The sequence below is a fragment of the Empedobacter stercoris genome (assembly GCF_020281205.1).
Classification (GTDB): domain Bacteria; phylum Bacteroidota; class Bacteroidia; order Flavobacteriales; family Weeksellaceae; genus Empedobacter; species Empedobacter stercoris.
In genome coordinates this window covers 173,014-217,294 of sequence record NZ_JACXZC010000001.1, presented here as the reverse complement: position 1 = coordinate 217,294, position 44,281 = coordinate 173,014, and the positions used below count along the sequence as shown (strand labels likewise).

The window sequence follows — 44,281 nt, the reverse complement described above, 5'->3', positions numbered from 1 at the left end:
AAATGAACCTTAGGTCTCTTAGCTCAGCTGGTTCAGAGCACCTGCCTTACAAGCAGGGGGTCACTGGTTCGAATCCAGTAGGGACCACTTTTTAGACAATAAGAAGTCTGTTCGAAAAAAATCTTAAATGAACCTTAGGTCTCTTAGCTCAGCTGGTTCAGAGCACCTGCCTTACAAGCAGGGGGTCACTGGTTCGAATCCAGTAGGGACCACAGTAAAAACTCCTTTCAAGCATTTGAAAGGAGTTTTTTTTATGTTATTTTTTATTGAATAATGATTTATAAGGAATTAGAAATAAGATTAAAATTAGAACAGAAAAAACAACTCCTTTTTTACTATGTTCGAAAGAATGATAATCTATAAATTCATCGTTTTTATCTGAATAATATAATTCATATTTATCTCCAATATTCATATTTATACATGGTTCACTTAATATTTTAGTATTATAATTTTTATCATTATATAAAAATGTAATTGAATAAGCTCCATTACCTACACCACAGTTCATTTCTGATACAGTTATTTCTTTCTTGTTTTTATCATTTATCACTAAATCATTTACCCTTAAGGTATAAATTTCATAAAACGAGAAAATAAACAATACAAAAGCTATTAAAAGTTGATTTTTAAAATAAAATTTATTCATCTATTTAATTATAAATGCCATCGAATACAAACATAAAAAATCCTCGATAATTAATTATCGAGGATTTATCTTTTTAAAATCTTAATCTTACACCATTATCGGTTGTAAAGGCTTTTTTACGGAAAAGGAATAAACTAAGTCCTCCTATAAAAATAGCCGAATCTGCGATATTAAATACAGGCTGAAAGAACTTATAATGTTGTCCACCTATAATTGGTATCCAAGTAGGCCAATCGAACTCTACAATTGGAAAATAAAGCATGTCTACGACACAACCAGTAAACCATCCAGAATAACCAGCAAAGTTTGCTTGAGCAATTCCTTGATAACCTACCCAGTCTTGAAACATATCATTGTATGTCGTTCCTTTATCGAAAATAACACCATAAAAAATTCCGTCAATTACATTCCCAATTGCACCTGCCAAAACAAGCGCAATCGGAATGATAAAGAAATTATTATTTAGTTTTTTCGCCCATGCATTAATATAGTAGATAATCATACCGATTAGCACAATACGTAGAAGTGATAAAAGGATTTTGCCTGTTTCTCCTCCGAAATGCATCCCATAGGCCATTCCTGGATTTTCTACAAATGCTATTTTAAACCAACCCAAAACATCTACATCTTCACCTAAAAAAAAGTGTGTTTTAACGTAAAATTTCGAGATTTGGTCAATGATTAAAACCAAAATGGTAATGAGTACTACTTTTTTCAAAACTCTGTATTAACGTTGCATATTCTTAGCTTCGATGCTTAATGTAGCATGCGGAACTAATTTCAAACGATCTTTATTAATTAATTTTCCTGTTACACGGCAAATACCGTATGTTTTGTTCGAAATACGTAACAATGCATTTTTTAGGTCACGAATAAATTTATCTTGACGTGCTGCTAATTGTGCATTTTGTTCTTTCGACATTGTTTCAGAACCTTCCTCAAACGCTTTGAAAGTTGGAGACGTATCGTCTGTACCGTTGTTACTATCGTTTGTGTAAGCTTCTTTCAATAATTCATAATCTTTTATCGCTTGATCTAATTTCTCTTGAATTATTGCTCTAAACTCTTCCAATTCTGCGTCAGAGTATCTTACTTTTTCGTCTGTTGTTGCCATACGCTTACAATTTAGTAATCGCAATTTGCGTTATCAAGCCATTAATTTCAACCTCTGCCCCATTCGCAACTTCATCTTGTAACACAAGATCGTTTGCTAATGTCTCAGAACAAATGTAATCTTTGTTTTGCTCGACAGCATTTACGATTGATTCATCATTTTTTAAATTAAGTATAATTTTGTCGGTTACTTCTAATCCGGTTTCTTTACGTAGATTCTGAATTCTATTTACCAATTCACGGGCAACACCTTCATTAATTAACTCTTCAGTTAATTGTAAATCAAGCGCCACCGTTAGAATAGCATTAGAAGCAACAGTCCATCCTGGGATGTCTTTTGTTGCGATTTCAAAATCTTCTACATCTAAAGTTAATGTTTTGTTATCAATTAACAAATCAATTTGTCCAGATTGCTCTAATTTAACAATTTGTTCATTCGTGATTTGCGCTGTAGCAGCGGAAATAGCTTTCATTTCTTTTCCATATTTCGGCCCTAAAGTCTTGAAATTAGGTTTGATAGATTTCACTAAAAGATTTGAAGCTTCTTCGTTTGTTAATAATTGAATTTCTTTAACATTAACTTCTTGTTTTAATAATTCAGATACAGCTTCTAAATTTGCTTTCATTGTATCATTCAACACAGGAATCATTACTTTTTGTAATGGCTGACGTACTTTCTTATCACTCAATTTACGAAGCGATAAAATCATACTTGTCGCTGTTTGTGCTAAATGTGTTTGTTCTTCTAATTGAGATTTAATCAATGACTCATCTACAACTGGGAAATCTGCTAAGTGAACAGATTCTGCTGCATTCTTAGCTGTTGCTGCATTAAGATCTTTGTATAAACGATCCATAAAGAACGGAGCAATTGGCGAACCTAATATAGAAATTGTTTCTAAAACAGTATACAATGTTTGATATGCTGCTACTTTATCTTTTGAGTAATCACCTCTCCAGAAACGTCTTCTTGATAAACGAACGTGCCAATTTGATAAATTATCAATAACAAATTCTTGGATTGCACGAGCTGCTTTCGTTGGTTCATAATCCGATAAAAAGCCATCAACTTTCTTCGTTAAGGTATTCAATTCAGAAATAATCCATTGGTCTAATTCAGCTCTTTCATTTACTGGTATTTCTTCTTCAGCGAAAGTAAATCCATCAACATTCGCATATAAAGCGAAAAATGAATACGTATTGTATAATGTTCCGAAGAATTTACGACGAACTTCATCAACACCAGCTAAATCAAATTTCAAATTTTCCCATGGCTGTGCATTTGCAATCATGTACCAACGCGTTGCATCAGGACCGTATGTTGCCAATGTATCAAATGGATCTACTGCGTTACCCAAGCGTTTTGACATTTTTTGACCATTCTTGTCTAATACCAATCCATTTGACATCACATTTTTGTATGCCTTCGAATCGAAAACCAATGTTCCAATTGCGTGTAATGTATAAAACCAACCACGAGTTTGGTCTACACCTTCTGCAATAAAATCGGCAGGATACATTGTTCCATTATCAATCAATTCTTTATTTTCGAATGGATAGTGCACTTGCGCATAAGGCATTGCTCCAGAATCAAACCATACATCAATTAAATCAGCTTCACGTTTCATTGGTTTTCCTGAAGCTGAAACTAATGTGATTTCATCTACTACATTTTTGTGTAAGTCGATTAAATCATAGTTTTCTTCTGCCATGTTTCCAATTTCGAAATTTTTGAAAGGATTCGATTGTTGAACACCTGCTGCAATTGATTTTTCAATCTCAGTAATCAATTCTTCAACAGAACCGATAACAGTTACTTCGTCCCCATCTTCTGTTCTCCAAATTGGTAATGGAATTCCCCAATAACGAGAACGAGACAAGTTCCAATCATTGGCATTTTCTAACCAATTTCCGAAACGACCTTCTCCTGTTGCTTTTGGTTTCCAATTGATTTCTTTATTCAATTCAACCATACGGTCTTTAACGTCCGTTACTTTGATGAACCAAGAGTCTAATGGATAATATAAAATTGGTTTGTCTGTTCTCCAACAATGTGGGTAACTGTGTTTATATTTTTCTACTTTGAACGCTTTGTTTTGCTCTTTCAATAAAATCGCGATTTCTACATCAACCGATTTTTCTGGCGCAGCTCCATCGTCATAGTATTCATTTTTCACATATTTACCTCCGTAACCTTCTGGTAATTCAGCCACAAAACGACCTTGTAAATCAACTAAAGGAACAGCATTACCATGGTTATCCAATACTAACATTGGTGGAACACCTGCATCTTTTGCTACTTTAGCATCATCTGCTCCAAAAGTAGGCGCAGTATGAACGATACCTGTACCATCTTCAGTAGTTACGAAATCTCCTGGAATAACTTGAAATGCATTTTCTGCATCTTCATAAGGTAACGCCCAAGGCAATAATTGCTCATAGCGTGTTCCTACTAAATCAGCTCCTTTGTATTCACCAACAATTCTATAAGGAATTGTTTTATTCCCAGCAGCATAAACTTTGAAATCTTCTTCTGTTTCTGCTAAGAAATATGGTTTTCCAAATTGTTTTGACACCAATGGTTTTCCTAAAATTACACGAATTGGCTCGAATGTATATTGATTGAATGTTTCAACCACTACATAATCTATTTTTGGACCAACAGTCAATGCTGTATTCGAAGGTAAGGTCCAAGGAGTTGTTGTCCAAGCTAAGAAATATACATCTCCATCAAAATCATTGAATAAATCTGTTGAGTCTTTCTTTACTTTAAATTGAGCAACAATTGTTGTATCTGTTACGTCTTGATATGTTCCTGGTTGATTTAACTCGTGCGAAGACAAACCTGTACCAGCTTTAGGAGAATATGGTTGAATGGTATAACCTTTGTACAACAAATCTTTGTTGTAAATTTGTTTTAACAACCACCAAACAGACTCCATATATTTTGGTTTGTATGTGATGTATGGATCTTCCATATCCACCCAATAACCCATTTTTTCAGTCAAATCATTCCACAAATCAGTGTAACGCATTACTGTACGTTTACATGCTTCGTTATATTCTTCAACTGTAATTTTAGTTCCGATATCTTCTTTCGTGATTCCTAATTCTTTTTCAGTTCCCAATTCTACTGGTAAACCGTGTGTATCCCAACCTGCTTTACGGAAAACTTGTTTTCCTTTTAACGTTTGGTAACGACAAAATATATCTTTGATAGAACGTGCTAAAACGTGGTGAATTCCTGGCTTTCCGTTTGCAGAAGGAGGACCTTCATAAAACACAAAAGATGGATTTCCATCACGTGTAGAAATACTTTTTTCAAAAACATTATTTTGTTTCCAATCTTCTAACGTTTCTTTTGAGACTTGTACCAAGTCTAAGTGCTTATATTCTCTAAACTTTTTTGCCATCGAATTCTTTGTTATTTCTTCTAAATCAAGGAGTGCGAATATAAGAAATTTTTACATATTTTATTGTTATAGAAACGAAAATCATATTAAATATTGCTTAAATTTATCCCATTATTAGAGTTTTAACCTATTTTAATTCAAAATACATTTTTTATAAACTTACACCTTTCAAATCAATTATTTAACAATAAAGCAACATACAATTTTCTTATGAAAAAAAGGTTCAACTATTATTCAATTCTCTTTCTACTTTTGCTTTTTGCAAGTTGTTCTAAAAACGAAGATTACACCGTTTTAATTCCGACCGATGCAGATTTTGTTGCGTTAATCAATCCAAAATCTATTGCCGAAAAAGGCAATTTCAATGAAATAAATCAATACAAATTTTATCAATTAGCTGAAAATGAAATCAAAAATCAAGATCCAACTTTTGATAAATTATTCAAACAGATAAAAGACAATCCTACTTCAGCAGGCATTGATATCATTAGTCCAATCTATCTTTTTGGACAAAAAATAAATGGAAAAAATATGGTCGCATTAATTACGAATATGCGCGATAAAGATCAATTCGAAGAACATCTTACAACTATTTATAAAGGAATAAATAAAAAAGAAATTTCGTTTGAAAAGAAAGATGGATTTACAACGATTTCTGGGTTTGATAAACCTTTTATGGCATGGAACAAGTCTCAATTTTTACTAATTGTTTCTGAATTTGGAGTTGGAGAGAAAGCTATTCAAGATTATTTTACGAAAATTATCAACGACAAACATTCGCTTGCGAAGGAAAATAATAGTTTTGGAGATTTTGTCAAAAACTCGCAGGACATCAACATTTGGTACACTGGAAATTTTTTGAAAAACTTTTCGAAAACTGAAAACAAAAGCAAGAAAAACCTTGATTTCACAAAAAGTTCGTGGGTCAATTTTATTTCTTTTACTTCGGACGGAATTAGTTTTACACAGAAATTTCATCCCGATGCGATTACAAAAGTCGAATTAGCAAAACGTCCGATGTGGAAATCAAAAATTAATACCGATTTTTTTAAATTTTTCCCTGCGCAAAGTTATATGAACATTGGTTTAGGAATTTATCCTGCAAATACACGTTATGTTTTCGAAGATCAAAATTTTTTAACAACATTTTTAGAGCAATATGAGCTTGATTTAAACAAATTAGAACAAAGTTTTGAAGGCGAAGCTTTGTTTAGTGTTTATGATTTTGAAATCGGAAAAGCATTCAATCCAAATGATTTTTTTGGTAAGAAAGATGACTTTATTCAACAAGTTGTTTATCCACAATTTGTTTTAGGTGGAAAAATGAAAAATGATATTTTCTTCAAGGATTTTTTAAAATCTCATCAGCAAAATATTCAGAAAATTGGTCCCTATTACATGTTGCCAATTTCGACAAATATGAAGATTTATATGACGTACAAAAACAATTTGATGTACATCACAAATAATCAATCGATCATGAATCAATATTTGAACAACATGATAAGCTCTTCAAATTTTGTCACTTCAAAATTTGCTACAAATGCTTCAAATCCGATGTTTGGTTATGTCAATCTTAATTTTGATCAATATCCAAAGGAGGTTCAAAACTACATTTACCAACAAATTCCTTTTGGAAATACAAAAGAAATTCAAAAAGTTTTATCCAACTTTAATTATATTGATTACCGTGTTTCAAATGAATATACTAAAACTGGAAAAATACATATGAAGAAAACGGATAAAAATAGTTTAGAAGTTATTTTCTTGCTTTTGGATGAAGCCTATTCTTTATTTTTCAATCAAGCACAACAACAAAATGGAAATTAAAATTAATCAACTTGTTCCTCATCCACTCAAGGAATTTGGGTTTGAACAATCTGAGATTTGGAAAAACGAGTATACTTTTTCCAATGGAAATATTTATCAAATTGTTGCGCATTCTGGCGTTGGTAAATCAACGTTGATTAATATTTTGTACGGCGATCGGAAAGATTATGACGGAGAAGTTTTGTTTGACGGACAAACTATTAAGAATTATTCTTTGAATGACTGGACAAAAATTAGACGCGAAAAAATAGCCTATGTTTTTCAAGGTTTGCATTTATTTGAAGAATTAACTTTAATGGAAAACATTCAATTAAAAAATGTCTTGACGCAACATCGAACAGAAAATCAAATCATCGAATGGATAGAAAAAGTTGGATTAAAAAGTCATTTACATCAAAAAGCTGTTCATCTTTCTTATGGTCAACGTCAGCGAATTGCGGTAATTCGTGCACTTTGTCAACCATTTGATTTTTTACTTTTAGATGAACCTTTTAGTCATTTGGACGAAGTTAATCAACAACTTTTGATTGATTTGGTAACTGAAGAAGCTGCAAAAAATAAGGCTGGAATCATTTTTACCAGCTTACACGAAATTCACGATAAACGCCTTTCAAATGTCATTCAACTCTAAAAATTTAATCGAAAAATTGGTTCGTAAAAACCTAAGTTTCTTACGAATTACAACCTTTTGTTTTTTCTCTATTATCGGTTTTTTTATCTTGATTTTGGCTGGAACAATTTATTTAGATTATGCTAAAAATTTTGGAGAAGATAGCTCAGTTTGGAAAGCGAATTATATCGTTTTGAATAAGAAGATTTCGTCTTTACAAACATTAACCGGAGAAAATCCAAGCTTTAATGAAGACGAAATCGAGGAACTAAAATCGCAGAATTTTACTGCAAAAGTTGGAACTTTCAAAAGCAGTCAATTTCCTGTAAAATTACAAGTTGGTGGAATTGCTGGAATTCGAGGTTTTTCAACTGATTTATTTTTTGAGTCTGTACCAAAAGATTTTATAGAAGTTGATCAATCGGATTGGAAATGGCAAGAAGGTCAAGATTTTATACCGATTATTATCCCAAAAAGTTACCTCAACTTATATAATTTTGGGTTTGCAACAAGTCAAGGATTGCCGCAAGTTTCTGAAAGTTTGTTTACCAAAATTCCTTTTCAGTTGATTATAGGTAAAGATGAAAATCAAAAAATCTATCAAGCACGAATTGTTGATTTTACCACAAAAATTAACACTATTTTAGTTCCTGAAAACTTTTTAGAATGGGCGAATCAAACTTATGCATCGCAAAAAACAGCACAACCATCTCGTCTTGTAGTCGAAACTAAATCACAAGGAGATGAAAATGCTTCCATTTATTTTGAGCAACATAATTATGATATCAACAAGGATGAATTGAAAAATAATGAATTGACTTATTATTTAAAATTAGCGTTTTCGTTGGTTCTATTTATTGGTCTAATCATTGTTTTTGCAGCAATATGGTTAATGATTATTAATTTCCAATTGATGATTGAAAAGAATAAGCATAAGACAAAAGATTTATTTTTGATTGGATACAACATCAATCAATTGGCTCGTCCTTATCTTAAATTTTCGATTATTTTTATGTTGATTAGTTATATAATTTCAATTCCATTGGTTTATTTCGTTTTGGATAGGATTAAGGTGAAAATTGGGAAATTCATGACCATTGAATCTTCACATATTTGGGAAGTGATAGGTTTTGGATTGATTATCGTCTTCTTTTTATTCATCTTAAATAAAATTATCTTAAGCCAATCCATCAAAAAAATTGCGTTAAAAGAATAAAAAAAGAAAAGGATTCTACCAGAAGTAGAATCCTTTTTATTTAAACAAATATTCTCGATTAGAACGAATATCCTACACCTAAAGAGAAAGAATGATTTTTCACATCTGCTCCAGTAGCTGTACCATTGTTAACATTTTCTGTTATTTTAGTTAACCCCATGTAGTATCTTGCTCCAACATTGATATTATCTGTCACATTGTATCCTAAACCAAAATTAACACCAAAATCAAAATTCTTTATATCATCTTTGATATCTTGTTTTCCTTCTGTTGTGTAAACGGTATTGTTTGCATAAATACTTGTTTGCTGTTTGTTGCTTGCGTACATGTTAAATCCAAATTGAGGTCCAGCTTCTACATTGAAACGCGATGCTCCTGGATAATATTTGAACATTACTGGAACTTGAATATAATCTAAGGTTGTTTTATTTTTAGTTTTTACCGTTGTATTCCCAACTTCTGTTACTTCATCTTTCAACTTTCCTCCTATTCGAGCAAAATTAACCTCTGGTTGAACTGCAAAACGTTCTGTTAATGGAAAATGACCGTAAAGACCTGCGCTAAAACCTACTTTATAATCATTATCTTTCACATCTTTTCCATTAAATGAAGACATATTAACACTTGATTTAATACCAAACTGAGATGCCGTCGTTTTTTCTTGAGCACTCAAATTTGCAACACCAATCATTGTAATAGCAATAAAAAATAATTTTTTCATTTTTAAAAAATTTTATAGTTCTAATTATGATGGTTTCATAATTTCAAGTGCTGTGCCAAATAATGTTAAAAACAATATTTAAACACACAAGTTATTGATATGCTTATTTTTACATCATTTATTTTAACATAATTCTAATCTTCAAAAACAAAAAAGCTACATCTTTCGATGTAGCTTTTATCAATTATAAGTGGTCTATATTAGAATTTATAAGCAAATCCTAAAGAAACTGCGTCTGCATTAAACTTTTTATCAAATCCATAGTTATTACTTGTAGCAATTCCTTTATATCCAGCATATACATCAAAGTTAGCTCCTGAATAACCAAATTTTGGTTGCCAAAATAAACCTCCGTCCATATAACTTTTTGTAGCAAAAGCATAACCTAAATCTCCACCAATAAATAAATTGTTACTGAATTCGTATTTTGCAGTTGCTGCTAATGGAACAAATCCAAAATCTTCTCCTCCTAAATCTTTAAAATCACTTTTAACAATAAAATGGTCATACCCGACTTTCGCTCCTAATTTGAAATTATTTGCAATAGGATGTAAGTAAGCTAAATCTACACCTAAGTTAAAAGAAGAAACATCTGATGCATTACCTACTGGAATACCCACGTGTACTGTACCTTCTACTCCTGACGTTTGTGCTGAAACACCTACCATACCTGCTACTGCGAAAGCAGCTGTTAATAATACTTTTTTCATTTTTATTATGTTTTAAAACATTTACAATTTTGTTAAACTTATTTGTGTAATTTCAATTTATGTGCCAAACTGATAATTTTAAAACTGATAAATAGCACAAAAATTAACAAAACATTCATAATCAAATTATTATTAAACAAAAAAAGCTCCAAAATACATTTGGAGCTTTTATAAAATATATTAGTCTGACTTATTGTCCTACCATTTTATACAAAACGTCTTGTTGTTGTTTCGCATAATTGGTATCAATTTCCGCAGCTACACCAATCATTTCATCTAAATAATTAAATTGATTCATGATTTTCGCTTGATCTGCAGCGTCAACTTTACCATCAGCAATAACTGCTTGATATAAATTTTCGAACTTTTTCAAGATTGGATTATATGCAGTTTCAAAAACTTTTAGAGCTTTCTCTTTATCACCTCTTTCTCCTAAAGCAGAAGCTTCGTTGTAAATAGACATCATCAAATCATTTTTTGCTGAAGCTAAATCAGATCCAACAGAATAACCTTTTCCAGAAGGCAGTGACTCGAAGAAGGCGATTTTCGCATTGGCTTGTTTACGAACATGAGCAAACAAATCTTGTGCTTTTTTATCCTCTCCAGCTTTCAAATAAATACCTGCTATTCTACTTACTCCATAACCAATGTCATATTTTGCTAAAGCAGGAATTTCTAACATCACTTTATCCAATACCTGAATCGCTTCTTTTTTACGTCCAGCATTCAAAAAATCATCTGCTAAACGAACTGCAGTATTTCTATACGACGATGTATAATTACGTTCTGTTAAGCTGAAAGATGCATCGGGATTATTGTACCCCGACCATTTATATGAATTGAAGGTTCTTAACAACATATTGTTATCAGAAGCTCCAATAATTCCACCTTTACCAAATGGTGTATAAATCGGAACTAATTTATAGCTCATCCCTGCATTCAGTAAATAATCATTCATATAGAACGTATTTTCTGGATCAGAAATTCCACCTCCACTGAAATAAATAGGACGATCCCAATTGTATTTTGCCATCATTGACAACAATAATAAATTGTTTTTGAATAAACTTGAAGACTTGATATTAATTGTGATCGAGTCGACCATTTTATCAGCATCTTTTGGATTTACAATTCCATATTTCAATGCGTTTTCTTTATTCACCGGAACCACAATTTTTGAAACAGGTAAATAGTTTGCACCACCAATCGGATAACCAAAATAATCTGCTAAAGCTTGTTTCTCTGGTGATTTATTATTCAAAATAAAATCCATCGCTTCTTTCGCTGTCATACTATCTGTTTCCAAATATTTTTGTAGCGGTTTCAGACTATTGTAAACTGTCATTACTTGGTTGGGATCGATTTCTGGGTCAACTAAGTATTTTGAAACTTGATCAATAGGCATTTCACTCAAAGATTCTAATGTTTGATTAGATTCAGGATTGATAAAGCTATTTAATTGATCAAAAATATTTTTGATAGCACCTCCTACCACAAAAATTTGATCATTTGTTCCCGATTGATAATCTTTCGGTTGCAAATCACTTGGAAGAGCTTCTGCATTGTAAGTTTTACGTAGCAATTGTTCTAAATTCCAAGGAGACGCTGCTAACGTTAAGTTTGCAATTTTTACATCATCACGGAAGTTCTCCGTCTCTTGTAATCCCCAAAGTGGATAAGTATCGTTATCACCATACACAAATAAAATGGCGTTTTTATCTAATGGATTAAGATAATTGTACGCTAATGAATAAGCCACAGAACGCTCTGAACGATCATGATCATCCCAGTTTTGCGCACCCATTAAAATTGGAATTCCAGCTAAAACTACCGTTGTACCAATAGCTAAAGAAGGTTTTAATTCTTGTTTCATCAATTTCTGAATCAATAAATAAACACCTTGTACACCTAAACCGACCCAAATTGAAAACGCATAAAAACAACTTACTAAAGCGTAATCACGTTCACGAGGTTCGAAAGGTTTAACAGAAGTATAGAAAATAATTCCGACACTTGTTAGAATAAACAAGGACAACAAAGCCCACCAATTGACAAAGTTTCGATTTAATTGGGTAAATAAACCGATTAAACCTAAGATTAATGGTAACATAAAATAGACATTTGTCCCATCATTCTTATATTCGTCTGGTAATTTTGATTGATCACCTAAACGCGGTGTATCAATAAATGGAATACCTGAAATCCAATTCCCTTTTGTAATTTCGAAATTACCTTCTAAATCGTTTTGACGACCAGAGAAATTCCACATAAAGTAACGGATAAACATATAATTAATCTGATAATCAACAAAATAATTAAATTGTTCACCAAATGTTGGCGGTTCGATATCTAAAATCTCTCCATATTTCTTAAGCTCTGCAACTTTTAATTGTCTATTTTGACGTTTCTCCACCAATTGTGCATACATCTGCTGTGCTTCTTCATCACCTGCATATTGTGCATTTAAAGAGAATTTTGGAAAAGCATAAACAGCTGCATAATTCTCCATAACGCTTTTGTCAGGACTAAACATTTTCGGGAAGAATTTCACATATTTATCTTCATATTTATAGTCTAATCGATCCGAAACTTTTAAATACTTTCCGGTGCGTTTATCTTTGATATATTCAGAGCTACGAACAGAACTTTCTGGAGCACCATTGGTATCACGCTTAATTCCATCACTTGCGATATGAGCCGTAAAAACTGGACCATACATTGTTGGCCATGTACCATATTGTTCACGATTAAAGTAATCTAAAACACCTAAAGCTGTATCAGGATCATTTAAATTCATGTGTGGATTTGCATTGGCACGAATTGGAATAACCAACCAACAAGAGAAACCAATCAACATAAAAATGATACACCATGAAATGGTATTTAATAAAACTGAACCATATTTCTGCGTTAATTTGATTGCGAAGTAGAAAACTGCAATTAAAATAATTGTTGCGATAATTGTACCTGAATTAAAAGGCATTCCTAAATTATTCACGACATAAATCTCTGTTCTTCCAAAGAATGTCATGACAACTGGGAAAATAATCTTGAAAACAAAGATTAAAATTACCAACGTAATTACATTCGCTAACAAAAAGCTTTTAACTGTAAATTTATATTTTCGTGCATAATAAACGAAACAAACTGCCGGAATTGCTAACATTGCCATTAAGTGAACACCAATTGATAATCCAATAACCAATGAAATAATCACCAACCATTTATTACCTCGAGGCGTGTCTGCCACTTGATCCCATCGTGTAATCAACCAAAACAGTAAAGCGGTAAAGAAGGATGCCATCGCATATACTTCACCTTCTACAGCCGAAAACCAAAAGGTATCACTAAACATAAAAACTGCTGCACCAACTAAACCACTTCCTAATGCAATGATTTTTTGAGAAGTACTCATCTCTATCTCATCTACATTAATTGGATCTTGTGTTTTTGCAAACATTTTTCGAACAAAATATGTAATTGTCCAAAACAATAACATAATCGTTCCTGCACTATATAAGGCAGATGTACTATTGATTAAAATTGCATATTTACTGCCATCCCCAAATGCTAAGCCTGACCAAACCGCTCCGACAATTTGAAACAAAGCTGCACCTGGTGCATGCGTAATTCCTAATTTTGCTGATGATACAATGTACTCACCACAATCCCATAAACTTAGGTAGCGTTCCATCGTCGAAAGGTATAAAACCGAGGCAATCAAGAACATAACTAAACCTAAGATGTTATTCCATTTTTTGAAATTTATCTCCATCTTATTCAATAAACTATCTTGCGAAAATAAGATAAAAATTTGATATAGCTTAGGATTGAAAAGATTAAATTCTGATTAGAATCACTTTAACACAATAATGATTTTACGATTATTTTAAATTTATATTTACTATTTGTAAACGTTTAATTATCATATTAACAAAACATCAATTCAATTAAAAACATCACACATTTTATCAAATAGTTTTGATTCTAAACTTTTTTCATCTAAATTTGCAATGCAAAAAGCAATGCCTTTAACAGACAAAATTCTACAAACGGGCTTCACTTTTGACGATGTGTTATTAGTGCCAGCCTACTCAGAGATATTACCGAACCAAGTATCTCTACAAACAAGATTCACAGACAATATCACACTTAACATTCCGATAGTTTCTGCTGCGATGGATACTGTATCCGAAGCAAGATTAGCAATAGCATTAGCACGTGAAGGAGGTTTATCTTTCGTGCATAAAAATATGTCTATCGAAGAACAAGCGAATGAAATTGATATGGTAAAACGTTCAGAAAACGGTATGATTTCTGACCCAATCACATTATCGCGTCACCACACATTACAAGATGCTGTTCATTTAATGGAGAAATATAAAATCTCTGGATTACCAGTTGTGGAAGATGACAGAACATTGGTTGGTATTATAACAAACCGTGATATTCGTTACCAAGAAAACTTTGATCAATTGGTCGAAGATGTCATGACAAAAGAAAATATCGTTACATCTGATATTGATACTGATCTTAAAAAAGCGAAAGAAATTCTTTCTCGTTACCGCATCGAAAAATTACCAATCGTTGACGAAAACAATAAATTAATCGGGTTAATTACGATTAAAGACATTGACAATTTAACAGAATTTCCAAATGCATGTAAAGACTCTAAAGGTCGTTTACGTGTTGGAGCTGGTGTTGGTGTTGGAAATGATACGTTAGAGCGTGTTCAAGCCTTGGTTAATAAAGGTGTTGACATCGTTGCTTTAGATTCTGCACATGGACATTCTGCAGGTGTAATTAGTAAAGTCGCTGAAGTAAGAAATGCTTTTCCTGGATTAGATATCGTAGGTGGAAACATTGTAACTGCCGAAGCTGCAAAAGCATTAATAGATGCTGGTGCAAATGCTTTAAAAGTTGGTGTTGGACCTGGTTCTATTTGTACAACTCGTGTTGTAGCTGGTGTTGGAGTACCTCAACTTTCTGCTATTCATGATGTACATTCTTATGCAAAAACAAGAAATGTATCAATTATTGGAGATGGTGGAATCAAATTATCAGGTGATATTGTAAAAGCAGTTGCTGCTGGTGCAAACGTGGTGATGTTAGGAAGTTTATTCGCAGGAACGGATGAAGCACCAGGAGAAGAAATTATTTTCCAAGGACGTAAATTCAAAGCCTACCAAGGAATGGGTTCTTTAGCTGCAATGAAACGTGGTTCTAAAGATCGTTATTTCCAAGCCGATGCGAAAAAATTAGTTCCAGAAGGTATTGAAGGTCGTGTTCCTCACAAAGGTTCTATTGCAGAAGTTGTTTACCAATTATGTGGTGGTTTACGAGCTGGAATGGGATACTGCGGAACTCCAACTATTCAAGATTTAATTGAAAACGGAAAATTTGTTCGTATCACAGGTGCAGGTTTAAATGAATCTCATCCGCATGATGTTGTGATTACAAAAGAAGCTCCTAATTATTCGAATTAAGAGATTTATCCATATATCAAAAACAAAATAGCAAGCCATGTGGCTTGCTATTTTGTTTTTGATATAAATCTTAAAGCTTGTTCAAGTAATCTACAAGTTTTATCTTATCTTTTTCAAAACTTAAATTTAAATTATTTTTAATTACAAATTCTACTAAATTTGGATTATTAAAAATCTTATTTAGTTGTTTTTCATTTGTAGGAAAAACATAAAACTTATCTTCTTTATGTCTAATTAAATATAAGTCACTGTCATTCACCAATGAGAATTTTGTATTTGCTTTATTTGCATTATTTTTAAATTCTCCGTGAGTAATAATTTTTTTATTCCTTTTATATAAAGAATATTTTTCTTTATCATAAACTAAAACCTCTAAATACCCTTCAATTTTTCCATTTTTAGTTGGATATTTAAGAAATTGATATTGAGTTAAAGGAAAATAAATCATCAATTCAGGAACTTTTGTTAAATTAAAAATCTGTCCATCTTTTTCAAATTCCATTTCATCTGAATAAGCATTGTATCTAAGTTTAGAAAAGTCTAAATTAAAACCTTTTATTTCTATATCCTCAAAATTTGGATTAAAATACTGGCTACCTTCATATTGAGTTATCACTTCACCTTTATTTCTTAAAGCAATTTCATTTTGAATATTACTTATTTGATGGGATATTCTTTCATTTAAAGCTCTATCAACTCCATCTGTTAATAAATTTTGTTGTGCATTGACACCTAAACAAAAAGAAGCAAAAAAACAAAATATTTTAATTTTTAACATACTCATAATATTTACTATCCAATATACAATTTATTTCATTAAAAATCAATAAAATAAAAAAAGCAGCAAAAATAATTTTGCTGCTTTTATAAAGAAAATGGATATTATATTATTTAGTCATCCACCATAATTTTCCATTAATTGGATCCTTTCCACCATAAGCTGAAACTGCTTCATTCCAATTTGTAGTATTAAGAGTTTGTTCACCTAATGGATATGAAATTCTATACGGAATATCAGTCATACCTGCTACTAATGGAGTGAATACGTATGGAGTACCATCTATTTCATATCCAGTTTGACCAGGTAATAATAAAATATTACCATTAGGATATCCTGTACGTCTATATTCTACCCAAGCAGTTTGAGGCTGCATATACAAAGCAATATACTTTTGAGTAATTACATTTTCTTTATTTGCAGCTGGTAATGCAGCTACATAAGCATCAATTTTAGCTTGATCTACTCCCCATTTTTGCATAGATGCTATCACACCATTCACATAATTAGTTTGGTTCCAACCATTAGCTTCTGATAACAAGAATTCTACTTCAGAGTATTCCATTAAAACCTCAGCATAATCTGCAGAGAAAATAGTTTTTGAAAATGGAGACACTTTAGAGACTTGATTATTTGACGATAAACGATCAGAAGGTAATCCATAAGGAATTCCTTGATATTTTGTAATATCATCTGTTTCTTCATAGTTACCTGAACCAGCGTTGGCTTTTGATGTACCTAAAGGTGCAGCATATTTTTGTAAACGTGGATCAACTCCATAATTACCAGATTGTCCTTTTAATAATCTTATTAATTGATTATTTACATAAAAGTCATTTCTATTTCCCACGAAAAATTCGCTCCAAAATGGAGAACCTTCCACAGCCGATGTTCCATAATGTTGCAAAGCATTGTCTTCATTTGAGGTAAAAACTCCTTTTGCAATAGCATCTTGCATTTCAGCTTTCGCTTCAGGATATACATCTTTAATTTGGTTAGCAATTCTTAAACGTAACGAGTTTGCAAATTTTTTCCATTTAGATGCATCTCCAAAATAAATTTGGTCACCAATTTTATTCTCAGGACTTGTAAATACATTCTTTTCAGTAATATCCAATTGCGCTTCAGCTTCTTTTAGCTCTTGTAACAAATTTTTAAAGATAACTTCTTGCTTAACATATTTAGGTTGAGCATACGTATCAATTTGTAAAGCTTGAAAATCTGGATTCTTTGCACCACTTAATGACCAATATGGAACATCTCCGAAATAATTTGTTAAATCTAAGAATTCGTAAGCCATCATAATACGTGCTACAGCAATCTGTGTATCAACATCTCCGTAAGCAGCTTGTTGTGGTCCTAAAACAGGATCTGTACAAATACTTATTACCTTTTTTAAGTTAGATAAAGATCGATAACTTGCGTTCCATGCTTGATCTCCTGTTGTCGTACGATAAGCGTATTTATCCTCTTCTGTATAGTTTCTCTGTGCTGAATATTGTACCCAAGGCAATAACATACGTCCAGACACCCATCCATCTCTCATTTCATCAACAAATATTTTAGTTGCAATTGGAAAGATTGTATATGTAGGCGCATTTTCGGGTGCATTAGGACTAATATTCATTTCTTCAAATCCATTATCGCAAGAAGATAATAAAGCACTTCCTAGTAATGCTGATAATATAATTGTTTTATTGATTCTCATAATAATTTAATTTTTAGAATTGTAACTTAAGATTCATACCATAAGTTCTTGTAGATGGTAAAGACCCTCCTTCAATACCTTGTATATTTCCAGAACCATAAGAAGCCATTTCAGGATCAAATCCTTTTTTATCTAATCCCCATGTAGCTAAGTTTCTACCAAATGCAGATACAGTAACGTTAGCAAAAGGCCCTGCCCATTTTTTAGGGAAAGTATACGATAAAGTTACTTCACGTAATTTGATGTAGTCTGCATCAAAAACATTTCGGCTATCTACACCATTATAATATGCTTTATAATAATCGTAAGCAGAAACTTCAGTTGTGTTTTTAACATATGATTTTGTTCCTTCATCCCACATTACACCATCTGCAACAACTCCATTCTCACGAACTCCATTAGCCGCGGTTTCTTCTAACATTCCAGAGTACATTCCCCACATATGTGAAGTAGAGAAGAATTTACCTCCTTTTTGAATATCAATTAATGCAGATAAAGAAACCCCTTTGTATGTAAATGTATTTCGGATACCCATGTTATAATCTGGAATAATTGATCCTAAGTTTGTTACTGCTGATTTTTCATAAAATCCATTTGCATCAACAACTTTATTTCCATTATCATCATAAACATAATCCGTTCCTCTTAACTGTCCGTATTGTTGACCTGATAATGCCCATAATTGTACACTAAAAGGAGCTGTCGTTAAGTTATATGAATCCATTTCATCAGAAACTTTACCTACTTTATTATTGTTTTTCGCAAAGTTCCACGTTACTCTCCATTCAAAATCTTGATTTCTTAATGGAACAATATTTACTAATGCTTCTATACCTTCATTAGTCATTTCTCCTGCATTCAACCATTTAAATCCATACCCTGTAGACCATGAGTGCTGAATAGGCACTAATAAATCTGTACGTTTTTCATTATAATAAGTTAAATCAAAACCAAAACGATTATTAAACATCGAAGCTTCTAAACCAACTTCCCAAGTATCTTTAATCTCAGGTTTTAATAATGGATTTAACTTAGTATTTGATTGAATAAACGTCGGTGTACCATTAAAGTTTATATTTGAAACTAAAACATCTCTTGTTTGGAATTCTGTTAAATCCGATGATACTTGCGAAACCCCAGCTCTTACTTTACCAAAATTTAACCAACTTGGTTTAAATACTTCAGAAAACACAAAACTCCCTGTTACAGATGGATAAAAGTAACTGTTATTTATTACAGGTAAAGTTGAAAACCAATCATTACGACCAGTTGCTTCTAAGAATAGCATATTTTTATATCCCAAAGAAACCATTCCATAAATAGAATTCACTTCTACAGGTCCTCTATTATTTGATGTTGTTGGGTTATCTAAACTATTTGTAATAAAATAATAATTAGGGACAACTAATCCTCCATTTGTTGAGGATGATAATCTACTTGATGTTCTGTGTCTTCTATTTACTCCTACAAATGAATTTAAAGAAAAATCTCCCCATTTTTTATCAAAATGTAAACGCCCTTCATAATTCATTTCAGTAAACTTATAATAGTCTTCTCCATATCCAGACATTGCTTGGGAACCTACCGCTACACGCTCAGATATTTGCATATCGTATGTATCTCCCATTACATTTGCAATGGCATAAAGTCCTGGTGCGATGTCATATTTAAACTCTACATTTCCATAAAAACGATCTCTTTTATCTTTTGATGTATTTTCATACACTACCCAATATGGATTATCAGAATATGCAGGAGTTCCATCATCCCAAGATGTTCTATTCCAAGAACGCTGATTCCCATTAGCTAATTTATAATCTCTTAACTTGTTATAATCTAACTGTCTTTGTCCCCATTGGAACATTTTTTGAGCAACTGAGTTATCCCCGTATCCTACTTCTGGTCTATTAAAACCATCCGTTCTTGTATAAGTTAAATTTGTTGTTACAGTAAATACATCACTAAATTTATTAGATAAGTTAATACCTGCTGTTGTTTTCTTTAATGTAGAATTAGGTACAATACCTGTTTGATTGACATTAGATAATGAAACTCTTAAATTAGTTGATTCATATGATTTTGCAAAGGATACACTATTAGTATAAGCAACTCCTGTATTAAAGAATGATTTAGCGTCATTTTTTGAAGCTCTCCAAGGTGTTGTTTTCATGTAATCGCTAGCAAACTCAGGATCAAAAGCATACCATTGTAAAACTTCTTGATTGTTAAATCTTGGTCCCCAAGATTCATCTGTAGCATAATCTACAATTTGATAATCTTTACCTCCAATATTTACAGTTTCAAAGGTATCAGAAGCTCCACCCCCATATAAATTTTGAAGACTTGGAATTTGATTAATTGATTCAAAAGCAACACCAGTATTAACAACGATATCTTCTCTACCTTTTTTACCAGTTTTTGTCTTGATCATGATTACTCCATTCACAGCACGAGAACCGTATAAAGCTGATGCTGGTCCTCCTTTTAACACGTTTATAGACTCTACATCATCTGGGTTAATATCAAACGCTCCATCGCCATAATCACGACCTCCGCCACCACGCTGAGTATTTGTATCATTAACATTATTATTAGCTAATGGAATACCATCAATAACTATTAAAGGTCTATTTTCTCCTGTAATAGATCCAATACCTCGTAACGTAATACGTGTAGAACCTCCTAAAGATGACGGTGCAGTAATTTGTGCTCCAGCAACATTCCCAGATAATGATTGTAAAGCATTACTACCTCTACCTGCTTGAATAACATCACCTTTCACTTCTTGAGAAGCATACCCTAAAGATCTTTTATCACGTGTAATACCTAATGCGGTTACAACCGCTCCTTCTAATTCTACTGTTTCAGAAGGTTTTAAAGAAACTTTGTAATCTGTTCCTGCTCCAACCGCAAATGTTTGAGTTGGTAATCCTACTGCTTCTACTGTAACCAAATCTCCTTGTTTAGCTTCGATACTAAACGCTCCATTCTCATCAGTATAAGCCTCCTTCCCTGATGTTGTTTTTACAACTGCATCAGCAACTGGAAAACCATCTGGATCAGTTACAGTACCTGTAACTGTCTTTTCTTGTGCATATAAAGAAGTTCCTAAAAGAAGACCTCCCAATACAAACAAGTTTTTTAAATTTCTCCTCATTTGTTAAAACATTTTTAAAACTTTCATAAACTTAAGATTTCTATAACATTTACAAAACTTTTTTTCAATAAATTCTGTTAAATTTGCTAAAAAAATAAAAAATTGGATAAAGTTTTATCAAATCACGAACACGAGATTGGTTGTGACGAAGCAGGAAGAGGTTGTTTGAGTGGTCCAGTTGTAGCAGCTGCTGTAATATTAGGAGAAGATTTTGATAATGAAACCATTAATGATTCAAAAAAATTGTCAGAAAAAAAAAGAAACTCACTAAGAACGTTTATAGAAGAAAATGCTAAATTTTGGGCAATTGGAATTGTTTGGCCGAATGAAATTGATGAAATAAATATTTTGAATGCAAGTTTTTTAGCTATGCATCGTGCTATAGACCAATTAGATTGCCGAAAAGATTTTATTATCGTTGATGGGAATCGTTTCAATAAATACAAGGATGTTCCGCATGAATGTATTGTAAAAGGAGATGCTAAGTATATGAATATTGCAGCAGCTTCTATATTAGCAAAAACGTATCGTGATGAATACATGGAAAAAATTCACAATGAATTTCCGATGTATGATTGGAAAAAAAACAAAGGATATCCAACTAAAGCGCATCGTTTAGCGATAAAAGAGTTTGGTCCTACACCTTATCATCGGATGTCTTTTAAATTATTACCCGATCAATTGAGTTTAGATTTATAAAAAATTAAAAAAGGATACAATAAATTGTATCCTTTTTTAATGTGCTTCAAATAGTATCTATTTTCTTGTTACTTTTTGTGTGTAACTTCTTTTATCTGTCTGTATATTCAATAAATAAATTCCTTTTGGATAAGATTCTAAATTAATTTTAATTTCTTTTTTATCTAATTTATTTTTACCAACTAATAATTTTCCATTCATATCATAAACTTGATAGCTTACAATATTTTCTTTCGTTGTAATATTTACAAAATCTGTTGTTGGATTAGGGAATATCTTAAATTCGAGATTGTTAATATCTGCAAGTCCTAAAGTATTACAATTAATAGAGGCAGCCCATCCTTTTAGTTCTAATCCAGGATCTGAAACGAAACGAACTGTAATAGCTCCAGAATTATCTGTTGAAACAAATGGTCCAGGAATCTGATTACCATTTAGTTTATTCCCATTTTCAAATAATTTACCTGAGCTGGTTCCAATTCCATTGTATATACTCATATAATCATAAATTTCATCACCTGCTGGTTCAATATCAAATTCAGTGAATGTGATGGATACTTTTTCTCCTTCAATTGCTGGTTTGAATATTTTGACAATATTTTCATTTGGAGAATAATTACCATTTGCTCCACCCGAATCGTAATACAAATCTCCGTTGCAATAATCTCCAGGAATTTCTATAATTGATGTTACAGAAGAAGAATTAGATGTTGCTGTACATTTATTTGCTACTTCAATTCTGTAGTATGCATTTCGATCTAAATTTTCAAACTTTAATATTTTTGATGTCGTTTCTTTCCATTGAGCTTCTGTATCACCAATTTTCTGAAACTTATAAATCCAAACAGTTCCTACATCATCATTTAACGTATATGTAATATTTTGTCCTTCAAGAGAACCTGTTACAGATTTTATGGTTTGTTGACAAGTCATACTACAATCTGTACTTAAACAAACTTTACCATCAACAGTTGCACGAATCAAAGCACCTGGTTGTTCACCAAATCCATTCGATAAGTTAATCCCTACACCTCCTAACAAATGACAATAACTCATAATTGTACCTTTATCAGCATAAGGTATTGGTCCTGTAGGACAAGTACCTTCTGCTAAATCTGGATTAGCTGTAGGCGCGCAACCATCTATAGCTGTACCATCTCCATTCCATGAACATGCATGTGTATGAGGCGAACCTAATGCGTGCCCCATTTCATGTGTCATCGCCATAATTGTCCAAGAATAAACAGGCACATTATTATAAGTCATGTTAATTCCTGAATAAGCAAAATGATATTCATTATTACACATTGAATTTAGATAAGCAACAGAAGTTGTAGATGGATAATTAACCAAGTGAGCAAAATCTCCATCAAAATCAGTTCTTGTAGTTCTAAATTTATTTAACTGAGCACTATAATTACCAGTGTAAGGATCTTGTTCTGTCCAAATCATTACTTGAGACAATGATGTTCTTATGTAATCGTTTGAATAAAGTGTTGCAATATTATTATGAATAGCTGTTAACCAATCTAATGTTTTTGTTTCGTCAGATCCGTTTTGTTTATAAGGAGCATAAGCAATTTCATAATACACACGAACACATCTTTCTGTCATTTCATTTGTCGTATTTTTCAATACTTTTGCATCAAAAGATGGTTTATAATTTTTATTTTCTTCTAGTTGATCTACTGCACATTGTACATTATTTTTTGCTTCAACATTATAAGACGAATAGGATACATATTCTTCAGAATCTTTTAATTTACCAATAACCACGTCTCCTAAAGCGGTAGAAGAAGCCACACCAATTACTTGATCTTTAAAAACAGATAACGCTACCACAGAAGTTTTATCTCCACCAATTATACCTTGATAATATACTCCTGGTTGATAATTTATTCGTTTGTTATTTTGATCAACTGCTTTAAAATTATCTGTAAACAAGGTTTCATTCTTTACTAATTCTAAGCTAATTTTTCTTCCTTCAAAAGGAACCTCTAATGTAAAAGAATTTGGTTTTGATTGGTATAGATTAGATAATGCAACTTTTTCTAAATTAAAAACAGAAACTCCTTTTGCAAAGTCCGCAAACAAATTATTTCCTTTTTGTTGTATATTATCTCCAAATACATTGTAGGATTTGAAACTGCTACTTGTTAATTTAGCTTGATCTACTTTTTTAGCAATTGGCCTTTCTTGACCAAATGAAAGAGTGCTAAATACAAATGCAATTAATAATAAAATTAATTTTTTCATATTTTTTATTTTGTGTTAATTTTGGTAAATATATCAAATTTCAAAATTTTAACACAAAAAAAGAGTAGATAAAACATCTACTCTTTTCTATTTTATATAGAATAATTCTCTTAAATCCTTACCACATCAGGAACCAATATTTCATATTTTCCTCCATTTCTCATCACATCACGAACAATACTCGAACTGATGTACGCTTTACCTGAAGAAGTTAATAAGAAAATAGTTTCAATATTATGGTCTGTAATTGCACGATTGGTATGGGCAATTGCTTTCTCAAATTCGAAATCAGCTGGATTGCGAAGTCCACGTAAAATAAACTGAGCATTTACTTCATCGCAAAAATCAACTGTTAATCCATTATAAGACATCACTTCTACATTTCCAAATCTGCTAACAGAATCCTCAATAAACTTAATTCTTTGTTCCAGTGAAAACATATAATTTTTAGATGAATTTGTTCCAATTGCAACAATTATTTTGTCAAACAACGGAACTGCACGTTCGATAATATCTAAATGCCCTAATGTAATTGGATCAAAAGATCCAGGAAAAACTGCTATTCTGTCCATGGCGAAGGTCTATTTAAAGCAATTTCGATTTCGCTATCCATCAAATCTTCCAACGTAATTCCTGCATAAGCAGCTTGCTGAGGAAAAATACTTGCAGGTGAAAAACCTGGTAATGTATTCATTTCAATAAAATGCGGTTCTCCATTTACTATAATATATTCAGAACGAGAAAAACCAGACATATTGATGCATTTATAGGCTTTTGCAGCAACTTCACGCACACGTTGTTCAACTTCTGGTGTTAAACGCGCAGGCGTAATTTCGTCTGATAAACCATTGTATTTAGCGTCATAATCAAAGAATTCTGTGTGCGAAACAATTTCTGTAATTCCCAACACCATAGTTTCTCCTTTGTAATTTAATACACCTACAGAAACTTCTGTTCCATCTAAAAAAGACTCAACCAAAACTTCTTTATCTTCGTGAAAAGCTTTTTGCATTGCTGCTTCAAATTCTTCTTCTTTGAAAACTTTTGAAATTCCTAAACTTGAACCTGAACGATTTGGTTTTACAAAACAAGGTAAGCCTACTTGGTCAAGAATTTCTTTTGCAACATATTGATCTCCTTTGTTAATATAAATAGATTTTGCGTGAGGAATTCCATATTTACTCAATACTGCAATACAATCTTTTTTATTAAATGTTAAGGCAGATTGATAAAAAGGACATCCATTATATGCCAAACCGATCATTTCAAAATACGCTTGCAAATAACCATCTTCTCCTGGCGTACCATGAATTGTATTAAAGACGACATCAAACGTAATTTTTTCTCCATTTTTTTCAAATGAGAAATCTCCTTTATTGATTGGATATTTTTCATCTTCAATTTCGGCAAACCAACCTTCTTTTAAGATTCGAACCCTTGTTCTGTCGTACTTTTCTGGATTTAGGCTTGAGTAAATTAACTCGCAACTTTTCAACGAAATCACGCTTTCATCCGTATATCCACCTGCTACAACTGCTACTCTTAACATGTTTAATTTAAAATTTATTCAAATATAGAACTTTGACATCAATCATAAATATTATTTTTAAACTATATTTGTGCGACAATTTATCATTTCAATGAAAGGAGTAAAATCAATCATTCAAGTTTTGCTGAATGTAGCTATTGTAATAGCGCTATCATTTGGGCTTTACCATTTTATTTTTAACGTTTGGTTAGATTCGTATACAAATCACAATGAATTTGTTGAAGTTCCGGATTTATCAAAAATGAATATTACTGATGCTACAGCTAAGTTAGAAGAACTTGGTTTAACATACGAAGTAGATAGTTCTCGTTTTGATCCAAATACAAAACCTTTTTCAATTATGGATTTTTATCCAGCAGCAGAATCTCGTGTAAAAGAAGGGCGTCGTATTTTTATTAAATCAAATCCTAAAACATATCGTCCAGTTGAATTACCTGATTTAGTAGGTAAATCAAAACGTTTAGCATTTACGCAATTAGAAATTTCAGGTCTTAAAATTGGTAAAATTATTTACGAACCAGATTTAGCAAAAGATGCCGTTCTAAAAATATTATACAATGGAAAAATCGTGAAACCTGGAGAACAATTACCACGTTTTGCTACAGTTGATTTGGTTTTAGGACGTGGAATGTTATCTGGTGTAAGAATGCCTAATTTAGTCAATTTAACTTTGACTGAAGCGAAGAAATCAATTAAAGATAATTTTTTCGAAATTGGTCAAATTAAATTTATTGGTGCTTCGAATGATACAATTAACGCAAGAGTGGTATATCAATTCCCTTTTGCTACAGACACTTACGATCAAGGTCAACCGATTGATATTTGGTTATCAACAGAACCTCGCGAAAAAATTAGAATGCAATTAAAAGAATTGGATATTCAGTACAAAAACTTTGGCGAAGATACAATTAGCGGTTCTCAATACAGAGATATTATAACACAGAAAGCTGAGCAGCAGATCAAAGATATGCAAAATCAGCAACAACAAAATAATCCAACACCTGAGCAACAAAAGCCGATAGAAGCGCCTAAAGCTCCAGAAGAGATTATTATAGAATAGAAAGAATAAATGGCAGAAGATTTAGAAGATTTCTTACAAGAGGAAGACGACAATAAACTATACGAGCATTTTTCAATAACGGTTGACAAAGGTCAATCGTTATTGCGTATAGATAAGTTCTTGATGGTTAGAATTGAGAACGCTACACGAAATAAAATTCAACAAGCAGCTGATAACGGAAATATATTAGTTAACAATGAATCTGTAAAATCCAATTACAAAGTAAAACCTGGAGATTTTATACAGATTATGTTAGAAACTCCTCCGCGTGAGAATGAAGTTATAGCAGAAGATATTCCAATCAAAATTGTTTATGAAGACGACCAAGTCGTTGTTATTGACAAAGAACCCGGAATGGTTGTACATCCTGGACATGGAAATTATACAGGAACTTTGGTTAACGCCTTAAAGTTTCATTTTGATAATTTACCTTCAATGTCTGAGCAAATGGAGCGTCCTGGTTTAGTTCACCGTATTGATAAAGATACAAGTGGACTTTTAGTCATTGCAAAAACGGAAGTTGCAATGACAAGTTTAGCCGAGCAATTTGCAGCGCATACAACCGACCGTTTGTACAACGCATTAGTTTGGGGAGTTCTAAACGAACAAGAAGGCATAATTACTGGACACATCGGTCGACATCTTAAAGATCGTATGCAAATGGCCGTTTTTCCTGATGGAGAACAAGGAAAACATGCCGTAACGCATTATAAAGTAATGGAGAATTTTTCTTATGTTACATTAGTTGAATGTAAATTAGAAACTGGTCGTACGCATCAAATTCGTGCACATTTCAAACATTTAGGACATCCTTTATTTAATGATGCTCGTTATGGTGGAGATCGTATTTTAAAAGGAACAACCTTCAATAAATACAAACAATTTGTTGACAATTGTTTCGCCGCATGTCCACGTCAAGCATTACATGCACGTACATTAGGATTTGATCATCCGACAACAGGAGAACGTATGTCGTTCGAATCACCTTTACCTGCAGATATTTTAACTATTTTGGATCGTTGGAGAAACTATTCGGTAAATTCTGTTCATGCAACGGAACCCGATACTCCTATCGATCGTCATGCAAAAGAATTAGAAGATTAATTACCTATCTATATCAAAAAGCACTTCACTTTGGAGTGCTTTTTATTTCTCATTCAATCAGTTAAAAAAAACTGATTAATAAATTTTCAATAAATGAAATTCACTGAATTAAATATAATCGAACCAATTTTAAAAGCAATTGAAGAAGCTGGTTATACAGAACCGACCGAAATTCAAGAGCAGTCTATTCCACTTGTATTAGAAGGAAACGATATTATTGGTTGCGCACAAACAGGAACAGGAAAAACAGCTTCGTTTGCAATTCCTATTCTACAAAACTTAACGAATACACCAAGTAAGGGACGAAAAGTTAGAACATTAATTTTAACACCTACTCGTGAATTAGCGATTCAAATCAATGATAGTTTTAAGTTATATGGTAAACATTTACCCTTAAAACATATCGCTATTTTTGGAGGAGTAAATCAAAATCCACAAATCGGTGCCATAAAAAATGGTGTTGATATTTTAATTGCTACACCTGGTCGTTTATTAGATTTGATTGGGCAAGGACATCTTAAAATCAATCAAATTGAAATTTTTGTTTTAGATGAAGCTGACCGTATGTTAGACATGGGATTTGTTCATGAGATCAAAAAGATTATCGAAATTATTCCAAAACAAAGACAAACCTTATTTTTCTCGGCTACAATGCCAAAATCTATTCGTAAGTTTTCTCACACTGTTTTAAATCGTCCTAAAGAAGTAAGTGTTACACCTGTTTCTTCGACTGCTGAAACGGTTGAACAGTTTGTTTACCATGTGGACAAGGACATGAAAGTAAAACTTTTGGTCAATATCTTAAATGAACATCCTGAAGAGCGTACATTAATCTTTACGCGTACAAAACATGGAGCAAATCGTTTGGTTAGACATTTGGAAAAAGCTGGAATTCCTTCGGCTGCTATTCACGGAGATAAATCTCAAAATGCACGTCAAAAAGCTTTGAATAATTTCAAAGAAGAAAAGTTAAAAGTACTTATTGCTACTGATATTGCCGCTCGTGGAATCGATATTGATCAATTACCGTATGTAATCAATTATGAATTGCCTAATGTCCCAGAAACTTATGTTCATCGAATTGGTCGTACAGGTCGTGCGGGTCGCGAAGGAAAAGCAATCTCATTATGTGCTGCTGATGAAAGAGGTGATTTGGCAAATATTGAAAAATTAATTGGCAACTATGTTACTATCATTAAAACGCCAAAAGAATTTTATAAATTACCTGATGCCAATAGCAACAATAATTTCAAAAAAACAAACACAGGTTTCAAACCAAAGAAAGACACAAAACCGAAAAATCCTCATCGAGGGAGAAGAAAATAACATCAAAAAAATCACTTCGTAATGAAGTGATTTTTTTCTTTAATAACTATATTAAGAAATTAATATTATAATTGAGTAATCTTAAAATTACCTAAGTAGACTTGAGCTGGATTTTTATCATTATCCAATGCTAAATAAAAATATTTTTTAGTTTGAGGATTAACCATTTCAGTATCCAAAATCTTATAATTATTTACATAAGTTTTCATACGATCTTGCTCTACACTTATTTTTACATTCATTTTATTGTTGATAAAATAAGACATATTAGCATCTACACTACTTCTTTTGGTTCCATCAAGTTCTTTACTTGTAAATTCGAAATTATCAAAACGATACGATGCTCTGATATTAATCGGATTACGACTTCCTATATAATAATGTTGTGTAACACCTTTCACGTAATCAAATCCGAAATCCAAATTAATTTCTTTGGAAGTATCTGATAAGACAACCACATCAAATTCGAGCGTAAAATTTTCAGGTATATGAACAAGTTCTTTTATTTTATAAGTGTTATCGTCATATAAACGTAACCATTTTCCAGGATAACCAGAAACATTCTCTACTCTACCCATTCCATTACTTGTCCATTTTGTTGCCATATTACCAACCGAATTTGCTGAAAAATCATCTTCAAAAATGATTTGATTTCCACTCACAAAATCATAGGACATCACTGAATTTTCTTGAAATGGTCCACTTTGGATAGTTGTAGAATTCTCTTTACCTTTTTTAGTCTGAACAGATTCGGTAGTCGACTTATTTCTTTTAGTATTAATTAATTTATCTGCTTTATCCTCTAATTTTCTTGAAATAGAATTCAATATCTGTGCTTGTCCAATAAATGATAATCCAAAAAAAGATAAAACAAATAGCATTTTGTACATATTTTTCGTCATAGTTTTGATTTTAAATTACTTCATTTACAAATAAACAAAAAATAAAATTATCAAAACATCACTATAAACTATTAGTTTTTAAAATGTTTATCAATTAAAAATGATAACATCAAACAATCGATTACTGATAATTTTGATTAACAAACTGAATCACCAAATTCAAAGCATTAGTAGAAACAATTTTGATGAAATCTTCACGATCCAAATAGGGATAAAAATACTTTTTGTTAATGGTTTGTTGACCATTTGTCACCGAAACCCAAACCGTTCCTACTTCATTGTCATCTTCTCCTTTGTTTGGTCCAGCCACTCCTGTCGTTGAAACAGCTAAATTGGTCTTTAAAACCTTACAAGCTCCTAAAGCCATTTGCTTTGCGACTTGTTCTGAAACAACCGAATGCTGATCAATATCTTTTTGATTAACACCTAAAACAGAAGTTTTAACCGAAGTAGCATACGAAACAACACTACCAATAAAATAAGAAGAACTTCCCGAAACAGAAGTAATTAAAGTTGAAATATTTCCACCAGTACAACTTTCGGCTGTCGAAATTGTTAAGTCTTTTTGTTTCAAAAGATCTCCTAAAACTTGTTGCGCTTTCCCAGAATTTTCAGAAACTAAATATTTCCCTGCAATCAATTTAAATTTCTCAATTTCTTGTTGAATCAAATTTCTCAAAACAACCTCATCATCTCCAGTTGCTGAGAATCGTAAATCGATTGACGTACGATTTGGTAAGTAAGCTAAATGAATAAATTCTGGTAATTGACTTTCCCAATCTTCAACTAAAATTGCTAAATCGCTCTCTGGAATTCCACTGACTAAAATATCTCGGTGCACAATAATATCTGTTTGAAAATTATCTTTTAAACGAGGAATAATTTCATCTCTCATCAACCCTTTCATTTCAAATGGAACACCAGGAAGATTAATCAAAACTTTGTTTTCAATTGTTGTCCATAAACATGGTGCAGTTCCGTATTTATTTTGAATAAATGTTGATTTTTCAGGAATCAATGCTTGATCTTGATTGAGGTTATTTAATTCTTTTTTATAACCACGCGTGGCAAATAAATGGATGATATTTTCAATTACTTTTTCTTCTCTTATCAATTCGCACTCTAAAAATTGACATAAAGCCATTTTAGTTTTATCATCTTTTGTTGGTCCTAAACCTCCTGTTACAATAACAATATCCGACGTTGAAATTCCCCTTTGAAATGCTTCAATAATATGATTTAACTCGTCTTGAACTGAAATAATTTCTTCGACTTCAATTCCTATTTTATTTAATTGTTGCGCAATAAATGCTGAATTAGTATCGACAATTTGTCCGATTAAGATTTCGTCTCCAATCGTTAATAAAGTTGCTTTTGTTTGCATGATATAAAAAAACTTGCTTAAAGTTAAGCAAGTTTAGTGTTTTAATAATTATTTTTCAACTCCTTGATTATAGGCTTCTCGCTGAATTTGGGTTGAATCATCAATCATTTGAAGAAATTCTGCTTGAGAAACTTTTTTCAATTTGTTATTGATTTTGAAAACAGGAGATTTTTTTAATTCTTTTTTCTTCGTTGCATTCCACGAAATCATGACTTCAATATCATCTCTCAAATATTTATAATGCAATTCTAAAATCAAACCTTTTGTACCATAAAATTTATCTGGTGAATATGAATAAGAAATTTGAGGAGCATACCAAGCAATTAAATCATAGTTTTTATATTTAGCTGTCGCTTCTTTCGTTTCAATCCCAAGGATAGTTTTTGTTTTTCCTGTTTCTACAAAATTTACTTTTTCTAAAGAATCGTAAACAAGGAATTTATTCCCTGTAAACATATCTACTTCGTTAAAATATAAATTGTCTTCATAATTAAAAATTGGATTAGCTCCAATATCAGGACTAATTCCCATAAAGCTTTGCGGTGCTTCTTGAGAGTTATCTACTTTATCAATGTATTCTGATTGACTTTGTGATTCATTATACTTAAAACTATAAAACTGAGAAGGAATTTTTTTTGCAGACTCTAAGAATTCTTCACGTTGTTTTTGATCTGGATAATATTGTTTCAAATTTTCTAAAGCTTTATCTGTAAAATGAATTTGAGGTTGAACTTCCTATGCTATTTCATAAAACTGAGCTTGCGCAAAACTAGAAATGATGATAATTAGTGTTAATAGCTTTCTCATATTTATTTTTTATCAATTCCTTGAGTGTTATTATACATTTCGTTACGTTTCTTGTTGGCTTCGTCATAAATTTTTGCTATTTCTTGTTGAGATACAATAGGTAATTTTGAAGCTTTATCAGCTTTAAGAGGATTTTTGAATTTATATTTTTTTACATTTGGTTGAATAGCTTCTACACAAATAATATTATCCATTCGTCCAACTTTTTCACTTTCAACAAATAAATTCATCTCTAAAACAAATCCTTCAATTGGTTTTACATTTATCGGCATAAAATCAAAATCAATTTCTTTGGTATACCATGCTTCTACTTTATATTTTTTAAAATCAGAAGTTGCTTTATAAACTTTATAACCCAATATTTCTTTTGTTTCGTTTGAATATTCCCAAACTAACTCTTCTATTGGATTTTTGACAATATATTTTTTACCGTAAACATCTTCTTCTTTATAATTTTCATTCAATCTAAAATCTGAATATGTCACTCCTAAAGGCAGTCCTACAACTGATTTTTTAATTTCTCCCTGATAATTTTGATCGTTATTAATTTTTTCTTGTTCAACAGAATTTTGCTCATTTTTAGAAGAATAAATTAAAAAATCTATTGGTTTTGGATTTTCATTCTGTTCAATATTCCATTTTCTTTGTTCTTCATTTTTAATATCTGAAAAAACTTTTTCAATATATTCTGAAGTATACTTTGTATGATGTTTAAATCTTACTTTCACTTCATAAACTTGCGCTTGCGCAAAACTTGAAAAAATGATAATTAGTGTTAAGAAGTTTTTCATAATTGTAATTTATATTTTAAAAATAAAAAAAAGAGTTACAAATCATTGCAACTCTTCTAAATATTAAATTTAAATTATTTTTATAAAATATGTTTCTCAGCGTGGTAAGAAGAACGAACCAATGGTCCAGATTCCACATGACGGAATCCTAATCCGCGAGCAAAATCCTCATATTTTTTGAATTGTTCTGGTGTGATAAATTCTTTTAGAGGTAAATGTTTTTTTGTTGGTTGCAAATATTGTCCAATTGTAATTACATCTACATTTGCATCTGCTACTTCCTGAATTGTTTCAAAAACCTCATCTTCAAACTCTCCTAAACCAAGCATTATTCCTGTCTTTGTACGACGTTGACCAGCTTCTTTCGCATAACGTAAAACGTCTAACGAACGATCATATTTGGCTTGTATACGAACTTCTCTTGTTAAACGACGAACAGTCTCCATATTATGAGATAAAACTTCTGGTCCAGCTTCCACAATACGATCGATATGTTTTTCGATTCCTTGAAAATCAGGAATCAATGTTTCCATTGTAGTTCCTGGACTTATTCTACGCACTGCATGTATCGTTTCTGCCCAAATAATTGACCCCATATCCTTTAAATCATCACGATCTACAGACGTTAAAACAGCATGTTTGATCTGCATCAATTTAATAGAACGTGCTACTTTTTCTGGCTCTGCCCAATCTACTTGTTCTGGGCGCCCCGTTTTTACACCACAAAATCCACAAGAACGTGTACATACATTACCCAAAATCATAAATGTTGCAGTTCCTTCACCCCAACATTCACCCATATTTGGACAACTTCCACTTTGGCAAATGGTGTTCAATTTATATTTATCGACTAAACCTCTTAATTCACGATGTTTTTTTCCTGTTGGTAATTTCACACGTAACCATTCAGGTTTCTTTACTCTTCCATCTGGCAATAGCTCAACACTCATACATTACTTTTCTGATTGGCTAATTTACAATGTTTTTTTGAAAGATTTTACATCCTAAATAATAGATTATGCTTCAAATAAAATCTATATCTTATTCTTAACCGTTTTTGGAATATTATTTGAACTACACAAGAAAATCAAAACTATATTCAGATGAAAAAATCGATTATCCTAACTCTCTTTACTGTTTCTATTATGATGAGCTGCGAAACAAAAAAAGAAGAAAGTATTAACAATACAAAAGAAGTAATAAGTGATTCAAGTGCATCAATCATTCAAAATGATACCATAGCGGATATACACAATTCAAAAACATCTATTGATTGGGTAGGAACTTACGAAGGTGTACTACCTTGTGCCGATTGCCCTGGAATTAAAACAACTGTTACTTTAAATAAAGATGAAACAATAAAAATTGTTTCTGACTACATGAAAGGAAATACAACATTTGAAGAGCAAGGACAGTTTGAATGGACAGCAGATAACAACGCAATATTTTTGGATACAAAAGATAAAAACAGGTATTTTTACAAAGTAGGAGAAAATAAATTAATTGTTTTATCGCAAGAAGGCGAGGAAATTGATGGACCTTTAGCAAACAATTATATTTTGACTAAAAAGTAGTTAGATATATTGTTAATAAGTTTTTTAATCAAAAAAAAAACGGAAAAGAAAACTTTACCGTTTTTGTTTTTGATTATCTTCTAATACACCAATTTTAATCCTACACCAAATTTCATATCGCTGTCATAATGTGTTCGGATGTGCATATTTTTATTTAAGATGTAACTTAATTCTCCCATATATTCTTTATCAGTATTCCACATAAAACCTGCTCTTACACGTTTTGAAATCGGAATATCTTTGCGCATTAATTGTAAACGCACTTTTCCTGTGTGGTAAATTTCGGTCTGAAAATCAATCAACATTGGTAATTTATACACAAAACCTGCACTGAATAAACCTTTATTTCGAGCTGTTTTTTGTCCAAAAATATTTTTTTCTACTTTGTGACGTTTCGTTCGATGTTGATTCCAATCAAATCCAATGAACGCTTGTAAAAACTGATTCTTCCCAAAATATCTTCCCAAATGTGTTTCCACTTCGTAGCCATGTTCAGGTTTGTAACCAATTCCCCATTCCGAAGTCAGTGCCCAACGTGCATCTTGTACCATAAACGATCCATCTAAACCATTTGTTGCAAAGTCATTTTCAGCCATAAAATGTTTCATATTGCTATCCATTTGCAACATTTTATACATTTTTGCTTGATCGTGAATATATGGATTCTGATAATCTCCAACTTCAAAAACACGGTTCATTCCTGCCATCATGTGATACAAAATATGACAATGGAAAAACCAATCACCTTCTGTATTTGCTTGAAATTCGATTACATTCGTTTCCATTGGCATAATATCCAATACATTTTTCAACGGTGAATATGCGCCATTTTTATTAATCACTCGAAAATCGAAACCATGTAAATGCATTGGGTGGCGCATCATGGAATTATTGTACAACGTAATGCGTAAAATTTCGCCTTTTTTAACTGGAATTTTATCTACTTCAGACAATACTTTATTGTCCATACTCCATACATACCGGTTCATATTTCCTGTTAATTCAAAACGCATTTCTTTTACAGGTGCATCTTTTGGAAGTTCTGTGTTTTCAGGAGCTTTTAGCATTCCGTAATTTAAGGTCACAATATTTGAAGATGAATTTCCATGAGCAGAATGATCACTTTCTTTATTCTTTTTTCGAGTTTTTTTATTCGATTCGCCTGTAATTTCAGGATACATTACCGTATTCATATCCATTTGTTGCAAACTCATTTTCATACCCATATCATTCATCGAACCGTCCATGTTCATCATGTCGTTCATCATCTTCATTCCTTCAAAGTATTTTAATTTCGGGAGTGGTTCTATCAGTTGTTTTTTTCCATCACCAAGAAATAACGAAGCTGAACCTGTTCTGTCTTCCGAAGTTGCTTGAAATTCATATGAAATACCTTCTTCTGGAATCGTCACAACCACATCATAGGTTTCGGAAACACCAATAATCAAACGATCTACGTCTAAAGGCTCTACATCATTTCCGTCGTTGGCAACTACTGTAATTTTTCCTCCCGCATAACGCAACCAAAAATAAGATGATGCACCACCATTCGAAATTCGTAGGCGGACTTTATCGCCAGCTTTAAATTGCTTTAATTGACTTTCATTTGCTCCGTTTATCAAAAATTTATCATAAAACACATCACTCACATCCATAGCCAGCATACGCTTCCATTCGTTGATGATTTTCGTTCCAAAATGACCTTCTCGTATTGCTTCTGCATAACTTTGCGTAGATCCTTTTTTGATTCCTGCCCAATCGTTTGCATTGTGTAACATTCGTTGAATATTTCTTGGATTAAGATCTGTCCATTCGCTCAACATCACGTTAACAACAGGTAGATCATCAATTCCTTTTCTGAACGTTGGGTCGTTGGCATGTTTTTTCAACACCATCGATCCATACATTCCAATCTGTTCTTGATAACCCGAATGACTGTGATACCAGTGTGTTCCGTTCTGAATAATTGGAAACGAATAGGTAAACGTTTCACCAGGTTTTATTCCGTCTTGTGTTAACATAGGTACACCATCTTCCTTATTTGGCAACCACAAGCCGTGCCAATGCAACGAGGTATCTTCTTTCAATTGATTATGTACACGAATAACAGCCGTATCGCATTCAGTAAACTCTAAAGTTGGCATTGGAATTTGACCATTTACTGCAATTGCTTTACGTTCTTTTCCCGAATAATTAACAATGGTATCATGTACATACAAATCATATTCGACACGTTTTTGAGCAATAACAGATATAGAAAAAGCAATAATAGAAATAAAAATAAATTTTCTCATAACTTTTATTTTATCTGATTAAACTTTCTATAATTCTCTTCATTCTCAAAATAATCAACATTTCCCATTTGATCCTTCAAAACGATATACGCATTTGCTTTATCAACTTTTTTATTCGTAAACGGATCAATTGCAGAACGAGCACTTTCATCATTTGGAATTCTTTCTACACACATATTACAACAACCGTAATATGTTTTCCCGTCATAAGGCACTTCGAACTGATCTTTTCCCATATAAGCGTTGTTTACCATACAAACTTGACTATTTGGTACTTTATCTCCTACATTATAAGCAACAAGATTCGATACGTCTTGGTGAGCAACTATATGTTCGGTAGGAGAAATTTCTGTTTGATTTTCATCGGCTTTATTTTGACAAGAAACCAAAACTATTGTTGATAAAAAAGCGATTCCTAAAAGTGATTGTATATTTATCATTTGTTTCTATTTTAGAGTTTCTATTGTACTTCCACATGTTAACATTTGATTCCCGTAAAAAGGATTTTTGATGGATGAATCTTTACTCAACCAATTTGAACCTCCTTTAAACATGGGACAATTTTGGTAATAAATGGAATAACCTAAATTTTCTTTTTGAGCTAATTTGTACATTGGTTCAGATAATTTCGCAAACAATTCGCGTTGTTTTTCAATGTTTTTTTCATGAGAAATTTGTTTTGAAATGGATTCTAAATCCTTTAAAACATCCATCCAAACCATATGTGTTTCATGCGAAAGTTTTCTCATTTCTACTTTAGAAATTGATTGAGAAAAAGCCGTTATTTGTGTTGAAATTTCATTTGCATTCCCTGCAACAAAAGCATCTTTTAATAAAAAATATGCATCAAAAACCAAAGAAAGTTGATTTTGATTCACTTCATTTTTCACTTGATGTTGGTCAGCATGATTCATTTCTTGATAATTTATTACCATTTTTTTATCGCGTGGGTATTGACAATCTTGTCTTAATTTTAGATACGCTTCATCTGGAGCAAAATATTCAGAATTATCAAAACCTGACAAAGCGATATTCTTTAAAATTTCGTTTGAAGTTGTTTTGGTTGGATCATAAGAAATCGTGGCGATTTGAGAAGTCGTGTCGTAAGATACTTTCGAAATACGTTTTTGATTTCCTACATTTTCGATTAATTCCTTAGCTGAATTACAATTACTTCTTACCTCGAATGATTTCGTTTCAAGATTTTTGCTTTGCGCATTTACCACAAAAGCAAAAAGATTGACGATTAAAAACAAACTATATTTTATCATACTTTTATATTTTATCAATTGACTTTCTGTTGTGTTTACTTAATTGTTTAAAAACAGAAGGCGTTAAACCTGTTACTTTTTTAAATTGAGCACTGAGATGCGCCACGCTCGAATAGTTTAATTGAAAAGCTATTTCGCTCAATGATAATTCGTCATAAACCATCAACTCCTTGACTTTTTCTATCTTTTGCTGAATAAAATACTTCTCGATTGTTTGTCCTTCCATTTCCGAAAAAAGATTGGAAATATATTTATAATCTGCAGATGTTTTCTCGCTCAAAAAATCTGATAAATTCACTTTCAGTTCGCTATTTTCTTGATGAACTAATTGAATAATCAATGTTTTAATTTGCTCGATTAACTTACTTCTCTTATCATCAATCAATTCAAAACCAACTTCTTCTAACTCTTCTTTTATTTGATTCAATTTTTCAGAATCGATTGGATTTGTTAACTCAACTTCACCTAATTCGATATGATTTGCTTCGATTGCATTCATTTTCAAAATTCGTCCAACCACCACTTTACAGCGATGACAAACCATATTTTTTATAAATAATTTATTTACATTTTCCATTTGAATTATTTTTTGTGAGTCCTATTAAATCTACAATTTATCTATTACAAATTTCGTTCTTCTTTTAGCTTTATAATTTATATAATTCGGAAGATGATGTATATAATTTTCGTAAAATGATTTTCTATTAGAATAAAAACTTGTTCTCTATATAATTTATCTTCAATTGCTGAATAGATTTTGTAGTTTTGTGCTCTATAAAAAAAGCTAAAATGCAAGGACCAATCGGTGTTTTTGACTCTGGTTATGGAGGTTTAACTGTTTTTAAGGAAATTCAGAAAAAAATGCCTCAATACGATTATATCTATTTAGGTGACAATGCACGTGTTCCATATGGAATTCGTTCGTTTGAAACGGTTTATGAATACACAAAAGAATGTGTGTTTAAACTATTTGACTTAGGTTGCAACTTGGTAATTTTAGCTTGCAACACAGCTTCCGCCAAAGCGTTGAGAACAATTCAACAAAATGATTTGCCCGGAGGGAAAAAAGTTTTAGGCGTTATTCGGCCAACAACCGAATCTATAAATGAATATACGATCAACAATAAAGTTGGAATTTTAGCGACACAAGGAACTGTTTTGTCTAAATCGTATAAAATCGAAATTAATAAATTTCATCCAACAATAGATGTTTTTCAACACGCATGTCCACTTTGGGTTCCTTTGGTCGAAAACAATGAAATTAACAGTAAAGCTGCGCATGATATTGTGGAAAAAGACATTAAACGCTTATTTTCTCAATCTTCAGAAATTGATACTATTGTTTTAGCATGTACGCATTATCCTTTGTTGTTACCAGTTATCAAAACATACGTTCCTAATCATGTGACGATTCTTTCGCAAGGAGAATTGGTCGCGAATAAATTAATGGATTATTTGAAACGTCATCCAGAAATTGAGAATAATTGTTCTAAAAATAGTTCGCTAACCTTTTATACAACTGACAATGCTGAAAACTTTGAGGCGAATACGACTATTTTTTATGGTCAACCTATTAAAGCATCGCATTTAGAAGTTTGATTTTTTTTCCAATATATAAAACAAAAAACCGAGCAAAGTTGCTCGGTTTTTCTATTCAATTAAGAAACTAAGCTACAGTTTCTACATTTAAAATTTCATATTTTTTTGCTCCATCAATTGTTGGCCATTCTACTACATCACCTGTTTTGTAACCAACTGTTGCTAAACCTTCGTCCATCAAAATTGAGTGACGATTCTTTTTTGGTTTTGCTTTATCTGGACCTACGAAGTTTAATTGATATTCTTGATTTGAATTCAATTCTTTAATCGTTACTTTTTTCCCAACAGAAACAATATTATCAGCCATATCGCGACGAAGAATTTGCTCTGCATGTCTTAATTCTTGCGTTAAAATATCTTCCTGTTCTGCTGTTACTTTTTTTCTTCTTAAATGGTCTTTAATTAAATCGTATACACCTGTTGTTAAAATAATATTTGTTGTCATTGTGATAAATTCTTAGTTTTTTTTCAATATTTCGAAGTCGACTTTTAAGACCCAACTATCAAATGATATTAAAGTTTAGAACGCTACAATTTGATACAAATCTCCTTTCAGAAAATTGAAAATAATTGATAATTAAAATAAATACGGAGGTTCCCTGTCTTGGATCGTGACAGGGACTATTTTATAAACTCTTTCGAGCGTCTTAAGAAAGTATCATCATGCAAATATGCCAACGACAAAAACAACCAAGATTGGTTGTTTCTTCTGTATATGTCGATATAATTTGCCATAATTTTTATCATATGAACTTCAAAGTTACGATTTCTTTATGAGATAAAAAACACAACACTTATCCGATTAATTGAAAGTGAATTTTGTAGGAAAACTGATAATGTTCATTCTAAAATTAATAAAAACTAACTAATTTTATAAAAATTTTAAACGATTGAAATCTTACTTATTCATCATTACTGTTGTCCTGATAACGTGTAGACCATTACTACCGGTTATCGACTATTTGGTGAATTATGAAACGATTTCGAATGAATATTGTGTTAATATAGAACGTCCAGAATTAATGTGTAATGGAGTTTGCTACCTAAAAGAACAGATTTCTAAAACTATTGATGATGAACAAAATGACACAAATAAAACTCAAATTTCTTTACGTACTATTGATTATTTTGTATATCAACCCACTGTACTAATACCTATACTTCATATCATTGAACCTACTGAAAGAGTTTCTACTTTTCAATTAGCTTTCGAAACTCAATATCAATTGGATCAACAACTACAACCTCCAATTTGTTAAAAAACCCTTGATTATTATATTTTTTTATCATTAACATTTTATCAATTTGACATTTCATATAAGATTTGTTAAAAGCTTCAATTGTTTTATGATTGCATCGTTTGTGCTTTTAATTGGCTTTCGCTCATTAATTCCTTTCACTGTGTTTTTTAGTGTACAAGAAAAAATTGTTGAAGAATATTGTATAAATAAAGAACGACCAGAAATGCAATGCAATGGAAAATGTTATTTGTCTAAGCAATTAAACGAAACAGAACAGCATGCTGATTCTCTTTTGGTTAAAAATATTCGATTTACGGAAAATTATCTGCATTTCGAATACTTAGAAATTCCATTTATAAACGATTTTATCGTTACCATAAAACATCGGTACTTTTGGCAATCATTCTATTCTATCAATTGGGTTTTTGAGTATTTAAAACCTCCTATTGTTTAATTTTTATACAACTAATTATTCTCTGAAAACTATGATTGTTTTTGGAAAGCATTTTTATTAAAAAAAATTAAAACAAATATCAAAATGAAAACAATTAAATATTTTCTCCATTTATCATTTATCTCATTATTTACTTTATTAACTTCTTGTAATACAGACGATGATGATTTCTCTGAAATCAATTCAACAGAAACAGGTAAAATTCAATTAAAGTTTGAAAATGGATTTGATAATTTAGGAGGAATTGTTTTAGATCAAACAACACAAACTTCATCTAACGGGCAGAAACATAAATTCACCATGTTAAAATATATTATTTCTAACGTTACATTAATTGACGAGAAAGGAAACGAATTTGATTACCATAAAAATGACCCTGATAAAGGTGCTTTTGTTGTTAATCAAGATTCTGCAATAGCAAATGTGGTTTATTTAAATTTAGATGATATTCCACAAAACAAGTACACTAAAGTACGATTTGGACTTGGTGTATCACAAAAAGCTTATTTATTAGGTCAAACTGGACAGGCTACTTTTTGGGAAATAGCCAAGAAAAATGGAATGACTTGGGCTTGGGCTGCAGGTTATGTTTTCTTTAAAATAGAAGGTTTTTATGGTAAAAATACACCTGATACATTCTTCCTAACTCATACAGGAAATATGGGAGATATTGACAAAAATAATGTACCAGATCTGTACCGAGAAGTCACGTTAGATTTACCAACTTCTGCGCGAGTGACTTCTAAAATTAAACCATCTATTCATATTATGGCAAATTTGAATACGTATTTAAGTGGTGATCATCAATTAACATTAGATGAATCTAACAACAATGTAATGGGGTCTTCCAACTTTGCTCAATTGGTTACAGATAACATGCAAAAGATGTTTCGAGTTAGTCATGTACACAACGATCAACAATATCAATAATGTTCACAGCGGTGTTTTTAAACACCGCTAAATTCTATCACAATGAATAAAATTATAACAATTATACTGGGGATATTCATCTTATTTAGTTGTAATGACGATGATATTGATTATGGTCAAATTGTAGATGAACCTTACCAATTAGAATTCCCTTCTTATTTTCCTCAACTAACCTTTGACACGGATAAATATCCACTCACTAAAAATGGAGTTGCATTAGGGAAAAAATTATTTTATGAAGGTCGATTATCTCGAAACAATACAATTTCGTGCGCTTTTTGTCATATTCAGGAAGATGCATTTACCCATCACGGGCATCCTGTCAGCCATGGAATTGATGATCGAGTAGGAATTCGAAATGCTCCACCTATTCAAAACTTGGCATTTCTAAATCGGTTTATGTGGGATGGCGTGATTCATGATTTAGCTCAACAACCAATTTCACCTATCACAGCTGAAGAAGAAATGGATAGCACTTTCCCCGAAATCATTAAAAAACTCTCCGATGATGCTAACTACCGAAATATGTTTAGAAATGCTTTTGGAGATGATCAAATTAATGCCAATCGAATTCTTAGTGCTTTAGGACAATTTATGGCTTCTGTGGTTTCAAAGGATTCCAGATACGATCAATTTTTGAGGAAAGAAATAAATTTAACTGAAACCGAAGGTAAAGGGTTACAACTCTTTCAACAAAAATGTTCGAGTTGTCATAAAGGTGCTCTTTTAACGGATGAATCTTTTCGAAATACTGGAATGTATTATAACAAACAACATAAAGATGGAGGGTTGTATCGCGTCACATTAGATTCTGCTGATTTTATGAAATTTAGGGTTCCAAGTTTACGTAATATTGAAATGACTAAACCTTATATGCATGATGGTCGTTTCTATAGTTTAGAAGCTGTTTTGGACTTCTACTCGGATGGTGTACAAAATAATCAACATTTGGATCCTCAGCTTAAACAAAATGGTCAAATTGGAATACCTATGACCGATCAAGAAAAAAAGGCAATTATTGCTTTTCTAAAAACATTAAACGATTACTCTTTTATTCATAATCCTGCTTATGCAGAATTCTAAAAACTATTCAAATGAAAGTCTATATAAATCTAATTTTAGCTCTAATCATTTTTCCTGTTTCATTATTAGCACATACAGATAATGATTCTATCTTAGTGTCTTCTCCTAATGAATTAGAATTAGATTGTGATGCTTGCGGTTGTTCAGCAACTTCAACTTCCAATGGAATTGAAAACCTTATCAATTCAAACTATATTGGTGTTCGATACCTTCATCAATATTACAAAGCCAAAGAAGATGCTTTTTCTACTAAACGTACGCAGAAACAACATTTCAATACCATTTTATTATGGACGAGAATTCCAATCAATTCTAAAATCGATATCAATGCGAGTATCCCTTATCATTTTCATCAAAAAGATGGTGAAAACTCAACCTCTATTTCTGGTATCGGCGATTTGAATATGATGGGGATTGTTAAAATTGTAAATTCCAATTCGAACTCAAACGAATTAAAACATGGATTAAGTGCAGCAGTTGGCGTTAAAATTCCTATTGCAAAATTCGATCAAAAAAATGCTCAAACGACCAATCCAAGTTTTCAATTAGGTACAGGAAGTTGGGAT

Annotated in this window: 38 protein-coding genes and 2 tRNA genes (1 of these 40 cut by a window edge); 17 read left to right on the top strand and 23 right to left on the bottom strand. The window is 31.8% G+C overall.

Annotated features, from left to right (window positions below):
* Window positions 1-12 precede the first annotated feature (12 nt).
* Window positions 13-87, top strand: a tRNA-Val gene (locus IF125_RS01060).
* 50 nt (window positions 88-137) lie between these two features.
* A tRNA-Val gene (locus tag IF125_RS01055) sits at window positions 138-212 on the top strand.
* Between the two features lie 44 nt (window positions 213-256).
* On the opposite strand, the gene IF125_RS01050 is transcribed toward IF125_RS01055, so the two are convergent.
* From IF125_RS01050 to ileS, 4 genes are all read right to left on the bottom strand, one after another.
* Entirely contained in the window at window positions 257-649 is a 393-nt protein-coding gene (locus IF125_RS01050) for a hypothetical protein (protein ID WP_188319080.1), read from the bottom strand.
* Window positions 650-722: 73 nt separating this feature from the next.
* On the bottom strand, window positions 723-1,367 hold the full coding sequence (locus tag IF125_RS01045) for a lipoprotein signal peptidase (protein ID WP_171623467.1): 645 nt from the start codon (window positions 1,365-1,367) through the stop codon (window positions 723-725).
* A 9-nt stretch (window positions 1,368-1,376) separates the two neighbouring features.
* The gene (locus IF125_RS01040; protein ID WP_115001530.1) at window positions 1,377-1,763 is read right to left on the bottom strand and encodes a TraR/DksA family transcriptional regulator; all 387 of its coding nucleotides are present in this window, start codon (window positions 1,761-1,763) and stop codon (window positions 1,377-1,379) included.
* A 4-nt stretch (window positions 1,764-1,767) separates the two neighbouring features.
* Window positions 1,768-5,175 (bottom strand): isoleucine--tRNA ligase, encoded by a 3,408-nt coding sequence (gene ileS, locus IF125_RS01035; protein WP_225541223.1) that lies wholly within the window; start codon window positions 5,173-5,175, stop codon window positions 1,768-1,770.
* 210 nt (window positions 5,176-5,385) lie between these two features.
* On the opposite strand from ileS, the gene IF125_RS01030 reads away from it, so the two are divergent.
* The 3 genes from IF125_RS01030 to IF125_RS01020 are packed head-to-tail and all read left to right on the top strand — an operon-like array spanning window position 5,386 to window position 8,831.
* Window positions 5,386-7,005: a DUF4836 family protein gene (locus tag IF125_RS01030; RefSeq protein WP_225541222.1), complete on the top strand. Its 1,620-nt coding sequence runs from the start codon at window positions 5,386-5,388 to the stop codon at window positions 7,003-7,005.
* Window positions 6,995-7,636: an ATP-binding cassette domain-containing protein gene (locus IF125_RS01025; protein WP_225541221.1), complete on the top strand. Its 642-nt coding sequence runs from the start codon at window positions 6,995-6,997 to the stop codon at window positions 7,634-7,636. Before IF125_RS01030 ends, IF125_RS01025 begins: the two co-directional genes overlap by 11 nt.
* Window positions 7,620-8,831, top strand: coding sequence for an FtsX-like permease family protein (locus IF125_RS01020; RefSeq protein WP_225541220.1), 1,212 nt, complete (start codon window positions 7,620-7,622; stop codon window positions 8,829-8,831). Before IF125_RS01025 ends, IF125_RS01020 begins: the two co-directional genes overlap by 17 nt.
* A gap of 58 nt (window positions 8,832-8,889) precedes the next feature.
* Here the strand turns inward: IF125_RS01020 and IF125_RS01015 are convergent, their stop codons facing one another.
* From IF125_RS01015 to IF125_RS01005, 3 genes are all read right to left on the bottom strand, one after another.
* Window positions 8,890-9,552, bottom strand: coding sequence for a porin family protein (locus IF125_RS01015; RefSeq protein WP_225541219.1), 663 nt, complete (start codon window positions 9,550-9,552; stop codon window positions 8,890-8,892).
* Window positions 9,553-9,752: 200 nt separating this feature from the next.
* Window positions 9,753-10,262, bottom strand: coding sequence for a hypothetical protein (locus IF125_RS01010; protein ID WP_225541218.1), 510 nt, complete (start codon window positions 10,260-10,262; stop codon window positions 9,753-9,755).
* 190 nt (window positions 10,263-10,452) lie between these two features.
* Complete coding sequence (locus IF125_RS01005; protein ID WP_225541217.1) at window positions 10,453-14,037, bottom strand: glycosyltransferase family 117 protein; 3,585 nt, start codon at window positions 14,035-14,037, stop codon at window positions 10,453-10,455.
* Window positions 14,038-14,287: 250 nt separating this feature from the next.
* Here IF125_RS01005 and guaB point away from each other — a divergent pair, with 250 nt between their 5' ends.
* A complete protein-coding gene (guaB, locus tag IF125_RS01000; protein ID WP_225541228.1) occupies window positions 14,288-15,748 on the top strand; it encodes an IMP dehydrogenase in 1,461 nt (486 codons plus the stop codon).
* Between the two features lie 70 nt (window positions 15,749-15,818).
* On the opposite strand, the gene IF125_RS00995 is transcribed toward guaB, so the two are convergent.
* The 3 genes from IF125_RS00995 to IF125_RS00985 all read right to left on the bottom strand — a co-directional run bounded on the left by IF125_RS00995 (window position 15,819) and on the right by IF125_RS00985 (window position 21,391).
* Window positions 15,819-16,526, bottom strand: coding sequence for a hypothetical protein (locus IF125_RS00995; RefSeq protein ID WP_225541216.1), 708 nt, complete (start codon window positions 16,524-16,526; stop codon window positions 15,819-15,821).
* A gap of 109 nt (window positions 16,527-16,635) precedes the next feature.
* Window positions 16,636-18,234 carry a SusD/RagB family nutrient-binding outer membrane lipoprotein gene (locus IF125_RS00990; RefSeq protein ID WP_225541215.1) on the bottom strand — a complete coding sequence of 533 codons (1,599 nt, stop codon included), beginning with the start codon at window positions 18,232-18,234 and terminating at the stop codon, window positions 16,636-16,638.
* Between the two features lie 13 nt (window positions 18,235-18,247).
* Complete coding sequence (locus IF125_RS00985) at window positions 18,248-21,391, bottom strand: SusC/RagA family TonB-linked outer membrane protein (protein ID WP_225541214.1); 3,144 nt, start codon at window positions 21,389-21,391, stop codon at window positions 18,248-18,250.
* Between the two features lie 102 nt (window positions 21,392-21,493).
* Here IF125_RS00985 and IF125_RS00980 point away from each other — a divergent pair, with 102 nt between their 5' ends.
* Complete coding sequence (locus tag IF125_RS00980; RefSeq protein WP_188319090.1) at window positions 21,494-22,090, top strand: ribonuclease HII; 597 nt, start codon at window positions 21,494-21,496, stop codon at window positions 22,088-22,090.
* 57 nt (window positions 22,091-22,147) lie between these two features.
* Here IF125_RS00980 and IF125_RS00975 read toward each other — a convergent pair whose 3' ends face one another.
* The 3 genes from IF125_RS00975 to IF125_RS00965 form a co-directional block, all read right to left on the bottom strand.
* Entirely contained in the window at window positions 22,148-24,346 is a 2,199-nt protein-coding gene (locus IF125_RS00975) for a M12 family metallo-peptidase (RefSeq protein WP_225541213.1), read from the bottom strand.
* Window positions 24,347-24,456: 110 nt separating this feature from the next.
* On the bottom strand, window positions 24,457-24,918 hold the full coding sequence (coaD, locus tag IF125_RS00970; protein WP_171623451.1) for a pantetheine-phosphate adenylyltransferase: 462 nt from the start codon (window positions 24,916-24,918) through the stop codon (window positions 24,457-24,459).
* Window positions 24,906-25,895 carry a D-alanine--D-alanine ligase gene (locus IF125_RS00965; protein WP_225541212.1) on the bottom strand — a complete coding sequence of 330 codons (990 nt, stop codon included), beginning with the start codon at window positions 25,893-25,895 and terminating at the stop codon, window positions 24,906-24,908. Before IF125_RS00965 ends, coaD begins: the two co-directional genes overlap by 13 nt.
* A 70-nt stretch (window positions 25,896-25,965) precedes the next feature.
* On the opposite strand from IF125_RS00965, the gene IF125_RS00960 reads away from it, so the two are divergent.
* The 3 genes from IF125_RS00960 to IF125_RS00950 all read left to right on the top strand — a co-directional run bounded on the left by IF125_RS00960 (window position 25,966) and on the right by IF125_RS00950 (window position 29,385).
* Window positions 25,966-26,955, top strand: coding sequence for a PASTA domain-containing protein (locus IF125_RS00960; RefSeq protein WP_225541211.1), 990 nt, complete (start codon window positions 25,966-25,968; stop codon window positions 26,953-26,955).
* A gap of 9 nt (window positions 26,956-26,964) precedes the next feature.
* Window positions 26,965-28,059, top strand: a complete 1,095-nt coding sequence (locus tag IF125_RS00955) for an RluA family pseudouridine synthase (protein WP_225541210.1) — start codon at window positions 26,965-26,967, stop codon at window positions 28,057-28,059.
* Between the two features lie 93 nt (window positions 28,060-28,152).
* Window positions 28,153-29,385: a DEAD/DEAH box helicase gene (locus tag IF125_RS00950; protein WP_171623446.1), complete on the top strand. Its 1,233-nt coding sequence runs from the start codon at window positions 28,153-28,155 to the stop codon at window positions 29,383-29,385.
* A gap of 65 nt (window positions 29,386-29,450) precedes the next feature.
* On the opposite strand, the gene IF125_RS00945 is transcribed toward IF125_RS00950, so the two are convergent.
* The 5 genes from IF125_RS00945 to lipA all read right to left on the bottom strand — a co-directional run bounded on the left by IF125_RS00945 (window position 29,451) and on the right by lipA (window position 34,219).
* Window positions 29,451-30,287 carry a hypothetical protein gene (locus tag IF125_RS00945; RefSeq protein WP_225541209.1) on the bottom strand — a complete coding sequence of 279 codons (837 nt, stop codon included), beginning with the start codon at window positions 30,285-30,287 and terminating at the stop codon, window positions 29,451-29,453.
* A gap of 121 nt (window positions 30,288-30,408) precedes the next feature.
* Window positions 30,409-31,671 (bottom strand): CinA family nicotinamide mononucleotide deamidase-related protein, encoded by a 1,263-nt coding sequence (locus IF125_RS00940; RefSeq protein WP_225541208.1) that lies wholly within the window; start codon window positions 31,669-31,671, stop codon window positions 30,409-30,411.
* 48 nt (window positions 31,672-31,719) lie between these two features.
* Entirely contained in the window at window positions 31,720-32,361 is a 642-nt protein-coding gene (locus tag IF125_RS00935) for a GLPGLI family protein (protein ID WP_225541207.1), read from the bottom strand.
* A 119-nt stretch (window positions 32,362-32,480) separates the two neighbouring features.
* Entirely contained in the window at window positions 32,481-33,269 is a 789-nt protein-coding gene (locus IF125_RS00930) for a GLPGLI family protein (RefSeq protein ID WP_225541206.1), read from the bottom strand.
* A gap of 80 nt (window positions 33,270-33,349) precedes the next feature.
* Entirely contained in the window at window positions 33,350-34,219 is an 870-nt protein-coding gene (lipA, locus tag IF125_RS00925) for a lipoyl synthase (protein ID WP_171623442.1), read from the bottom strand.
* Window positions 34,220-34,372: 153 nt separating this feature from the next.
* Between lipA and IF125_RS00920 the strand changes: the two genes are divergently transcribed.
* Complete coding sequence (locus IF125_RS00920; protein WP_171623441.1) at window positions 34,373-34,843, top strand: copper resistance protein NlpE; 471 nt, start codon at window positions 34,373-34,375, stop codon at window positions 34,841-34,843.
* 80 nt (window positions 34,844-34,923) lie between these two features.
* Here IF125_RS00920 and IF125_RS00915 read toward each other — a convergent pair whose 3' ends face one another.
* The 4 genes from IF125_RS00915 to IF125_RS00900 are packed head-to-tail and all read right to left on the bottom strand — an operon-like array spanning window position 34,924 to window position 38,985.
* Window positions 34,924-37,137, bottom strand: a complete 2,214-nt coding sequence (locus IF125_RS00915) for a multicopper oxidase family protein (protein ID WP_225541205.1) — start codon at window positions 37,135-37,137, stop codon at window positions 34,924-34,926.
* Between the two features lie 5 nt (window positions 37,138-37,142).
* Window positions 37,143-37,577: a hypothetical protein gene (locus tag IF125_RS00910; protein ID WP_171623439.1), complete on the bottom strand. Its 435-nt coding sequence runs from the start codon at window positions 37,575-37,577 to the stop codon at window positions 37,143-37,145.
* 6 nt (window positions 37,578-37,583) lie between these two features.
* Complete coding sequence (locus IF125_RS00905; RefSeq protein ID WP_225541204.1) at window positions 37,584-38,408, bottom strand: DUF3347 domain-containing protein; 825 nt, start codon at window positions 38,406-38,408, stop codon at window positions 37,584-37,586.
* A 4-nt stretch (window positions 38,409-38,412) separates the two neighbouring features.
* Window positions 38,413-38,985 carry a helix-turn-helix domain-containing protein gene (locus IF125_RS00900; RefSeq protein ID WP_171623437.1) on the bottom strand — a complete coding sequence of 191 codons (573 nt, stop codon included), beginning with the start codon at window positions 38,983-38,985 and terminating at the stop codon, window positions 38,413-38,415.
* A gap of 212 nt (window positions 38,986-39,197) precedes the next feature.
* On the opposite strand from IF125_RS00900, the gene murI reads away from it, so the two are divergent.
* Window positions 39,198-40,007 carry a glutamate racemase gene (murI, locus tag IF125_RS00895; RefSeq protein WP_225541203.1) on the top strand — a complete coding sequence of 270 codons (810 nt, stop codon included), beginning with the start codon at window positions 39,198-39,200 and terminating at the stop codon, window positions 40,005-40,007.
* 67 nt (window positions 40,008-40,074) lie between these two features.
* On the opposite strand, the gene IF125_RS00890 is transcribed toward murI, so the two are convergent.
* The gene (locus IF125_RS00890; RefSeq protein WP_171623435.1) at window positions 40,075-40,452 is read right to left on the bottom strand and encodes a GreA/GreB family elongation factor; all 378 of its coding nucleotides are present in this window, start codon (window positions 40,450-40,452) and stop codon (window positions 40,075-40,077) included.
* A gap of 445 nt (window positions 40,453-40,897) precedes the next feature.
* Here IF125_RS00890 and IF125_RS00885 point away from each other — a divergent pair, with 445 nt between their 5' ends.
* The 5 genes from IF125_RS00885 to IF125_RS00865 form a co-directional block, all read left to right on the top strand.
* Window positions 40,898-41,266 carry a hypothetical protein gene (locus IF125_RS00885; protein ID WP_225541202.1) on the top strand — a complete coding sequence of 123 codons (369 nt, stop codon included), beginning with the start codon at window positions 40,898-40,900 and terminating at the stop codon, window positions 41,264-41,266.
* Window positions 41,267-41,354: 88 nt separating this feature from the next.
* On the top strand, window positions 41,355-41,702 hold the full coding sequence (locus tag IF125_RS00880) for a hypothetical protein (protein ID WP_171623433.1): 348 nt from the start codon (window positions 41,355-41,357) through the stop codon (window positions 41,700-41,702).
* Between the two features lie 84 nt (window positions 41,703-41,786).
* Window positions 41,787-42,632, top strand: coding sequence for an MbnP family protein (locus tag IF125_RS00875; RefSeq protein ID WP_225541201.1), 846 nt, complete (start codon window positions 41,787-41,789; stop codon window positions 42,630-42,632).
* A gap of 42 nt (window positions 42,633-42,674) precedes the next feature.
* The gene (locus IF125_RS00870; RefSeq protein ID WP_225541200.1) at window positions 42,675-43,715 is read left to right on the top strand and encodes a cytochrome-c peroxidase; all 1,041 of its coding nucleotides are present in this window, start codon (window positions 42,675-42,677) and stop codon (window positions 43,713-43,715) included.
* A gap of 11 nt (window positions 43,716-43,726) precedes the next feature.
* Window positions 43,727-44,281 carry the 5' portion of a hypothetical protein gene (locus IF125_RS00865; protein WP_225541199.1) on the top strand. Its footprint extends 411 nt past the window's final position, so 555 of the gene's 966 nt are visible here — the first part of the coding sequence; it begins with the start codon at window positions 43,727-43,729; its stop codon lies off the right edge, out of view.

Coding starts and splice junctions, on each gene's coding strand:
- IF125_RS01020 (WP_225541220.1), top strand. CDS start 7,620: ATGTCATTCAACTCTAAAAATTTAATCGAAAAATTGGTTCGTAAAAAC.
- IF125_RS00940 (WP_225541208.1), bottom strand. CDS start 31,671: ATGCAAACAAAAGCAACTTTATTAACGATTGGAGACGAAATCTTAATC.
- IF125_RS00920 (WP_171623441.1), top strand. CDS start 34,373: ATGAAAAAATCGATTATCCTAACTCTCTTTACTGTTTCTATTATGATG.
- ileS (WP_225541223.1), bottom strand. CDS start 5,175: ATGGCAAAAAAGTTTAGAGAATATAAGCACTTAGACTTGGTACAAGTC.
- IF125_RS00910 (WP_171623439.1), bottom strand. CDS start 37,577: ATGATAAATATACAATCACTTTTAGGAATCGCTTTTTTATCAACAATA.
- IF125_RS01010 (WP_225541218.1), bottom strand. CDS start 10,262: ATGAAAAAAGTATTATTAACAGCTGCTTTCGCAGTAGCAGGTATGGTA.
- IF125_RS01030 (WP_225541222.1), top strand. CDS start 5,386: ATGAAAAAAAGGTTCAACTATTATTCAATTCTCTTTCTACTTTTGCTT.
- coaD (WP_171623451.1), bottom strand. CDS start 24,918: ATGGACAGAATAGCAGTTTTTCCTGGATCTTTTGATCCAATTACATTA.
- IF125_RS00930 (WP_225541206.1), bottom strand. CDS start 33,269: ATGAAAAACTTCTTAACACTAATTATCATTTTTTCAAGTTTTGCGCAA.
- IF125_RS00875 (WP_225541201.1), top strand. CDS start 41,787: ATGAAAACAATTAAATATTTTCTCCATTTATCATTTATCTCATTATTT.
- IF125_RS00880 (WP_171623433.1), top strand. CDS start 41,355: ATGATTGCATCGTTTGTGCTTTTAATTGGCTTTCGCTCATTAATTCCT.
- murI (WP_225541203.1), top strand. CDS start 39,198: ATGCAAGGACCAATCGGTGTTTTTGACTCTGGTTATGGAGGTTTAACT.
- IF125_RS00995 (WP_225541216.1), bottom strand. CDS start 16,526: ATGTTAAAAATTAAAATATTTTGTTTTTTTGCTTCTTTTTGTTTAGGT.
- IF125_RS00915 (WP_225541205.1), bottom strand. CDS start 37,137: ATGAGAAAATTTATTTTTATTTCTATTATTGCTTTTTCTATATCTGTT.
- IF125_RS01015 (WP_225541219.1), bottom strand. CDS start 9,552: ATGAAAAAATTATTTTTTATTGCTATTACAATGATTGGTGTTGCAAAT.
- IF125_RS01005 (WP_225541217.1), bottom strand. CDS start 14,037: ATGGAGATAAATTTCAAAAAATGGAATAACATCTTAGGTTTAGTTATG.
- IF125_RS01025 (WP_225541221.1), top strand. CDS start 6,995: ATGGAAATTAAAATTAATCAACTTGTTCCTCATCCACTCAAGGAATTT.
- IF125_RS00975 (WP_225541213.1), bottom strand. CDS start 24,346: ATGAAAAAATTAATTTTATTATTAATTGCATTTGTATTTAGCACTCTT.
- IF125_RS00900 (WP_171623437.1), bottom strand. CDS start 38,985: ATGGAAAATGTAAATAAATTATTTATAAAAAATATGGTTTGTCATCGC.
- IF125_RS00985 (WP_225541214.1), bottom strand. CDS start 21,391: ATGAGGAGAAATTTAAAAAACTTGTTTGTATTGGGAGGTCTTCTTTTA.
- IF125_RS00990 (WP_225541215.1), bottom strand. CDS start 18,234: ATGAGAATCAATAAAACAATTATATTATCAGCATTACTAGGAAGTGCT.
- guaB (WP_225541228.1), top strand. CDS start 14,288: ATGCCTTTAACAGACAAAATTCTACAAACGGGCTTCACTTTTGACGAT.
- IF125_RS00905 (WP_225541204.1), bottom strand. CDS start 38,408: ATGATAAAATATAGTTTGTTTTTAATCGTCAATCTTTTTGCTTTTGTG.
- IF125_RS00950 (WP_171623446.1), top strand. CDS start 28,153: ATGAAATTCACTGAATTAAATATAATCGAACCAATTTTAAAAGCAATT.
- lipA (WP_171623442.1), bottom strand. CDS start 34,219: ATGAGTGTTGAGCTATTGCCAGATGGAAGAGTAAAGAAACCTGAATGG.
- IF125_RS00890 (WP_171623435.1), bottom strand. CDS start 40,452: ATGACAACAAATATTATTTTAACAACAGGTGTATACGATTTAATTAAA.
- IF125_RS00955 (WP_225541210.1), top strand. CDS start 26,965: ATGGCAGAAGATTTAGAAGATTTCTTACAAGAGGAAGACGACAATAAA.
- IF125_RS00870 (WP_225541200.1), top strand. CDS start 42,675: ATGAATAAAATTATAACAATTATACTGGGGATATTCATCTTATTTAGT.
- IF125_RS01050 (WP_188319080.1), bottom strand. CDS start 649: ATGAATAAATTTTATTTTAAAAATCAACTTTTAATAGCTTTTGTATTG.
- IF125_RS00965 (WP_225541212.1), bottom strand. CDS start 25,895: ATGTTAAGAGTAGCAGTTGTAGCAGGTGGATATACGGATGAAAGCGTG.
- IF125_RS01040 (WP_115001530.1), bottom strand. CDS start 1,763: ATGGCAACAACAGACGAAAAAGTAAGATACTCTGACGCAGAATTGGAA.
- IF125_RS00945 (WP_225541209.1), bottom strand. CDS start 30,287: ATGACGAAAAATATGTACAAAATGCTATTTGTTTTATCTTTTTTTGGA.